Source organism: Pseudomonas sp. R11-23-07 (assembly GCF_003852295.1).
In the GTDB taxonomy this organism is placed as follows: Bacteria; Pseudomonadota; Gammaproteobacteria; order Pseudomonadales; family Pseudomonadaceae; genus Aquipseudomonas.
The window spans coordinates 3,941,764-3,997,935 of the sequence record NZ_CP027761.1; the positions used below are offsets into that span (position 1 = coordinate 3,941,764).

General features: G+C 60.1%; 54 protein-coding genes and 1 pseudogene (2 of these 55 cut by a window edge). 31 read left to right on the plus strand and 24 right to left on the minus strand.

Translation table 11 applies throughout. From position 1 onward, the window contains the following. The 4 genes from rlmD to C4J84_RS18025 form a co-directional block, all read right to left on the minus strand. Positions 1–825 carry the 5' portion of a 23S rRNA (uracil(1939)-C(5))-methyltransferase RlmD gene (gene rlmD / locus C4J84_RS18010; protein ID WP_124435854.1) on the minus strand. The gene continues 528 nt to the left of window position 1, outside the view, so 825 of the gene's 1,353 nt are visible here — the first part of the coding sequence; the start codon lies at positions 823–825; the stop codon falls past the left edge of the window. Continuing rightward, complete coding sequence (gene cysM / locus C4J84_RS18015) at positions 825–1,727, minus strand: cysteine synthase CysM (RefSeq protein ID WP_124435855.1); 903 nt, start codon at positions 1,725–1,727, stop codon at positions 825–827. Before cysM ends, rlmD begins: the two co-directional genes overlap by 1 nt. A 760-nt stretch (positions 1,728–2,487) precedes the next feature. After that, on the minus strand, positions 2,488–3,087 hold the full coding sequence (locus tag C4J84_RS18020; protein WP_124435856.1) for a tRNA-uridine aminocarboxypropyltransferase: 600 nt from the start codon (positions 3,085–3,087) through the stop codon (positions 2,488–2,490). A 5-nt stretch (positions 3,088–3,092) separates the two neighbouring features. Further along, a complete protein-coding gene (locus tag C4J84_RS18025) occupies positions 3,093–3,986 on the minus strand; it encodes a LysR family transcriptional regulator (RefSeq protein ID WP_124435857.1) in 894 nt (297 codons plus the stop codon). A gap of 152 nt (positions 3,987–4,138) precedes the next feature. On the opposite strand from C4J84_RS18025, the gene speB reads away from it, so the two are divergent. From speB to C4J84_RS18045, 4 genes are read left to right on the plus strand one after another with little or no spacing between them, the layout of a single operon-like run. Next, positions 4,139–5,089, plus strand: a complete 951-nt coding sequence (gene speB / locus C4J84_RS18030; protein ID WP_124435858.1) for an agmatinase — start codon at positions 4,139–4,141, stop codon at positions 5,087–5,089. Then, the gene (locus C4J84_RS18035; RefSeq protein WP_124435859.1) at positions 5,089–5,511 is read left to right on the plus strand and encodes a nuclear transport factor 2 family protein; all 423 of its coding nucleotides are present in this window, start codon (positions 5,089–5,091) and stop codon (positions 5,509–5,511) included. The genes speB and C4J84_RS18035 overlap by 1 nt, the downstream gene beginning before the upstream one ends. A 21-nt stretch (positions 5,512–5,532) precedes the next feature. After that, the gene (locus tag C4J84_RS18040; protein WP_124435860.1) at positions 5,533–7,104 is read left to right on the plus strand and encodes a cytosine permease; all 1,572 of its coding nucleotides are present in this window, start codon (positions 5,533–5,535) and stop codon (positions 7,102–7,104) included. A gap of 23 nt (positions 7,105–7,127) precedes the next feature. Further along, a complete protein-coding gene (locus tag C4J84_RS18045) occupies positions 7,128–8,510 on the plus strand; it encodes a sodium:solute symporter (RefSeq protein WP_124435861.1) in 1,383 nt (460 codons plus the stop codon). A 67-nt stretch (positions 8,511–8,577) separates the two neighbouring features. Here the strand turns inward: C4J84_RS18045 and C4J84_RS18050 are convergent, their stop codons facing one another. From C4J84_RS18050 to C4J84_RS18055, 3 genes are all read right to left on the minus strand, one after another. Next, positions 8,578–10,656, minus strand: a complete 2,079-nt coding sequence (locus C4J84_RS18050) for an FAD-dependent oxidoreductase (RefSeq protein ID WP_124435862.1) — start codon at positions 10,654–10,656, stop codon at positions 8,578–8,580. A gap of 397 nt (positions 10,657–11,053) precedes the next feature. Next, the gene (locus C4J84_RS26500) at positions 11,054–11,176 is read right to left on the minus strand and encodes a PA1414 family protein (protein ID WP_017737772.1); all 123 of its coding nucleotides are present in this window, start codon (positions 11,174–11,176) and stop codon (positions 11,054–11,056) included. Positions 11,177–11,319: 143 nt separating this feature from the next. Further along, positions 11,320–12,213, minus strand: coding sequence for a LysR family transcriptional regulator (locus tag C4J84_RS18055; protein WP_124435863.1), 894 nt, complete (start codon positions 12,211–12,213; stop codon positions 11,320–11,322). A 103-nt stretch (positions 12,214–12,316) separates the two neighbouring features. Here C4J84_RS18055 and C4J84_RS18060 point away from each other — a divergent pair, with 103 nt between their 5' ends. After that, positions 12,317–13,516 (plus strand): MFS transporter, encoded by a 1,200-nt coding sequence (locus tag C4J84_RS18060; protein ID WP_124435864.1) that lies wholly within the window; start codon positions 12,317–12,319, stop codon positions 13,514–13,516. Here C4J84_RS18060 and C4J84_RS18065 read toward each other — a convergent pair. From C4J84_RS18065 to C4J84_RS18075, 3 genes are all read right to left on the minus strand, one after another. Further along, positions 13,428–14,870: an NCS1 family nucleobase:cation symporter-1 gene (locus C4J84_RS18065; protein ID WP_124435865.1), complete on the minus strand. Its 1,443-nt coding sequence runs from the start codon at positions 14,868–14,870 to the stop codon at positions 13,428–13,430. The two genes, C4J84_RS18060 and C4J84_RS18065, sit on opposite strands and share 89 nt — an antisense overlap. A gap of 197 nt (positions 14,871–15,067) precedes the next feature. Beyond that, on the minus strand, positions 15,068–15,466 hold the full coding sequence (locus C4J84_RS18070; protein ID WP_124435866.1) for a DUF2177 family protein: 399 nt from the start codon (positions 15,464–15,466) through the stop codon (positions 15,068–15,070). A 53-nt stretch (positions 15,467–15,519) separates the two neighbouring features. After that, positions 15,520–16,356: a S1 RNA-binding domain-containing protein gene (locus C4J84_RS18075; RefSeq protein ID WP_057721276.1), complete on the minus strand. Its 837-nt coding sequence runs from the start codon at positions 16,354–16,356 to the stop codon at positions 15,520–15,522. A 324-nt stretch (positions 16,357–16,680) separates the two neighbouring features. Between C4J84_RS18075 and C4J84_RS18080 the strand changes: the two genes are divergently transcribed. From C4J84_RS18080 to C4J84_RS18090, 3 genes are all read left to right on the plus strand, one after another. Continuing rightward, complete coding sequence (locus C4J84_RS18080) at positions 16,681–16,860, plus strand: hypothetical protein (RefSeq protein WP_003193095.1); 180 nt, start codon at positions 16,681–16,683, stop codon at positions 16,858–16,860. Positions 16,861–17,065: 205 nt separating this feature from the next. Continuing rightward, complete coding sequence (locus C4J84_RS18085; RefSeq protein ID WP_124363851.1) at positions 17,066–17,788, plus strand: TorF family putative porin; 723 nt, start codon at positions 17,066–17,068, stop codon at positions 17,786–17,788. Between the two features lie 67 nt (positions 17,789–17,855). Further along, positions 17,856–18,722: a DUF6279 family lipoprotein gene (locus tag C4J84_RS18090; RefSeq protein WP_124435867.1), complete on the plus strand. Its 867-nt coding sequence runs from the start codon at positions 17,856–17,858 to the stop codon at positions 18,720–18,722. 41 nt (positions 18,723–18,763) lie between these two features. Here the strand turns inward: C4J84_RS18090 and C4J84_RS18095 are convergent, their stop codons facing one another. Continuing rightward, a complete protein-coding gene (locus C4J84_RS18095; RefSeq protein WP_124435868.1) occupies positions 18,764–19,165 on the minus strand; it encodes a transcriptional regulator in 402 nt (133 codons plus the stop codon). A 156-nt stretch (positions 19,166–19,321) separates the two neighbouring features. On the opposite strand from C4J84_RS18095, the gene C4J84_RS18100 reads away from it, so the two are divergent. After that, on the plus strand, positions 19,322–19,594 hold the full coding sequence (locus C4J84_RS18100; protein WP_124435869.1) for a hypothetical protein: 273 nt from the start codon (positions 19,322–19,324) through the stop codon (positions 19,592–19,594). A gap of 114 nt (positions 19,595–19,708) precedes the next feature. Here C4J84_RS18100 and C4J84_RS18105 read toward each other — a convergent pair whose 3' ends face one another. Together C4J84_RS18105 and C4J84_RS18110 are read right to left on the minus strand one after the other, a co-directional pair. Then, complete coding sequence (locus C4J84_RS18105) at positions 19,709–21,055, minus strand: DEAD/DEAH box helicase (RefSeq protein ID WP_124435870.1); 1,347 nt, start codon at positions 21,053–21,055, stop codon at positions 19,709–19,711. Between the two features lie 140 nt (positions 21,056–21,195). Then, positions 21,196–21,957: a methyltransferase domain-containing protein gene (locus C4J84_RS18110; protein WP_124435871.1), complete on the minus strand. Its 762-nt coding sequence runs from the start codon at positions 21,955–21,957 to the stop codon at positions 21,196–21,198. Positions 21,958–22,064: 107 nt separating this feature from the next. Here C4J84_RS18110 and C4J84_RS18115 point away from each other — a divergent pair, with 107 nt between their 5' ends. Both C4J84_RS18115 and C4J84_RS18120 read left to right on the plus strand, forming a co-directional pair. Beyond that, on the plus strand, positions 22,065–22,877 hold the full coding sequence (locus tag C4J84_RS18115) for a DUF1206 domain-containing protein (protein WP_124435872.1): 813 nt from the start codon (positions 22,065–22,067) through the stop codon (positions 22,875–22,877). A gap of 127 nt (positions 22,878–23,004) precedes the next feature. Next, entirely contained in the window at positions 23,005–24,066 is a 1,062-nt protein-coding gene (locus C4J84_RS18120; RefSeq protein WP_124435873.1) for an SDR family oxidoreductase, read from the plus strand. A gap of 4 nt (positions 24,067–24,070) precedes the next feature. Here C4J84_RS18120 and C4J84_RS18125 read toward each other — a convergent pair whose 3' ends face one another. Then, the gene (locus C4J84_RS18125) at positions 24,071–24,436 is read right to left on the minus strand and encodes a histone-like nucleoid-structuring protein, MvaT/MvaU family (RefSeq protein ID WP_124363859.1); all 366 of its coding nucleotides are present in this window, start codon (positions 24,434–24,436) and stop codon (positions 24,071–24,073) included. A 148-nt stretch (positions 24,437–24,584) separates the two neighbouring features. Between C4J84_RS18125 and C4J84_RS18130 the strand changes: the two genes are divergently transcribed. Then, positions 24,585–24,902, plus strand: a complete 318-nt coding sequence (locus C4J84_RS18130; RefSeq protein WP_124435874.1) for a hypothetical protein — start codon at positions 24,585–24,587, stop codon at positions 24,900–24,902. Here the strand turns inward: C4J84_RS18130 and C4J84_RS18135 are convergent. From C4J84_RS18135 to C4J84_RS18145, 3 genes are all read right to left on the minus strand, one after another. Continuing rightward, positions 24,895–25,758, minus strand: coding sequence for a carboxylate/amino acid/amine transporter (locus tag C4J84_RS18135; RefSeq protein WP_124435875.1), 864 nt, complete (start codon positions 25,756–25,758; stop codon positions 24,895–24,897). The genes C4J84_RS18130 and C4J84_RS18135 overlap by 8 nt on opposite strands. 202 nt (positions 25,759–25,960) lie before the next feature. After that, a complete protein-coding gene (locus tag C4J84_RS18140; RefSeq protein ID WP_124435876.1) occupies positions 25,961–26,560 on the minus strand; it encodes an FMN-dependent NADH-azoreductase in 600 nt (199 codons plus the stop codon). A gap of 151 nt (positions 26,561–26,711) precedes the next feature. Further along, the gene (locus tag C4J84_RS18145; RefSeq protein WP_124430208.1) at positions 26,712–27,026 is read right to left on the minus strand and encodes a 3-phosphoglycerate kinase; all 315 of its coding nucleotides are present in this window, start codon (positions 27,024–27,026) and stop codon (positions 26,712–26,714) included. A gap of 48 nt (positions 27,027–27,074) precedes the next feature. On the opposite strand from C4J84_RS18145, the gene C4J84_RS18150 reads away from it, so the two are divergent. From C4J84_RS18150 to C4J84_RS18165, 4 genes and pseudogenes are all read left to right on the plus strand, one after another. Beyond that, entirely contained in the window at positions 27,075–27,998 is a 924-nt protein-coding gene (locus tag C4J84_RS18150; RefSeq protein WP_124363864.1) for a LysR family transcriptional regulator, read from the plus strand. A gap of 62 nt (positions 27,999–28,060) precedes the next feature. After that, positions 28,061–28,284 (plus strand): annotated as a pseudogene (locus C4J84_RS18155) (alpha/beta fold hydrolase); the annotation flags it as partial. 3 nt (positions 28,285–28,287) lie between these two features. After that, positions 28,288–28,851: a peptidylprolyl isomerase gene (locus C4J84_RS18160; RefSeq protein ID WP_124367910.1), complete on the plus strand. Its 564-nt coding sequence runs from the start codon at positions 28,288–28,290 to the stop codon at positions 28,849–28,851. Between the two features lie 94 nt (positions 28,852–28,945). Continuing rightward, complete coding sequence (locus C4J84_RS18165) at positions 28,946–30,778, plus strand: ABC transporter ATP-binding protein (protein ID WP_124435877.1); 1,833 nt, start codon at positions 28,946–28,948, stop codon at positions 30,776–30,778. A 208-nt stretch (positions 30,779–30,986) separates the two neighbouring features. Here the strand turns inward: C4J84_RS18165 and C4J84_RS18170 are convergent, their stop codons facing one another. Next, positions 30,987–32,111 carry a GNAT family N-acetyltransferase gene (locus C4J84_RS18170; RefSeq protein ID WP_124415286.1) on the minus strand — a complete coding sequence of 375 codons (1,125 nt, stop codon included), beginning with the start codon at positions 32,109–32,111 and terminating at the stop codon, positions 30,987–30,989. Positions 32,112–32,394: 283 nt separating this feature from the next. Between C4J84_RS18170 and C4J84_RS18175 the strand changes: the two genes are divergently transcribed. Continuing rightward, on the plus strand, positions 32,395–33,717 hold the full coding sequence (locus C4J84_RS18175; RefSeq protein ID WP_124363868.1) for a putative porin: 1,323 nt from the start codon (positions 32,395–32,397) through the stop codon (positions 33,715–33,717). A gap of 31 nt (positions 33,718–33,748) precedes the next feature. Here C4J84_RS18175 and C4J84_RS18180 read toward each other — a convergent pair whose 3' ends face one another. The 4 genes from C4J84_RS18180 to hrpA form a co-directional block, all read right to left on the minus strand. Then, the gene (locus tag C4J84_RS18180; protein WP_124435878.1) at positions 33,749–33,982 is read right to left on the minus strand and encodes a zf-HC2 domain-containing protein; all 234 of its coding nucleotides are present in this window, start codon (positions 33,980–33,982) and stop codon (positions 33,749–33,751) included. Next, positions 33,976–34,590, minus strand: a complete 615-nt coding sequence (locus C4J84_RS18185; protein WP_124435879.1) for an RNA polymerase sigma factor — start codon at positions 34,588–34,590, stop codon at positions 33,976–33,978. The genes C4J84_RS18180 and C4J84_RS18185 overlap by 7 nt, the downstream gene beginning before the upstream one ends. A gap of 26 nt (positions 34,591–34,616) precedes the next feature. Then, entirely contained in the window at positions 34,617–35,738 is a 1,122-nt protein-coding gene (locus C4J84_RS18190) for a beta-ketoacyl-ACP synthase III (protein WP_124435880.1), read from the minus strand. Positions 35,739–36,742: 1,004 nt separating this feature from the next. Beyond that, the gene (gene hrpA, locus C4J84_RS18195; RefSeq protein WP_124435881.1) at positions 36,743–40,654 is read right to left on the minus strand and encodes an ATP-dependent RNA helicase HrpA; all 3,912 of its coding nucleotides are present in this window, start codon (positions 40,652–40,654) and stop codon (positions 36,743–36,745) included. A 331-nt stretch (positions 40,655–40,985) separates the two neighbouring features. Here hrpA and C4J84_RS18200 point away from each other — a divergent pair, with 331 nt between their 5' ends. Beyond that, entirely contained in the window at positions 40,986–42,224 is a 1,239-nt protein-coding gene (locus C4J84_RS18200; RefSeq protein WP_124435882.1) for a hypothetical protein, read from the plus strand. A 133-nt stretch (positions 42,225–42,357) separates the two neighbouring features. On the opposite strand, the gene aceK is transcribed toward C4J84_RS18200, so the two are convergent. Further along, positions 42,358–44,088, minus strand: a complete 1,731-nt coding sequence (aceK, locus tag C4J84_RS18205) for a bifunctional isocitrate dehydrogenase kinase/phosphatase (protein WP_124435883.1) — start codon at positions 44,086–44,088, stop codon at positions 42,358–42,360. A 153-nt stretch (positions 44,089–44,241) separates the two neighbouring features. On the opposite strand from aceK, the gene C4J84_RS18210 reads away from it, so the two are divergent. Continuing rightward, on the plus strand, positions 44,242–45,156 hold the full coding sequence (locus tag C4J84_RS18210; RefSeq protein ID WP_124435884.1) for a DMT family transporter: 915 nt from the start codon (positions 44,242–44,244) through the stop codon (positions 45,154–45,156). 108 nt (positions 45,157–45,264) lie between these two features. After that, positions 45,265–46,830 carry a PAS domain-containing methyl-accepting chemotaxis protein gene (locus C4J84_RS18215; RefSeq protein WP_124371482.1) on the plus strand — a complete coding sequence of 522 codons (1,566 nt, stop codon included), beginning with the start codon at positions 45,265–45,267 and terminating at the stop codon, positions 46,828–46,830. 95 nt (positions 46,831–46,925) lie between these two features. Here the strand turns inward: C4J84_RS18215 and C4J84_RS18220 are convergent, their stop codons facing one another. Then, complete coding sequence (locus tag C4J84_RS18220) at positions 46,926–47,618, minus strand: alpha/beta family hydrolase (RefSeq protein ID WP_124371483.1); 693 nt, start codon at positions 47,616–47,618, stop codon at positions 46,926–46,928. Positions 47,619–47,697: 79 nt separating this feature from the next. Here C4J84_RS18220 and ccoN (C4J84_RS18225) point away from each other — a divergent pair, with 79 nt between their 5' ends. The 11 genes from ccoN (C4J84_RS18225) to ccoG form a co-directional block, all read left to right on the plus strand. Then, entirely contained in the window at positions 47,698–49,122 is a 1,425-nt protein-coding gene (ccoN, locus tag C4J84_RS18225; protein ID WP_124363880.1) for a cytochrome-c oxidase, cbb3-type subunit I, read from the plus strand. A gap of 10 nt (positions 49,123–49,132) precedes the next feature. After that, positions 49,133–49,741, plus strand: coding sequence for a cytochrome-c oxidase, cbb3-type subunit II (ccoO, locus tag C4J84_RS18230; RefSeq protein ID WP_124435885.1), 609 nt, complete (start codon positions 49,133–49,135; stop codon positions 49,739–49,741). Positions 49,742–49,744: 3 nt separating this feature from the next. Then, positions 49,745–49,945: a cbb3-type cytochrome c oxidase subunit 3 gene (locus C4J84_RS18235; protein ID WP_124363882.1), complete on the plus strand. Its 201-nt coding sequence runs from the start codon at positions 49,745–49,747 to the stop codon at positions 49,943–49,945. Next, a complete protein-coding gene (gene ccoP, locus C4J84_RS18240) occupies positions 49,942–50,889 on the plus strand; it encodes a cytochrome-c oxidase, cbb3-type subunit III (RefSeq protein WP_124435886.1) in 948 nt (315 codons plus the stop codon). The genes C4J84_RS18235 and ccoP (C4J84_RS18240) overlap by 4 nt, the downstream gene beginning before the upstream one ends. Positions 50,890–51,245: 356 nt before the next feature. Continuing rightward, complete coding sequence (gene ccoN, locus C4J84_RS18245; RefSeq protein WP_124363884.1) at positions 51,246–52,688, plus strand: cytochrome-c oxidase, cbb3-type subunit I; 1,443 nt, start codon at positions 51,246–51,248, stop codon at positions 52,686–52,688. After that, on the plus strand, positions 52,688–53,296 hold the full coding sequence (gene ccoO, locus C4J84_RS18250; RefSeq protein WP_124371486.1) for a cytochrome-c oxidase, cbb3-type subunit II: 609 nt from the start codon (positions 52,688–52,690) through the stop codon (positions 53,294–53,296). The genes ccoN (C4J84_RS18245) and ccoO (C4J84_RS18250) overlap by 1 nt, the downstream gene beginning before the upstream one ends. A 5-nt stretch (positions 53,297–53,301) precedes the next feature. Continuing rightward, positions 53,302–53,487: a CcoQ/FixQ family Cbb3-type cytochrome c oxidase assembly chaperone gene (locus tag C4J84_RS18255; RefSeq protein ID WP_003193169.1), complete on the plus strand. Its 186-nt coding sequence runs from the start codon at positions 53,302–53,304 to the stop codon at positions 53,485–53,487. Then, positions 53,484–54,461: a cytochrome-c oxidase, cbb3-type subunit III gene (ccoP, locus tag C4J84_RS18260; protein ID WP_124371487.1), complete on the plus strand. Its 978-nt coding sequence runs from the start codon at positions 53,484–53,486 to the stop codon at positions 54,459–54,461. Before C4J84_RS18255 ends, ccoP (C4J84_RS18260) begins: the two co-directional genes overlap by 4 nt. A gap of 170 nt (positions 54,462–54,631) precedes the next feature. Continuing rightward, complete coding sequence (locus C4J84_RS18265) at positions 54,632–54,886, plus strand: type II toxin-antitoxin system Phd/YefM family antitoxin (RefSeq protein WP_124363887.1); 255 nt, start codon at positions 54,632–54,634, stop codon at positions 54,884–54,886. Continuing rightward, a complete protein-coding gene (locus C4J84_RS18270; protein ID WP_124371488.1) occupies positions 54,886–55,296 on the plus strand; it encodes a type II toxin-antitoxin system VapC family toxin in 411 nt (136 codons plus the stop codon). Before C4J84_RS18265 ends, C4J84_RS18270 begins: the two co-directional genes overlap by 1 nt. Before the next feature lie 206 nt (positions 55,297–55,502). After that, on the plus strand, positions 55,503–56,172 hold the beginning of the coding sequence (gene ccoG / locus C4J84_RS18275; protein ID WP_124435887.1) for a cytochrome c oxidase accessory protein CcoG. Its footprint extends 734 nt past the window's final position; the window shows 670 of its 1,404 coding nt (coding positions 1–670); the start codon lies at positions 55,503–55,505; its stop codon lies off the right edge, out of view.

Below are 56,172 nucleotides of genomic sequence, written 5' to 3' on the forward strand. Positions count from 1 at the left end.
AGCCAGCTCCAAATCCCACGCCTCAAGGCGGAAACCGAGCGCCCTGCCCGGCTCGACCGGTTGCGGCGGCCCCTCGCCCTGCAGCCACAACTGGGCGTCATGGAAGCTGCAAAATTCCTGCAGTACCTGCATGTCCGCGTCAGACAGCGGTGCCATATGTCGAAGCAACACGGCGATGGACGAGCCGCTGAACAGCTCCACATGCCCCAAAGCCTGAGGTTTGCTCAAGCGGCGCAGCATGTTCGGCAGACGCTGCATGATCGGTTGCAAGGCCTGTACCAGTACCGGGCAATCATCGATGGCGACGATGTCCTGGCTGGCCACCGCGCGGAAACCCACCTCGAGTTGTTTCGCCTTGGCATCCCAGCGCACGGCCACGCGGGCACGACGGCGGTAGCCGAATTCCGGCCCGCTCAGGGGCGCGGCCCACTCTTGCGGTTCGACACCGGCCACGCGCGACAATTGCTCGGCGAGCATGCGCTGTTTCAGGGCAAGTTGTTCGTCGTGAGGCAAGTGCTGCACGCTGCAGCCGCCACAGCGGCCAACGTGGGCGCAGGGTGCGGGGCGGCGCAGTTCGCTGGCCTTGAACACACGCTCGGTGCGCGCCTCGACCACCTTGCCGTGGGCGCCGAGCACCCGCGCTTCCACCTCTTCGCCGGCCAGCGCACCGTTGACGAACCAGGTGCGGCCTTCGAAGAACACGATGCCGCGACCGTCGTTGGCCAGGCGTTCTATGGTCAGGCGCTGCTTCTTCCCCACGGGGATTTGCGGGGCCCGGCTGCCGCCCGTCGGTTGGAAGCGCAGGCCTCTCTCGTGCTTGGCCATCAGTTGGGTTCGTCGAAGATGCCGGTCGACAGGTAACGGTCGCCTCGGTCACAGATGATCGCGACGATCACCGCGTTTTCCACTTCTTTGGACAAGCGCAACATACCTGCGACGGCGCCGCCGGACGACACGCCGCAGAAGATGCCTTCTTCACGCGCCAGGCGCCGGGTGGTGTCTTCGGCTTCGCGCTGGGCCATGTCGATGATGCGGTCCACGCGCGCGGCGTTGTAGATCTTCGGCAAGTACTCTTCGGGCCAGCGCCGGATACCGGGAATGGCCGCGCCTTCCATCGGTTGCAGGCCGACGATCTGAATCGCCGGGTTCTGCTCCTTGAGGTAGCGCGAATTGCCCATTATGGTGCCGGTGGTGCCCATGGAGCTGACGAAATGGGTGATGGTGCCCTGGGTCTGGCGCCAGATTTCCGGGCCGGTGCTGGTGTAGTGCGCTTCGGGGTTATCCCCGTTGGCGAATTGGTCCAGCACAACGCCACGGCCTTCGGCGGCCATGCGCTCAGCGAGGTCGCGGGCGCCTTCCATGCCTTCATCCTGGGTGACCAGCACCAGTTCGGCGCCATAGGCGGTCATCGCCGCCTTACGCTCGGCGCTGCCGTTGTCGGGCATGATCAGCACCATCTTGTAACCCTTGATCGCGGCGGCCATGGCCAGGGCGATCCCGGTATTACCCGAGGTGGCTTCGATCAGCGTGTCGCCCGGCTTGATCTGCCCGCGCAGTTCGGCGCGGGTGATCATCGACAACGCCGGGCGGTCCTTGACGGAACCGGCGGGGTTGTTGCCTTCAAGCTTGAGCAACAAGGTATTGCTGGTTTCACCCGCCATGCGTTGCAAGCGGACCAGAGGGGTATTGCCGACGCAATCGGCGATTGTAGGGTACTGCAAGGTCATGGCGTATTCGCAATCCAGACTGCGGGGCGCACATCATACCGGGAAAGGTCGGCGCGCCATATCACGCAAAGTGCGGTGCTTATGGCTTATAGGAATAAGGCAGAGGTGTGGTGCCGATGAGGGCGCCATCGGGGGCAAGCCCCCTCCCACAGTTGATCGCGTTCCAACATGAGAATGCGGTCGAATGTGGGAGGGGGCTTGCCCCCGATGGCCATAGATATCTACACAACTTTGACGTAGCCCTGAACCTGTGGCGAGGGAGCTTGCTCCCGTGGCGACCTGGCGGCCTATAGCTATCTGACTGATGCCGCGCGATCCAAATGTGGGAGGGGGCTTGCTCCCGATGGCGGCCTGACAGCCGACCAGGATGCTGGATCAGGGCGAGTACATATCCGTTGCTGCGGTAACGGCTGCTATGGGTTCCGCCCTTACGGCGTCTCACTTTTGAAAAGCGCAAAAGTAAGCAAAACGCTCTTGCCCCACCACTCGGCACCTCGCTTAGGCTCGGTGTGCCCGTAATCCGACAGTGATTTGGGGGGCCGCCGCCACGCGCCATCCATGGCGCGGGGCGGCTAAACCGGCATCCCTGCCGGTTTACCCCCCAAATCACTATCGGATTACGGCCAGCGTGGTTTAACGGGGCGCCTAGATCAAGAGCAAGATCAAGAGCGGCTCGCTTCGCATCGTGGTTACTTAGGCTGCTACAAAGTTGTGTAGATACCTATGCCCCGATGGCCGCACCTCGATAACCGGCCGGGCTCTAATCCCCACCGCCATGATTTCTCTGAAAAACCTCTTCTCCCATCGCCGCAATCTGCCCCTCGATCAATGCTTCAAAGGGTTTCAACAGCGGCTCAAAGGATGTCGGCGCTTCCAGTACCTGCAACGCTTGCACGATCGCTTCGACCGTCGACAAGGCTCCAGGCCCCGGCGTCTTGCGCAAGCGATACCGGGAGACGCCGCCGTTGGCCAGCGTCACCCGAGGCAACGCTGCCAGCAACGGGTTGAGGTGCAGCAACTTGCGCGCCTTGCGCCAGGTGCCGTCGGGAACCACCAGCAGCAGCGGCTGATCACCAGGCGTATAGGCTTGCAAAGGCTGCGCATCATCGGCCGGGAACAGCAGACGCGCCTGATAACCGGGCGGGTTCAATAACGTCGACAGATCATCGAACACTTCCCCCACCACCAGTTGCGCATGGGTGAGCCCCAACGCCGCCAATCGCGCGGTATTGAGCGCATGGTTGACCTCGCTCGGATGCTGCAACAGCAGCACGCGGGTGCGACTGTCGAGGCTGGGGATCAGCGAACACAAACAGTGGCTGAGTGGTCTGAGGCAACGGGAACACTGGGGTCTGGACATGGTTTTCAGGCCTGGTTGAGCTGGGCTTTGAGTAAATCGCGGAAGGTCTGGATCAGCGGCTCGCGGCTGCGCCCCCGACGCATGATCATCGAAAAAGGCGCCTGGTAGCCAAAGGTCGCCGGCAGCAGCACGCGCAGGTCGCCCTTGTCGGCCCAGGCTTGCGCGTAGTGCTCGGGTAAATAGCCGATGTAGGCGCCCGACAGCACCAGGATCAGTTGCGCCTCCATGCTTTCCACCGTCGCGGCGCTGTGCTTGAAACCATGGCGCGCCAGTTCGGCCTGGCTCCAGTAGCCGCGCCCGACCATGCGCTGCTGGGTGATGACTTGCTCGGGGATGCGCCGCTCGTTGAACAACGGATGCCGGGTGCTGCAATACAGCCAGTGCTGCTCGCGGTACAACGGCATATAGATCAGCCCGCTCATGCGGTTGGAGAATGCGCCGATGGCCAGGTCCAGGCGATTGTCCTGCACCCCCAGTTGCAGTTCATAAGGGCTCAACACCGACAGATGCAAATGTACCGCCGGATGTTCGAGGCTGTAGGCGCCAATCACCTCAGCGAACGGCAGGGCTTTATCGCTGACGGTGGAGTCGAGCACGCCGAGCTTGAGGGTGCCGCGTAATTCGCCCTTCAACGCGGCGGCATATTGCTCGAAGCCTTCCAGCTCGGCCAATAAACGCAAGGTTTCCTGATGAAACAGCTCGCCCTTGCTGGTCAGGCTGAAGCCGCCCCGCCCGCGGTGGCACAGCACCAGGCCCAGCGCCGCTTCCAGCTGGCTCATGTAGGTGCTGATGGCTGACGTCGACAGGTTGAGTTCGTGCTGGGCATTGGCGAACCCCTGGTGGCGCACGACGCTGACGAAGATGCGCAGGAGTTTCAGGTCGGGCAAGGCGCTGGCCATGGGTTCTCCGGATTCAGCTCAAGCGGCGCAGTCTACCCCAGGCTTTAGTTTAGAAAAATCTGAACTAAGTATTTGCCCGTGGCGATTCTTTCGTTTCCATGTATTTCGCAGAATCGGCCCCCAGATAACCACAACAACGATGAGGCAATCCCGTGGACAAGATTTTCCACCAACCACTGGGCGGCAACGAAATGCCGCGCTTCGCCGGCATCGCCACCATGATGCGCCTGCCCCACCTGCAAACGGCCAAGGGCCTGGACGCCGCATTTGTCGGCGTACCCCTGGACATCGGCACCTCGCTGCGCGCCGGCACCCGCTTCGGCCCGCGTGAAATCCGCGCCGAATCGGTGATGATCCGCCCGTACAACATGGCCACCGGTGCGGCGCCGTTCGATTCGCTGTCGGTTGCAGACATCGGCGATGTGGCGATCAACACCTTCAACCTGCTCGACGCCGTGCGCATCATCGAAGAGGCCTACGATGAAATCCTCGAACACGACGTCATCCCTCTGACCCTGGGCGGCGACCACACCATCACCCTGCCAATCCTGCGGGCCCTGCACAAGAAACACGGCAAGGTCGGGCTGGTGCACATTGATGCCCACGCCGACGTCAACGACCATATGTTCGGCGAAAAAATCGCCCACGGCACCACCTTCCGCCGCGCCGTGGAAGAGGGTTTGCTCGATTGCGACCGCGTGGTGCAGATCGGCCTGCGCGCCCAGGGCTACACCGCCGAAGACTTCAACTGGAGCCGCAAACAGGGCTTTCGCGTAGTCCAGGCGGAAGAATGCTGGCATCACTCCCTCGCGCCGTTGATGGCCGAAGTGCGCGAAAAAGTCGGCGGCGGGCCCGTGTACCTGAGCTTTGACATCGACGGCATCGACCCGGCCTGGGCGCCTGGCACCGGCACCCCGGAAATCGGCGGGCTGACCACCATCCAGGCGATCGAGATTATCCGTGGCTGCCAGGGCCTGGATTTGATTGGTTGTGATTTGGTGGAAGTTTCACCGCCCTACGACACCACCGGCAATACCTCACTGCTCGGCGCCAACCTGCTGTACGAGATGCTCTGCGTACTGCCTGGCGTGGCACATCGCTGATGAGCGTGTCAGCGGTGTTAGAGGCAGCGGCCGCGCTGGTCTCGGCCTTCGCTCGCAACGACCGCGCTGCTTACTTCGGCGCGTTCACGGCCGATGCGAGTTTTGTGTTCCATACCCTCCCCCAGCCACTGCTCAGCCGCGATGCCTACCAGGCGTTGTGGGACAGCTGGCGCCGGGACGAGGGGTTCGAGGTGCTGTCGTGCACCTCGAGCAACGCCGTTGTCAGCCTGCACGGTGACGTGGCGATTTTCATGCATGACGTGGCCACTGAGCTGCGCATGAACGGGGAGCATTACTTCAGCCAGGAACGCGAGACCATTGTCTTCACACGGCAAGGGTTGCGCACAGAACAACAACAAGGCCTGTGGCTGGCCTGTCACGAACATTTGTCCGCTATGCCGGAAGGGCTGCCGCCCCCTTAGCCAATGTGATCGGAGCTGATCATGAATAATAAAAACAACCAAAACAGTATTCGCACCATAGAAACCAACGGGGTCGAACAGATCCCCGACCACGAACGCACCGCCGCTCCCAAGGATCTGTTCCGGCTGATCTTCGGCGGTGCCAATACCTTTGCCACCGCCGTGCTGGGCGCGTTCCCGGTGCTGTTCGGCCTGTCGTTCCAGGCCGGGGTCTGGGCGATTGTGCTGGGCGTGCTGGTGGGCGCGGTGATCCTGGCGCCCATGGGCCTGTTCGGGCCGATCAACGGTACCAACAACGCCGTGTCTTCCGGCGCGCATTTCGGCGTGCATGGGCGGATTGTCGGCTCGTTTCTGTCGCTGCTGACGGCGATTGCCTTCTTCTCACTGTCGGTGTGGAGTTCAGGCGATGCGCTGGTGGGCGGTGCGAAACGTCTGATCGGCCTGCCGGAATCCGACCTGACCCTGGGCCTGGCCTACGGCATCTTCGCCCTTCTGGTGCTGACGGTGTGCATTTCCGGGTTTCGCTTCATGTTGTGGGTCAACCGGATTGCGGTATGGGCCGCGAGCCTGTTGTTCCTGCTGGGGATCTTCGCCTTTGCGCCGGCCTTCAACAGCCACTTCGCCGGCAGCGTCGCCCTCGGTCAGAGTGGCTTCTGGGCGGCGTTTATCGGCGCCGCGCTGGTGGCGATGAGCAACCCGATTTCCTTCGGAGCGTTCCTCGGCGACTGGTCGCGCTACATCCCGCGCCACACCCCGAAGCGCCGGATCATGCTGGCGGTGGTCCTGGCTCAGGTTGCCACTTTGATTCCGTTCCTGTTCGGCCTGTCTACCGCGACCATCGTGGCGGTCAAGGCACCGGACTACATCGCCAGCAACAACTATGTGGGCGGCTTGCTCGCGGTGGCACCGAGCTGGTTCTTCCTGCCGGTGTGCCTGATTGCGGTGATCGGCGGCATGTCCACCGGCACCACCTCGCTGTATGGCACCGGGCTGGACATGTCCAGCGTGTTTCCACGCCTGCTGTCACGGGTCAAGGCCACGCTGCTGATCGGGGTGATGTCGATTGCCTTCATCTTTATCGGACGTTTCGCCGCCAACCTGGTGCAGAGCGTGTCGACCTTCGCCGTGCTGATCATCACCTGCACCACCCCATGGATGGTGATGATGATCATCGGCCTGATCGTACGCCGAGGTTTTTATTGCCCGGATGACCTGCAGGTGTTCACCCGTGGCGAAACCGGCGGCCGCTACTGGTTCAGCCATGGCTGGAACTGGCGCGGGCTGGGGGCCTGGATCCCGAGCGCGCTGGTGGGCCTGTGCTTCGTCAACCTGCCGGGGCAGTTCGTCGGGCCGCTGGGCAACCTGGCCGAGGGCATCGACATCAGCTTGCCGGTAACGCTGGGCCTGGCCTCGGTGGTGTACCTGAGCCTGCTGCGGCTGTTTCCGGAACCGGCTGCCGTCTATGGGCCGACGTTTGTGGCGAGGGAGCTTGCTCCCGCTGGACTGCGAAGCGGTCCTGAAAAAGCCGGCTCCAGCTTCGCTGTCGAACGGGAGCAAGCTCCCTCGCCACAGCAAGCGCCTTCTGCACAATAAAAAATAATCGGAGACCCGCCGTCATGGCTTTGGATTTATTCGTCGTACTCATCTACGCCGCCGGCATGCTCGTGCTCGGCTACTACGGCATGCGCCGCGCCAAGACCCACGAAGACTACCTGGTCGCCGGGCGCAACCTCGGCCCGTCTCTCTATATGGGCACCATGGCCGCCACGGTGCTGGGCGGTGCCTCTACCGTTGGCACCGTGCGCCTGGGATATGTGCACGGCATTTCCGGTTTCTGGCTGTGCGCCGCGCTGGGCACGGGGATCATTGCGCTGAACCTGTTCCTGGCCAAGCCGCTGTTGAAACTGAAAATCTTCACCGTCACCCAAGTCCTGGAAAAACGCTACAACCCCATGGCTCGCCAGGCTAGCGCGGTGATCATGCTGGCCTATGCGCTGATGGTCGTGGTGACCTCGATCCTGGCGATCGGCACCGTCCTGCAGGTGCTGTTCGACCTGCCGTTCTGGATCTCGGTGCTGCTGGGCGGTGGCGTGGTCGTGGTGTATTCGACGATTGGCGGCATGTGGTCGCTGACCCTGACCGATATCGTGCAGTTCGTGATCAAGACCGTCGGACTGATGTTCATCCTGCTGCCGATCTGCCTATACCGTGTCGGCGGTTGGGACGAACTGGTAGCCAGGCTGCCGGCCTCGAGTTTCAGCTTCACTACGATCGGCTGGGACACGATCATCACCTACTTCATGATCTACTTTTTCGGCATCCTGATCGGCCAGGACATCTGGCAGCGCGTATTCACTGCCCGTGACGAAAAAGTCGCCCAGTACGCAGGCACGTTCGCCGGCTTCTATTGCATTCTTTACGGCTTGGCGTGCGCTTTGATCGGCATGGCCGCGCACGTGCTGATCCCGGACCTGGAGAACGTCAATAACGCGTTCGCCGCCATCGTCAAAGCCTCACTGCCGGACGGCATTCGTGGCTTGGTGATTGCCGCTGCCCTGGCGGCAATGATGTCAACCGCCAGCGCCGGGCTGCTCGCCGCCTCCACCGTACTAACCGAGGACTTACTGCCACGCTTGCGCGGTGGCAAACAGTCGAGCCTGGGCGTTAACCGCCTGTTCACCCTGCTGACCGGGATAGCGGTGCTGGGTATCGCACTGGTGGTGAACGATGTGATCAGCGCCCTGACCCTGGCCTACAACCTGTTGGTAGGCGGCATGCTGATCCCGCTGATCGGCGCGATTTTCTGGAAGCGTGCAACCACCTCCGGGGCGATCACCTCGATGACGCTGGGTTTCGTGACCGCGTTGGTATTCATGTTCAAGGATGGGCTGGACGCAAACACCCCGATTTACTACAGCCTCGCGGTGGCGTTGGTGAGTTTTGTGCTGGTGAGTGTGGTGTCGCGTAAACCGGGGGCGGTGGCGGCGGGGGCGGTTTGAGGTAAACAGCTTTAGAGCGGTTTCTTCAGCGGGTGCGACAGCGGATGTCGCACCGGTTTTTTATCATTCACCGTTCTTGCGCTATGGCCTGAATCGTTTCCTGAACCAAAGAGGCCCACACCAATCCCTGTGTGGTGCCCCCTGCATAGGTTCCCCCGGCCGCGATTTGATGGTGGGCGGACCAATGCACTATCGACAGTCCATCTGAGGTGCCCGGCCTGGCACATTCGATTATTTGCAGGTCGCCCTTTTCGACCGCATTGCGGTAGGACCGTGGAAAGTGCCGAGATACCGCGGCAAGGCACGCCTCGAGTACGTGTTCCTTGTGCTCCGACGTCGATCCAGGCGCAACCTGCCCGCCGGAGATCAGAATGTAATCCCCGTCCAGGCGGCAATTCATGACCCCAATGGGTAGATCGTACTGCAGCTTGAGCCCGCATATTTCGGCTCCTTCATTCTCTTTGGCGCACAGTTTGAAAAACCAGCCAATGACCGCGATGACATTGGGCTCCTCTACGCCCATGGCAGTGACAACGAAGTGATCTTTGCTCAGCTCGGCAATTTGTACCGGGTTCAGATACTGGGGCCGAAATTGAACCCCCGAACGCTGCAACAGCCGCTCTAACTCCCGCGTCAGATCATTAAACGCTACCTCATAACCCGATACTTCCACGGCCCGACCGACGCCAGGGACGCCATAACTTGCCTGGAATTGCCGTTGGCTGATCTCTGCGACTTCACTTCCCGGTTTGCCGCTCGGCCAAGGCCTTGCTTGGATATCGCGTTGCTCGCGGATCGCGTCCTCTACATCAGTGGCATCGTCCCTATAGGCTCTTACAATCCGCGCGCGTGCACAGGGTGCCAGCGATGGGTTATCGGCCAGAAGTTTTTCAAACAGTTCGATGCCTGCTCGATTGCACTCAACGGCCAGATGCTGGTTTCCTGACAACAGGAACGGGTTATGCAACGGTTTTGCCGTTGTCTCCGTCGCTGACAGATGACGTATGTTTACGTGCTTGTGACTGGCGCCGTCGCACTGCCGGTTGCCGCCGTACACGTCGACCTGATAATTCGCCAGGCGAAACATCACGGCTTGGAACAGGCCGTTAATCCCTCTACCGATGATCGATACGCGTGGCGCCTGGGGGTCTATCTGTTGAGAGGGGATCGTCAATGGCTGCGCAAGTTTGCGCCTGACGACGCCGCGCAAGGCCGTCAAGCTCAGTTGAATGGAGACCGCATAGTCCAGATCGCACTGGCAGCCTTCGGTAGTGGCCGCCTGCGCAGTCAGCATCGCCGGGTTGCGCCATGTGGAGACACTGCAACCGAGCTTTTGCGTGCGCACTCGAAACGAGTCCAGTGTTACCGGCCCATAGTCCAATACAAGCTGGATGCCCTCGGCTTGCGCCAGGGCCTGCAAAGCGTCATCGCTGAAGACGTGCGGTTTGGCGACGCAAACCAGGCGGGCCTGCGGGTGCATACAGTGAATAAGAGCGCGATCAATGCGATGAGTAGAGTCATTCGTCAAAGACAAGCAAAGGGCGACTGCACTGGCCCCTCTCATCGCCTCCAACCAGTCCACCACAAATGACACTCGACTGCCTTGTACTACGTTCCTGTCAGGCGCCAGACGGTATCGGCTCAATACCTTGATTCGAACTTGCGGATCTCGTTCAAGCAGTAACTTGACGAGTTCCTGACCGACATTGCCATATCCCAATACGCAGATGTCACGGGGTAACGAGCCATCGGCCAGTGTCAGCCAGCGCACCATATAAGCCGCGACATGCGGCGCGTTGACCCCAGGCGTGTTGACCACTTGAATGCCGCTGGATGCGCACAGATCCAGTTGCACCTTATCCAGACTCGTACCTCTGCGTATCAGATGGAGGTTTCCGAATGGGTGGGCTGTACGCCACAGGTCTATGACGTCTGCATCCATGGCTTGGTCCCCAACAACGATCGTTGATGGACGCAAAAGCCCGATCTGTGTGAGCAATGCCTGTTTGTTTATTGTCGGGGGGAGAAACACGATGTTGTTGGGAGCGTTAGCCTTCCAGGCTCTGGACACCGGGGCGATATGTAAAATGCTTTCGAGTGTGGCGATCAGGGATGCGGCGACTGGCGGAACGGAAGAGCGCGTCATAGCGTTGTCTCCAATAACTCTGACTTAGTCACGCCTCGCAGAGAGGCTTTCTAAAGTTTGGAGTTACGGAAGCAGCCGCTTTTCTATTCCGATAGCTTTATGGGTCGTTCCATAAGCGTTGCAACAGCCCATGAACCATGAGCATGGCTCCGTAACGGAATTCAACCTACGCTCATCCTAAAAAATGAGTAAGCCAGCCAATTCTGACGAACGAGTGGTCCAATTCCGACAGTTGAAAGTGAAGGAGCCAGGTGGCGTAACCGCTTTTCATACCTGACACAAACAAATGTGGGAGCGGACTCGCTCGCGAATGCGGTAAACCAGTCAACTATCTATCGACTGACTCACCGCATCGCTAGCAAGCCCGCTCCCACACGAATCCTGGGTTGGCTTGGGATCAGCGCCGACGAGGGCGGCGTTGCTCATCATCGGTACGAATCGGTACCGGCTGCAGCGGAGGCTCGATCAAGCCCAGCGCAACGCCAAGGTCATGGAGCCAGGTTTGAATTTTCTCTTTCATGATTTGCCCCCTTTGAGGGTAATGCGAGTAGGCGCCTGTTCTGTCGCCGTTTCCTACATTGATAGTAGCGCTAAGTCTTACGTATTGCTTGTGCGAAAGCACAACGAACTATTACTGAATGGATCTGAATCCTGTCGGATCGTTCAAGCAATTTCACGCCTGTCTTGCAAGCACTCTGCCCGGTCCGACTGCTGCAGCTCAATCCATGCATTGAGGTTAGCGCCGAGCATACCCTTTCGCCACATCAACCAGGTGGTAGCAGTGGCAAAAGGCCCAGTCAGCGGATGAACGGACACGCTGTCCTTGCCTGGCAGGCTGTCGAGCATGGGTTCAGACATCAAAGCCACGCCGGAACCGGCGATGACACACGCGAGCATGCCTTGGTAAGACTCGATCTCGATGGCCCGGCCCATGGCTACGCGGTCGTGGGAAAACCAGCTTTCCAGGCGGGCGCGATAGGCGCAGCTGCGGCGGAACGTGAATACCGAGCGGCCGGCGACGTCTTGGGGGCCGCGTACTGGCGGGTGGTCGGCTTCGCAAATGATCACCAGACGCTCTTCGCACAGCGGCACGCCGTCCAGCGTGGCCAGGGCCAGCGGGCCATCCACCAGCGCCGCATCCAACCGTCCGGTGATCAAGCCTTCGAGCAGCTCGCCGCTCGGCGCAGATTGCACCTGCAGGTTCACCCTCGGGTAGGCCTTGTGATAACGCGCCAAAAGTTTCGGCAAGTGAATCGCTGCCGTGCTGTACATGCTGCCGAGTACAAAATCACCGGCCGGTTGCCCGCCCTGCACGGCGCCGTAGGCTTCGTCGTGCAGCGCCAGTAGGCGGCTGCTGTAGTCCAACAGCACTTTACCCGCAGGAGACAGCTGCAAACGCTGGCGTTCACGCACAAACAGTTCGATGCCGAGCTGTTCTTCCATCTGCTTGAGCCGGGTCGACAGGTTCGACGGCACGCGGTGCAGGCGCTCGGCGGCGCGGGTAATGGAGCCCTCCTCCGCCACCGCCTGGAAGATGCGCAGTTGACTGAACTCCATACCTTTCTCCAAAACTGAACAAGTTCATCACTATTATTCATTTTTACAGAAAGTCAATCCGCTTTAGCCTGACGGTCTTCGCTTTATTGCAGGACACCTGAACATGTCACCGCTGATTCGCTTAACCGCCAGCTTTGTCGCCCTGATGATGGCCATGGGCATCGGCCGCTTTGCCCTCACCCCGCAGATGCCGCATTTGCTCAGCGAAGGCCAGATCGACCTGACCGGCGCGGGGCTGATCGCGGCCGCCAATTACCTGGGTTACTTCGTGGGTGCCGTGGACTCGATATTCGCTCGCAGTCATCATCATATTAAGGGGCGCTTGTACGGTGGCCTGTGGCTCTGCGTGCTGCTGACCCTGGCGTCATACTGGGCCCACGGGTTCTGGCCGCACCTGTTGCTGCGTTTCGGCACCGGTGTCGCCAGCGCCTGGGCCCTGGTGATGATCACTAGCCTGAGCCAGCCACTGGCGATTGCCGCTGGCAGGCCGCGCCTGGGAGCGCTGGTATTTGCGGGGCCGGGGGTGGGAATTTTGCTGACGGGTGTGCTGGCGTTGGGCTCCAACCTGCTGGGACAAAGCTCCGCGACGCTGTGGTTGGTGTATGGCGCAGTGGCACTGGTGATGCTACTGGCCATCCTGCCCTTCTTGCCGAAACCGAGCGCGTCGGTTGCACCCGCCCCCAGCACCGGCAATAACAGCAGCATTGCGCACTTAGGCTGGATCTACTTCCTGTACGGCCTGGGCTACATCATTCCGGCCACCTTCCTGTCGCAGATGGCCAGCGCGCAGTTCAAAGGCGCCTGGCAGGCCGACTTGCTTTGGCCTTGTTTCGGCCTGGCCGCCGCAACGGGCGTGGTGATTGCCAGCGTGCGCCGCAAGGACCCGAACACCACCCGACGCTGGCTGATGACCACGCTGTGGCTGCAAGCCGCTGGCGTGTTCACTTGCCTGCTGGGCAATGGCTGGGGGCTGGCGCTGGGGGTATTACTGTGCGGTGCGCCGTTTCTGGCCTGCATGCAGTTGGTCATGGCACGCTTGCGCGAGGTAGCGCCCAATGGCTATCAACGCAACACCGGACTGTTGACCGCCAGCTTTGCGATCGGCCAATTGAGCGGCCCGCTGCTGGCTTCCGTGAGTAGCCACTGGAGCGGCAGCCTGCAACCGGCGTTGGTGATTGCCGGTTGCGGCCTGTTGGTGGCGGGCAGCGTATTGATCAGCCGGCGACCACAGGGGTCGGTACGCGGACCTGCTCGCGCCGCGTCAGCACCAGAAAAAACAGCCCGCCCAGCAAGCATCCGGTAAACCAGGCGAAATTGGCCATGCCCTGCAACGCCGGCGTGAAGGTGATCGCCACGCCCATCAACGTCGCCGGCACCAAAGCCTTGACCGCCGTCCAGTTCACACCGCCATCGAAGTAATAGCGCCCGCTCGGGCTGTCATCGAACAGCGCATCCACGTCGATGCGCTGCTTTTTGACCAGGTAGAAATCCACCAGCAGGATGCCAAACAGCGGTCCGATAAATGCGGCGAGGATATCCAGGGTGTAATGGATCATCAGCGGGTTATTGAACAGGTTCCATGGCGTGATAAAGATCGACGCCACCGCCGCGATCATCCCCCCTGCGCGCCAACTGATTTTGCTTGGCGCAATGTTGGCGAAGTCGAACGCGGGCGAGACAAAGTTGGCGACGATATTGATACCGATGGTGGCGGTGACAAACGCAAAGGCACCCAACAGGACGGCCATGCTGTTGTCGATACGCGACACGGTGGCAATCGGGTCATGCAGCATTTCGCCAAACACCGGCAGGGTGCCCGAGACGATCACCACGGTGACCAGGGAGAACGCCAGGAAATTCACCGGCAGCCCCCAGAAATTGCCACGGCGCACGTCCTGCATGCTGCGGCAGTAGCGGCTGAAATCACCAAAATTCAAGGTCGGCCCGGAGAAGTACGACACCACCAGCGCCGTCGCCACGATCACCTGGCCGAACGCCTGCCAGCCCGACAGTGATTTTTCCGCCAGGGTAAAGCTGATATTCGCCCAGCCGGCCTTCCAGACAATCCAGCCGGCCAGGGCAAACATCACCGCGTACACCACCGGGCCGGCCCAGTCGATAAAACGGCGGATGGACTCCATGCCAGCCCAGAACACCGCGGCCTGCAATACCCACAGGCTGAGAAAGCCGAACCAGCCCAAGTAGGACAAACCCGCAAAATGCGGCTCGGCATATACGGCCATCGACGGTAAGAAGCGCAGCACCACGATGATCAAGGCACTCGACGCCAGGTACGTCTGAATCCCGTACCACGCTACCGCGATCAGGCCTCGGATCACCGCAGGAATATTCGCGCCAAACACACCAAATGCCAGCCGGCAGATCACGGGGTAAGGCACCGCCGCTTGCTGACTGGGTTTGGCCACCAGGTTAGCGATCAGTTGCACAATGCAGATACCCGCGAGCAAGGCGATCAACACTTGCCAACTCGCCAGCCCCAGGGCAAACAGGCTGGCGGCGAAGACGTAGCCGCCGACGCTGTGCACATCGCTCATCCAGAAGGCGAAGATGTTGTACCAGGTCCACTTTTGCGGCAGTGGGCCCAGATCCTGGTTGTATAACCGTGGGCTGTAGCATTTGGGCAATTGTTCAGTCATCGCCGGACTCCTCGAAATATCGCCCTGCGCTGACGTAGCGGTATGCATACGGTCGGCTACATGGGTTGTATACGAGGTATTCAGCAGGATGCGTGCCAATAGCACACAATCCCCGTGGAACGGCGCTCCAAAAGGATTATCAAGGTTTGGCTATAAGGTAGATGCGCAGCAACGGTGCACGACAATCCTGTACCCAATCACTGGCGCACCCGTTGTGCACACAGGTAGCCGACGGTGCAACAGATCGCTGTCAGAACCGTGCCCCACGCCATGTCCATCACCGCCAGGCCCGCAGACCAGCCTTGCAGCGTGGCCCAATTGCTCAGGTCGTAAGTGCCATAGGCGACCAACCCGAGCAAGGCGCCCAGACGCGCAGCGCGTTGCCAGCTGGCGCTGGGCAATACCACGAACACCACGCAACCGAGGACGTAGAGCAGATAAAATACAACCGCCGGCAACAGACGCGGCTGATCGAGCATCAGCGAGCCGAGCAGGCTTTTATAGGTGGGCCCCATGAGGACGTCGAGCCAAAGGCCGTCGAGCACCAGGAAGGCGAACAGGGTGCCAAGATAGGCAAACAGCATTTTCTTCGACATTGGACCGGTCCACTGCAGGAGCGAGTTTGCTCCTACAGCAGAGCAAAACGCACTCAGCTTAGTTCAATGCGGTCCGCATGAATCACAATCTGCCCCTGCTTGTAGAGCGCACCAATGGCCTTTTTAAAGTTGCCTTTGCTCACGCCAAACAAGTTGCTGATCACAGCAGGATCGCTTTTATCACTGACCGGCAAGGTGCCGTTGTTGTCACGCAACTTGGCAAGAATCTTCGAGTTGAGGCTGGACGCCGCTTCCTGGCCAACCGGCTGCAGGCTCAGGCTGATGTTGCCATCGGCGCGGATCTCCTTGATAAAGCCTTTCTCTTCCTTGCCTGGGCGCAGGAACTTGAACACCTCGTTCTTGTGGATCAGGCCCCAGTGCTTGTTGTTGATGATCGCCTTGAAGCCCATGTCCGTGGCTTCGGCCACCAGCAGGTCGACTTCCTGGCCCACCTGGTAATTGGCCGGCGTTTTGTCCAGGTAGCGGTCAAGGCGCGCGGTGGCGGTGATGCGTTTGGTGTGCTTGTCGAGGTAGACATGCACTACGCAATACTCACCGGCGCTCAACTGACGCTTTTCTTCTGAGTAGGGCAGCAACAGGTCTTTTGGCAACCCCCAATCGAGGAAAACGCCGATACTGTTGACTTCCACCACTTTTAAACTGGCAAACTCGCCCACTTGAACTTTGGGTTTCTCAGTGGTGGCGATAAGTTTGTCATCGCTGTCCAGATAAATGAAAACGTTAAGCCAGTCTTCATCTTCACTGGGAATATCTTTGGGGATATACCGATTAGGCAAGAGGATTTCACCGTCCTGCGCACCATCCAGGTACAAACCAAAGTTAGTGTGTTTAACCACTTGCAAGCTGTTGTAGCGCCCGACTAAAGCCATTTCCAGATACCCTCATTGCGTGGGCGGTATTCTACCCGGTTTGTGTCAGGCACGCCCGCGCGCCTGAAAAATCCGCAGGCTGACGTGGCGCTACAGTGGCACCGCCCCGCTCGTCTGATCATTCCTACAAATTTTACCGGTCGCCAACGCCCCGTCATTACAAGCTTTCGAGTTAAAACAGTAAGTTAGCCGATTAAATCATCGATCAAGTTCGGCGCGTTTCCAGACGCTACGTTAATGTCTGAGGGATATTTGCCAAGCAATTGTCAAGTATTTCCTGTACGATGCCTGGCCAAGTTAATTTTCTACAGGTTAGTGGCCGCCATGCGTGTAAAAGCATCCAACAGCAAAGCAAAGCCAGCTCCCGCCGTTGAAACCAGCGAATCGATCAACAGCCAGATTGCTGCGTTTCTCAAGTCCGGTGGCGAAATCCAGCAAATTGCCAAGGGCGTAAGCGGCCAGACTTTCGGCCCGTCCAAGCAGATCAGCCTGGGCAAGAAGTAACGCCTGCGCAACGCACCTGGTCCCTAAGCGTCTTGCCTTCAAGGCGCTAGGACTAGAGCCCGAAACACCCTCTGCTTCATCCTTTATTGCGCAAAAACGACGAACGGGCCTCATCTGCGCGCATTCGCCGGTATCCTTGCACACGTCTAGCACGGGCATCCGCCTGATTTTTCGCTACTGCTCCTCGCTTTTCATGGAGTGAAGCATGTTCAAACCCTGCACGTTTCTGATCGTTGCGTTAATCGCCAGTCCGCTCGCCCAAGCGCAAATATTCCAGCGCGAACTGGGCGATTTCGACCTTAAATTGGGCACCACGCCCAGCCGCAGCATGGCCCAGGGTCTGGTCAAGCCCACCGCGCCCGGCAGCGACTCGTTCCACGGTGGCCTGGACTTGAGCCACGACAGCGGCGTGTATTTCGGGCAGTTCTCGCCGAATATGGACCTGTCCTCCAAGAGCACGCTCGAAATTGATTCCTACATGGGTTTCAAACACCCTTTCGACCAGACCCTGGGCTACGAAGTCGGCCTCATCCACTACAGCTATCCCAAGCTCAGCCCCCTGGACAGCCAGGAGTTCTACGGTGGCCTGAACCTGTTGGGCAACCGCTTTGGCGCCTCCTTCAGCAACGACCCCGATCGCCAGGACAGCACGCTGTTTGCCGACCTCGGCGGTACCCAGCCTTTCGGCATCGGCGTCAGCATGAAGTACACCACCCATCAGCTGGGCACCCCGGTTTCGGTGGAAAACGGCTCCATCCGCACGTTCAGCGACTGGTCGGTACAGTTCTCCCGAGAATGGAAAGGCATAGACCTGGACTTGATCTACAGCGACTCCAGCCTCAGCGGCGGGGATTGTTCGGCCTATTCCGGACACAATTCGCAATGTGATGGGCTGTTGACCTTGAAGGCCGTGCGATCGTTTTATTGATGGGCTGAACTGTCGCCCCCGCCGCAGGTTCACATGCATTAACCTCCATCCGTGCAAGGACCCGCCCATGTTGCGTCGGCTCAAATTTCTGGCGTTATTGCTGACCCTGAGCCTGGCGCTCGGCTGCAACCGCGTAGGCCTGGCCTACCGCAATCTCGATGTGATCATCCCCTGGACCCTCAACGACTACCTGGACATGAACGCCGGGCAAAAGAGCTGGTTCAACGACAGCCTCAAGCAGCACCTGGCATGGCACTGCACCACGCAATTGCCGGGTTACCTGGATTGGCTGGACCGCTTGCAAACGATGGTCGACAGCAATCAGGTCACGGACGCGGCCTTACAAACCCGTACCGTCGAAGCCAAGCAGGCCATCGGCGAGATTGCGCGTGAAATCACCCCGACTGCGGTGCAATTGCTGCAAGGTCTGGATGACCAACAGGTCAAGGAGATGAACGACGCCCTGGCCAAGGACCTGCGCAAGCGCCAGGACGAATACCTCAAGCCGCCACTGCCCCAGCAGATCAAGGAACGCGCCGAACGCATGAGCAAGCGCCTGGACGCCTGGATCGGCCCGCTCAGTACACGCCAGCAAAGCCGGGTGATGGCATGGTCCGCCGCGTTGGGTGATCAGAACACCGAATGGATCGGCAACCGCGCGCGCTGGCAGGCTCAATTCATCGACGCCGTGCAGCAACGCCAAAGCGCCGACTTCCCGCGCAGGATGCAACAACTGCTGGTCGACCGCGAAAGCCTGTGGACCCCGGAGTACCGCAGCGCCTACGCACAAACCGAAGCTGCGGCGCGCAGCCTGATCGTCGACCTGATGGCTGAAAGCACCGCGCAGCAACGCCTGAAACTGACTCAGAAAATCGACGCTGTGCGCAGTGACTTCAAGGCGCTGAAGTGCCTGAAGGCCACTCCTTCCCAATAAACGTGGGAGCGAGCACACCCGCTACCACTCGCGCGTGAACGCTAAATCGCACCACCGGCAATAGCCGCCTCGGACGCGACACGATCAAAGGTTTGTTCATCCAGCGCGTCGTCCTGCTGGTCCAGCACATGACGCGGGTGATTCTCCCCCGGGATTGAGCTATCGATCAGCGAGAGCAGGCTCGCACCTCGCGGGGTCAGAATGAAATTCTCACCATTGCCGCCCTCTTCCTCCGAACGCGACTCGATAAACCCGCGCTTGAACAACAGCGCCTCGTAATCGGCAGCGGTCTTTTTCAACGCATCCAGATTGCCGGTGGGCTCACCCGCCGTGGCCTTCTCGGCGGCTTCCTGCTCAGCGTATTTGCGGGGAGCAAAGCTGCCCTCGCCGTTTTGCACTTCATACAACAGCCGCTCGATCAGATCCCAGTTGTAAGTCGTCATCCTGATTCCTCCTGCAGGCGTAGAAAAATTAGCCCGTCAAAACTAGTGACCCGCCCGCGCGCTGGCCGTTCAGCTGGATGGACGGGGCGTCATTTCCCTGAACTTTCCAAGCATTTGCCCCCTCAACCGAACATCATCGCCAAGGAGGTCCGAACCATGAAAACCCTGATGAACCTGGCCATTGCCGCCACGCTGCTGGGCGCCCTGCCCGCCTGGGCCTGCACGCCCGAAGAGGCCACGGCCAAGCGTGAGGCGCTGGCCAAAGAAGTGAGCCAGCTCACTGAGCAGAACCCCGCCAAAGCCAAGGAGATGAATGACCAGTTGCAGAAGATGGATCTGGACACAGAAAGCGCGCAATTTCCCGACAAATGCCAGTTGATCGATGCCCGGCTCAAAGAGTTGAAGGAAGCCGCTGCCAAGACTGAATGAATGAAGAGCGGCGCGGAGCGCCACTTGCTGCGCTCCCACGCGGAGCATGGGAGCGATCAAACCGAGCGCATAAAAAAACCGGACATTGTCCGGTTTTTCCGTATAGCACAGGCCTTACTCGGCAGCGGGTGCTTCCGGCTTGCGGCGCTTGAGCGGGGCCATGCCGTCCTTGCTGACGAGCGACAGGTTGTCGGTCTTCGGCCGGTTGGTGATCTTGCGCTTGGTCGGCGACTTGGCGCCGGCTTTCTTCTTGTCGCCCTTGGCGTCAGTCTTTTTCTTCTTCACGCCGACGGCCTTGCCCGACGCCTTGACCTTCTTCGGCCCGGTGTAGGTGCCTTTGACTTCCTTGATGGTGCGGCGCTCGAACGATTGCTTTAGATAGCGCTCGATGCTCGACATCAGGTTCCAGTCGCCGTGGCAGATCAGCGAGATGGCCAGGCCATCGTTGCCGGCACGCCCGGTACGGCCGATACGGTGCACATATTCGTCGCCGCTGCGCGGCATGTCGAAGTTGATCACCAGGTCCAGGCCATCCACGTCAAGGCCGCGCGCGGCGACGTCGGTGGCAACCAGGATCTTCACGCCACCGGCCTTGAGGCGGTCGATAGCCAGCTTGCGATCCTTCTGGTCCTTTTCGCCGTGCAGCACGAACGCTTTGTATTCCTGCGCCACCAGGCGGCCGTAGATGCGGTCGGCAGCGGCGCGGGTGTTGGTGAACACGATCGCCTTCTGGTAGGTCTCGTTGGCCAGCAGCCAGTTGAGGATCTGTTCTTTGTGCACGTTGTGATCAGCGGTGACGATCTGCTGACGTGTGGTCGCGTTCAGATCGCTGACGTTGTTGACCTGCAGGTGCTCGGGATCGTTCAGGACCTTGGCGACCATCTCGCGCAGGGTCGAGCCGCCGGTGGTGGCGGAGAACAACATGGTCTGCTGGCGGTTGACGCACTCGGCCACCAGGCGTTGCACGTCGTCGGCAAAGCCCATGTCGAGCATGCGGTCGGCTTCGTCAAGCACCAGCACTTCGACTTCCTTGAGGTCGAGATTGCCGGCGTTGAGTTGCTCGATCATGCGGCCTGGGGTGCCGATCAGGATGTCCGGCACCTTGCGCAGCATGGCGGCCTGGACCTTGAAGTCTTCACCGCCGGTGATCAGGCCGGACTTGATGAAGGTGAACTGCGAAAAGCGCTCCACTTCCTTCAAGGTCTGCTGGGCCAGCTCGCGGGTCGGCAGCAGGATCAGGGTCTTGATGCTGACACGGACTTTGGCCGGGCCGATCAGGCGGTTGAGAATCGGCAGGACGAATGCAGCGGTCTTGCCGCTACCGGTTTGCGCCGTCACCCGCAGGTCACGCCCTTGGAGCGCGAGCGGGATGGCCGCTGCTTGCACAGGCGTAGGCTCGACAAATTTAAGCTCGGCCACGGCTTTGAGCAGGCGTTCGTGCAGGGCGAATTGGGAAAACACGGGTGCTACCTCGAAGAAATACAAAATATCAGCTGCATAGGGTACCGGTTTCGGGCGTCCAAACCGAGTTTCTTTACGCGAACAGGGCCAATCAGCTGTTTTTTATCAGCATTTTTCTCCCTGTACCGAGGTGCCTGGGATCAAGACTGCCCCGGCTTATAGGCCCACGCTCCGAACATTACGTCCCCGACGTATATTCCGCCTGACTGGCTTCGCTCATCGTCCAGACGTTGTTCCAGCGTTTCAATGTTGACCTCGTCTGGTGTCGCAACCCCCAGCGCGACTATGCGTGGCAAGCAGGCACGTACGATGTAGCCGAGGCCGTAAGGTGTATCAGGGGTTTGTACGACGCATTCGGCACGCACATCCGCGACACACAATCCGGCAGTGGTGAAGATACCGTGCAGGTTAAAGCCGATATGCAAGTCGGCGCCTTCGCGCGCGATCATCTGCTGTATCCAGCCTTGCGCCGTTCTGTGCAGGGGGAAGGCGTCAATGCTGGCTGGGGCCATCGTCGTATCATGCTCCTGGAACACCATCACCCCGCCTGGATGAAGATGCTTGGCCAGTGCGCTGACGGTGGCCACGGTATCTGCCTGGTACATGAGCACTCGTCTGCCCACGATGGCGTCGAACATGCCGATAGATTCTGGCAGGTCGAGTAACCCACTTTGAATGAAAGTGGGCGCAGGGTACTTAGCGGACGCCTCGCGTTCGCGCGCTGTAGCAAGCGCATTATCATCGTGATCAACACCGACGACTTCGCCCGTCTTGCCGACCAGAGTGCTTAGCAGGAAGGAAACGTCCCCCGTTCCGCAGCCGACATCCAGAACACGCATGCCATCACGTATCCCAGCATCAATAAGAAGTTGTTTGGTGAAGTCACGCTTGGCAAGGTTCATGTCTTGGCTCCGAAATTCAGCCCGGAGTCTGACGGACGCTTGTTGTTAATAGAACCCCACCCAGCGAGAAGGGTCTGCTCTTGTATCAAAGCTCGGGAATACATCGAATGTCCGCACAACAAAGCCTGGTAATACTCGCTCGGGGAGGCTACGCCGCTCGGGGCGTGCTGTATTTAATCATCGGCATCTTCGCACTGCTGGCAGCACAAGATTCGACAAAGCCGAAAGACAGCCACAAGAGCCTGGAAGCACTGCTAAGCCAACCCTTCGGCTATTTTCTCGTTGGACTTGTGGTGGCGGGCCTACTCGCATTTGCGGCTTGGCGCGTTCTGCAAGCTACGCGTGATGTCGACCATCATGGCAAAGAACTTAAAGGCTTGGTGATTCGCGCGGGTCTGTTAGCGGGAGGTATGGTTAACGGCGCTCTCGCGCTCTTTGCATTGGGTTTGCTTATTAGCGGCATTAAAAGCTCGGGTAACTCCAGCGGGCAGACCAAAGACTGGCTGGCGCATCTCTTGTCATGGGATCACTCGAATGTGTTGGTGTACCTGATCGCACTCGTTCCGCTGGGTGTGGGTATTGCTCATATCATCAAGGGGTGGAAAGCCTCGTTCGAGAAATATTTTGAGGCCGACGAAGACGTCATGCAGTACGTCCGCCCAGTGTCGCGGTTCGGTCTGATTGCCCGTGGAGTAGTTTTTATAGAGATCGCGTTGTTGCTGGCAATCAGCGGTTCCACTTATCAAGCCATGAATCCACCAGGTATGAAAGAAGCCCTGAACGCGCTGCAGAATCTTCCAGCGGGATGGCTGATATTGATGGTGATGGCCTTGGGGCTGATTGCGTTCTCGGCTTACAGCTTCTCTGAAGCCTTCTGGCGCAAGATCAATATGGATGTTCCGGGGGTGCCGAGGCCGTAGTTCCGTGCCGGCTCAGCGAATGGTTAGTCCAGTTCTACCTTGTGCCGCTCTATGCGGATCCGGTTCAGGTTCAGGTTGAACCTCTGTTGCTCAGGCGCACTCCCAAACCTAAATCCAGGAGAAACGTATGAGCCAGACAGCTTTAGTCGTGGGCGCCAGCGGAATCGTCGGCAGCGCCATCACTCAGTTACTAATCGAGAACAATTGGCAGGTCGCCGCGCTGTCGAGGCACCCGTCGCAAGCGCAAGGTGTTATCCCTGTCGCGGCCGATCTTCAGGATCCAGCTTCGCTGCAACAGGCGCTGGCGGATTTGAGACCCACTCATGTGTTCATTACTACATGGTCACGGCAAGCCACGGAGGCCGAGAACATTCGCGTTAATGCCGCCATGGTACGCAACGTGCTCACCGCCATTCGCCCAGCCAAGAGCGTTGAGCACGTGGCCTTGGTTACTGGCCTGAAACATTACCTCGGCCCGTTCGAAGCGTATGGTAAGGGCAGCCTTCCGCAAACACCGTTTCGCGAAGAACAGGGGCGTCTGGATATCGAAAATTTCTACTACGCCCAGGAAGACGAACTATTCGCCGCCGCTGAAAAGGACGGCTTCACGTGGAGCGTTCATCGCCCGCATACCGTCACCGGGGTTGCGGTAGGCAATGCGATGAATATGGCAACCACCCTCGCCGTCTATGCTTCGATTTGCAAACAAACCCATCGCCCTTTTGTGTTTCCCGGATCAAAAGTGCAGTGGGACAGCCTCACCGATATGACGGACGCACGGCAGTTGGCCAAACAACAACTGTGGGCGGCCACCACGCCGGCTGCGGCCAATCAGGCACTCAACGTCACCAATGGCGATGTATTCCGTTGGAAATGGATGTGGGGCCGAATTGCCGACTATTTCGCCTTGCCTGCGGCCGATTATCCCGCGTCACTCTCACCCCTTGAAAAGCAGATGGCTGACGACCAAGCCGTATGGGCGCAAATGGTCGCGGAACACGGCCTGAAAGAACCCGATATAGGTCGCCTGGTGTCCCCATGGCACACGGATGCAGACCTTGGTCGCCCCATTGAAGTTGTCACGGATATGTCGAAAAGCCGTGCCATGGGCTTTACCGCCTACCAGGCGAGCGATCAAGCATTTTTCGACGTGTTCGACAAACTACGCGATATGCACTTGATACCTTAGGTCGTCACTTGGCCAGCCAGGACTCAACAGTCGCGGAGCCATGTTCTGCTTTCCAAGCCTTTAGCGTTTTGTGATTGCCGCCCTTGGTTTCGACGACTTCACCGGTATGAGGGTTTTTATAAACTTTCAACTGGCGTGGCTTGCGGCTGCCGGCTTTGAATTCAACGGCTGGAGCGCGACGCCCTGCTTGTGGATCAAGCAAGTTGATAACGTCCTTCAGGCTGTAGCTGTATTTTGCGAGTAAATCGCGCAGCTTCGTTTCGAATTCAATTTCTTTCTTGAGGCCAGCATCGCCCTTCAAAGCTTCAAGGGCCTGGAGCTGTTCGGCGAGGTGTTTTTCGAGCTGGCGGAATTCTGCGAGTTTAGACATTGGAAACCTCTTCTAGATGTGTTGTTACGTTACACCAAAAAAGACCCGAGCATGAACTGATAGGACTGTAAGCGTACGCCCTATTAATAAATTGAATCCCAGGTAACGGAACAAGGTCATTGAGTATAAGAGTAGGAGACGCCCATTGATGTATCCAACGACGCCCGATGGCCGCTATTTCCTAGTCAACGGCAAACTCTGGCGGTGCAGCAATCCTTTACTACCCTCAGACGTTCGGCAGCGTTTGGTTAACGAGCTTATGGATGCACGTCGTGAAGTAAAAACCGCCAAAGCGTCAGGTGATGAGGGCCAGCTGAAAAGCGCGAGGGCGAAGGTTCAAAAGGCCAAGGTTGATCTGGGCGAGCGCGGGTCGGTCTGGTGGGATGATGGTTCACCCGACTTCAATCAATGTCAGGTGAAACACACGCCCTATTCGGCCTGGCACAAGTCTCTCGCTGCTATGTAAGCGACGCCCGCTTGATCCCCAACCGACTGACCCACACCGCCGCCAGAATCACCAGGCCGCCCAAGGCCAGTCTTCCCAGCGGCTCATGCTGGTTCCAGATCAGCAGGTTCAGCAGCAGCCCCACCGGCACATGCAGGTTGTTCACCACCGCAAGGGTGCCGCCATTGACCAGGCAGGCCCCCTTGTTCCACCAGTACATGCCCAGTGCGGTGCTGACCAGCCCCAGAAACACCAGCACGCCCCATTGCAGCGGCGCCTGGGGCAGGAAGTCCGCCTTGCCGAACAGCAGGAACGCGGGTAACACCACCACCAAGGCGCCCAGGTAGAAATAGCCGAAACGCCGGTAGTGCGGCTGATCACTTGGATAGCGCGCCACCAAGTGCTTGTACATGACTTGCCCGGCGGCGTAGGTGAAGTTGGCCAGTTGCAGCAGCAGGAAGCCCATCAAGAAGTGCGGCGTGATCTGGTCGAAGCGGATTACTGCCGCGCCCGCCACCGCCACCAGCGCGGCGACCAGTGCCCAGGGATTGAAGCGCCGGGTGAGCGCGTCTTCGATCAGGGTCACGTGCAACGGTGTGAGGACAGTGAACAACAACACCTCCGGCACCGTGAGTACGCGAAAGCTCAGGTAGAGGCACACGTAGGTCACGCCGAACTGCAGCGCACCGATGATCAGCATGCTGCGCATGAATGCCGGTTCCACCGCGCGCCAGCGGGTCAATGGAATGAAGATCAGCCCGGCCAGGACCACGCGCACCAGCACCGCGAAATAGCTGTCGACGTGACCGGCGAGGTATTCGCCGATCAAGCTGAAGGAAAATGCCTGAATCAGGGTAACAACCAGTAGATAGCCCATGTGCGCCTCGTTTCGAATGGGCGCGACATTAAAGCTTTTCGATGTTTGAAGAAACTCGAGGCAAAAAAAACCCGACCTCGCTAAAGCGGCAGTCGGGCAGGAGCACTCAGGAGCACAAGTGCAAAGGGAGGTTCGGTACGCGTACTTGAAGGGATTGCGTGGCCCTAGATAAACACCGGGGGATTATCTGGCGATTAAAGGATCAAGCCACTTGGGCAAGCAGCGCCTTTGCATGGTTGAGGCCTTTTTCCTGGAAGTCACCGCTCAGGTTCACGCCTTCGGCATGGATGAAGGTGACGTCGTGAATGCCGATAAAGGCCATGACCTGGCGCAGGTACGGTTCCTGATGGTCCGATGCAGCGCCGGTGTGAATGCCGCCACGGGCGGTGAGCACGATGGCGCGCTTGCCGGTCAGCAAGCCCTGCGGCCCGGTGGACGTGTACTTGAAGGTCACTCCAGCGCGCAACACATGGTCCAGCCAGGCCTTGAGGGTGCTGGGGATGGCAAAGTTGTACATCGGCGCCGCCATTACCAGAACGTCTGCAGCGAGCAACTCGTCGGTCAATGCGTTGGAGCGGTCCAGGGAGGCCTGTTCGATCGGGCTGCGCTGTTCGACGGGCTTCATCCAGCCGCCCAGCAGGTTGGCATCGAGGTGGGGCACCGGGTTGAGCGCCACGTCGCGCACGGTGATCCGGTCATCTGGATGGGTGGCTTGCCATTGGCTGATGAACTGCTGGGTCAATTGGCGGGAAATCGAATCCTGCTGGCGAGCGCTGCTTTCGATGATCAGAACGTTGGACATGGCTATTTAGGCTCCATCGGTAAATGCTGTAAGTCGATGGAGAAAAGATTAACCAGGGCCCGTTCGATTAAAAAGCACAAAAAACTGCTATAACCCATCTATAAATTTGTTTATAAGCGGAGTATTCCCTTGGGCATGCTCCGCTTTTGCTTTATTTCGGCGCGCACGTCAGGGCGATGCGCATCTTGATGATCGCGCGGTTGAACTTGACCGTGGTGTTGGTGCTTTTGCCCGCAGGTACGGTGACAGTACGACGCCGCGGCGCCTCAGGGCCGTTGGTAAAGACTACCGAACACACCGCCGCTGTCGTGCCGTAGTTGTTGAGCTGAATCGAACTGATATCGCCGTCCACATCGGACGCGGTGTAATCGATGCTTACACCCTCGATCTTTTTCGTCACGTCGATGGGATAGGCAAACGCGCTCATCGGCAGCAGCGCCAGCACCACACAACAGAATTTTCTCATTCGGCAGTCTCCAATAAGGACCGCCAGCTTAGGACAGAGGACCTCATCTTGAAAGCGCCCCGCGTTACCCTTGATCAATGGCGCACGTTGCAAGCCGTGGTCGACCATGGCGGCTTCGCCCAGGCGGCCGAAGCGCTGCACCGTTCGCAGTCCTCGGTGAGCTACACCGTGGCGCGCATGCAGGACCAGCTCGGCGTGCCGCTGCTGCGCATCGACGGGCGCAAGGCGGTGCTCACCGATGCCGGTGAAGTGCTGCTGCGCCGCTCGCGGCAACTGGTGAAAAACGCCAGTCAACTGGAAGACCTCGCCCATCACATGGAACAAGGCTGGGAAGCCGAGGTGCGCCTGGTCGTGGATGCGGCCTACCCCAATGCGCGCCTGGTGCGCGCCCTGACCGCATTCATGCCGCAGAGCCGAGGGTGCCGGGTGCGCTTGCGTGAGGAGGTGCTGTCGGGCGTCGAAGAGCTGCTGATAGAAGGCGTGGCCGACCTGGCGATTTGCGGGTTCAGCATCGCCGGTTACCTGGGCACGGAAATGAGCGATGTGGAATTCGTCGCCGTGGCCCACCCCGAGCATGCGTTGCACCGCATGAACCGTGAGTTGAGCTTCCAGGACCTGGAAAGCCAGATGCAGGTGGTCATCCGTGACTCCGGCCGCCAGCAACCGCGCGATGTAGGTTGGCTCGGCGCCGAACAGCGCTGGACCGTCGGCAGCCTGGCCACCGCCGCCGCGTTTGTGGGCAGCGGCCTGGGTTTTGCCTGGTTGCCCCGGCACATGATCGAGCGCGAACTCGCTGAAGGCGTGCTCAAGCAACTGCCCCTGGAACAGGGCGGCAGCCGCCATCCCACATTCTATTTGTATTCGAACAAGGACAAACCCTTGGGCCCGGCGACGCAGATCCTCGTGGAATTGTTGCGCACCTTTGATACCGCTCCGCTGGACGCGCCCTTCGCGGCCCCCCGGCAAGCCTGAAGGAGTTCGCCCATGGCCTGCTTTCAATTCCGCAAGCTCGACGCGAGGGTGCGCTGTGGCGGCAGGAACAACGCTCCAGAATCACCTGTCCAACTTGGTTATCAGCGCCGAACACGACTACACCCCCGTGGCGCAGAAAGAAATCTATGTAAAACTGCTGCCCAACGCGCGACTGGTGGTGATTGAAGATTCCCGCCATGCCACGCCCCTGGACCAACCCGAAGTCTTTAACGCTACCCTGCTCGACTTTCTAAACTCCGTCGATGCCACTACCCAGGATCACTGACCCATGCTGAAAAAAATCGCCTTCTTTGCCGGTTCCGTTCTGTTCGCTGCCAACCTGATGGCGGCCGAGCCCGCCAAGGCGCCCCACGTCTTGATCTCCACCACCAATGGCGACATTGAAATCGAACTGGACCCGGTCAAGGCGCCGATCAGTACCAAGAATTTTCTTGCCTATGTCGACAAAGGCTTCTACACCAACACGATTTTTCACCGTGTGATCCCAGGCTTCATGGTTCAGGGCGGCGGGTTCACCCAGCAGATGTCGCAGAAGCCGACCGAAGCACCGATCAAGAACGAAGCCAGCAACGGCCTGCATAACGTTCGCGGTACGCTGTCCATGGCACGTACGTCTAATCCCGACTCGGCCACCAGCCAATTCTTCATCAACGTGGCCGACAATGCCTTCCTCGACCCGGGTCGCGATGCCGGTTACGCCGTATTCGCCAAAGTGGTCAAGGGCATGGACGTGGTCGATGTCATCGTCAACTCCCAGACCACCACCAAGCAAGGCATGCAGAACGTGCCAATCGATCCCGTCCTGATCAAGTCGGCCAAGCGCATCGACTGAGGTCTGCGGGTAGACCTGCAAGTAGCTCCGCACGTTGCCCACAAGGCAGCGTGCGCATTTGAAAGGAGAGCCCGCACGGCGGGCGTCAAGCCTAATGCTCTATCGTCGTTTTGAACAACTGATCGACATCTTCCGCGATGCTCCCAGCGCGGCCCCTCCCGAAAAAGTCCTGCCCTTCTATCTCTATTACCTGCGCCAGGTGTGGCCCTGCTTCGCCGCATTGCTGGTGGTGGGACTGGTCGGTGCGCTCATCGAAGTCGCGCTGTTCAGCTACCTGAGTCGCATCATCGATCTGGCCCAGGGCACGCCGCCGGCGGATTTCTTCCAGGTCCACAGCGCGGAGCTGATCTGGATGGCCGTGGTCGCGCTGCTGTTGCGCCCGATCTTCAACGGCCTGCACGATTTGCTTGTGCACCAGACCATCAACCCCGGCATGACCAGCCTGATTCGCTGGCAGAACCACAGCTACGTGCTCAAGCAGAGCCTGAACTTCTTCCAGAACGATTTCGCCGGGCGCATCGCCCAGCGCATCATGCAAACCGGCAACTCCCTGCGCGATTCGGCCGTGGCGACGGCGGAGGCCATCTGGCATGTGTCGATCTATGCGATCAGTTCCCTGGTGTTATTTGCCGAGGCAGACTGGCGGCTGATGGTGCCGCTGATCACCTGGATCATCTGCTACAGCCTGGCACTGCGCTATTTCGTACCACGGGTCAAAGAGCGCTCGGTGATTTCCTCCGAGGCGCGTTCCAAGCTGATGGGCCGCATCGTCGATGGCTACACCAACATCACCACGTTGAAGCTGTTCGCCCATACACAGAATGAGCAGGAATACGCCAAGGAAGCGATCATCGAGCAAACCGAAAAAACCCGGCTGGCCGCCCGCGTGCTGACCAGTATGGACACGGTGATCACCCTCTTGAACGGCCTGTTGATCGTCACCACCACCGGCCTGGCTTTGTGGTTGTGGACCCAGTCGCTGATTTCCGTGGGCGCGATTGCCCTGGCCACCGGTCTGGTGATTCGTATCGTCAACATGTCCGGCTGGATCATGTGGGTGGTCAATGGCATTTTCGAAAATATCGGCATGGTGCAGGACGGCCTGAAAACCATCGCCCAGCCGCTGGCCGTGACAGACCGCGACAACGCCCCGCGCCTGAGCGTGCCCCATGGTCAAGTGCGCTTCGAGCAGGTGGATTTTCACTACGGCAAGCAGAGCGGAATCATTGGCGACCTCAACCTTGAAATCAAGGCGGGGGAAAAGATCGGCTTGATCGGCCCGTCCGGCGCGGGCAAGTCGACCCTGGTCAACCTGCTGTTGCGCCTCTACGACCTGCAAGGCGGGCGCATCCTGATCGACGACCAGAACATCGCCGAAGTCGCCCAGGAAAGCCTGCGCGCACAGATCGGCATGATTACCCAGGACACTTCGCTGCTGCACCGCTCGATCCGCGACAACCTGCTGTATGGCAAACCGGATGCAACCGACGAAGAGCTCTGGGCCGCCGTGCACAAGGCCCGCGCCGACGAGTTTATCCCGCTGCTGTCAGACGCCGAAGGGCGCACCGGCCTGGATGCCCACGTGGGCGAACGCGGCGTGAAACTCTCCGGCGGGCAACGCCAACGCATCGCCATTGCCCGTGTGCTGCTCAAGGACGCGCCGATCCTGATCATGGACGAAGCCACCTCAGCGCTGGACTCGGAAGTGGAAGCGGCGATCCAGGAAAGCCTGGAAACCCTGATGCAGGGCAAGACCGTGATTGCGATTGCGCACCGCCTGTCGACCATCGCGCGAATGGACCGCCTGGTGGTGCTGGAGAAAGGCCAGATCGCCGAAAGCGGCAGCCATGCCCAATTGCTGGCACACGGCGGGCTGTATGCGCGGTTGTGGCAGCATCAGACGGGTGGGTTTGTCGGGATACATTGAAGGCATCGAAACCTATGGCAAGGGGTAATGCCAGTCAGTTAAGGACGAACACTGTACCTGTGGCGAGGGAGCTTGCTCCCGCTGGGCCGCGAAGCGGCCCCAAAAATGGGACTGCTGCGCAGTCCAGCGGGAGCAAGCTCCCTCGCCACAGGTTACTTTTTTTTACCCTTTCTACTTCTTAACTGACTGGCATTAGGGCAAGGGGCAGTCAGCCCTGCCGATAAGGCAGGGCCTCCCTCGCCTCTTCGGCATACGCCAGAACCCCCACTCGCTCGCGCTCAAGGAAATCCTCCACGGCGTTTTTCAACCCCGGATGGCGCAGGTAATGCCACGAACGGGTAATCACCGGTTCAAAGCCGCGAATCAATTTGTGCTCGCCCTGGGCGCCCGCGTCGAAGCGTTGCAGGCCGTGGGCGATGGCGTAGTCCATGCCCTGGTAGAAACAGGTTTCGAAATGCAGCCGGTCGAACTCCGCCAGGCAGCCCCAGTAGCGGCCGTAGAAGCTGTCGCCGCCGATCAGGCTGAATGCCATGGCCACCGGGCGTGAGCCCTGTTTGGCCAGTACTACGCGGATCGCCTCGGGCATGCGCTCGGCCAGCAGACTGAAAAACGCCCGGGTCAGGTAGGGCGACTGGCGACGTACCGCATAGGTGTTGGCGTAGCAGGCGTAGACAAAATCCCACTGGGCCTCGCTCAGCTCATGCCCCTGCAGCCACTCGAACTCAATGCCCTGCCCCGCCACCTGCTCGCGTTCTTTGCGCATCTGTTTGCGCTTGCGTGAACTCAGGGCGTCGAGAAAGTCCTGGAAGTCGCGGTAGCCACGGTTCTGCCAGTGGAATTGACAGCCCAGGCGCTGCAGCCAGCCGGGTTGCCGGGCCAGTGCGTCGTCGGCCAACGTGTCGGTGAAGTTGATATGGGCGCCGGAGAGCCCTTCGATTTCCAGGTAACCGGGCAGGCTGTTCAACAGCTCGAAGCCGTCTTCGACATTGGCGGCCAACAGTCGCGGGCCGCTGACCGGACTGAACGGCACAGCCGTCAGCAGCTTGGGGTAGTAGTCGATGCCGGCGCGCGCGCAGGCGTCAGCCCAACCGTGATCGAACACGTACTCGCCGTAGGAATGCCACTTGCGATAGCCGGGCAATGCGGCCACCAGCCGATCACCTTCCCAATGCAGCAAATGCTCCGGCTGCCAGCCCGACTGGGGCCCCAGGCTGGCACTGTCTTCCAGCGCGCTCAGGAAGGCATGCCGCACGAACGGCTGGGCCTGCGGCACCAGGGCATCCCAGGCCTGCGGGGTGATTTCGGACAGGCTGTGCAGGCGTTGCAACGGCATCGGCATCCTCTCTGTTTCTGACGTGAAAGCCTGGCGAGTATCGCCTATCACAGCTCTATGCACATCACCAAAAATGGCCGGACATAGCTCTAAACCGATAGTTCCATCGGCAAACAATTTGTCATGCAGATGAAATCACTTAGCCACTACTCCGTCATAAACCGCCGCGATACTGACGCCTGTTTTCAGAGCACCCGGGTTGCCGGGTGGCATTTTTTTCCGTCCGTCATCGGTCGGTTGTGTCCTGGAGGGGTTGTATCCCTCCTCACTTTCGGAGATTGATATGCGTCTTGCTTCCACTAAAACTGCGGCGGCCCTGTGTGGCGGCCTGATGCTGGCCCTCAGCGTTCCGGCCAGCGCTGCAGTCGACGCTAAGTTGCTCGACATGCTCAAGGCCAACGGCCAGATCACCGCTTCGCAGTACACCGAATTGCAAAACGAGTTGGCCAAAGACCAGAAAGAACAGCAGATCGCCCGACAAGCTCAACAAGAAACCAACGAACAGATCGCCGCCACCGCGAAAAAAACCAACGAGCTGAGCAGCTTCGACCAGAAGCTGGCTTGGGCCGCCAAGACTCAGTTCAAGGGCGATGTGCGCTTTCGCCAGGAAACCATCAAGATCGATGGCGAGCCCAACAACGGTGGGCGTGACAAGGACCGTCAACGTATCCGGGCGCGTCTGGGTGCCTACACCGAAATCAACCCGCAAGTGGACACCGGTATCCGTATCGCCACGGGCGGCGGTGACGATGCGCGCTCCACCAACCAGGACCAGGATGGTTACTTCGATAAAAAATCGATCTGGCTGGATCTCGGCTACATCGACTACCACCCGGATCAGATCAAGAACCTGCACGTGATCGGCGGCAAGATGCTGCAACCGTGGGTGAGCATGGGCGATGTGATCTGGGACAGCGACATCAACCCCGAAGGCCTGGCGGTCACCTACAAATACCCGTTGGGCGCCAGTGCCGAACTGTTCGGCAGCCTGGGTAACTACAACCTCAAGGACAACGTCGACGGCGACGGCGTGCAATTTCGCCACGACCTGCGCCTGACCTCCGGCCAGTTGGGCACGCGTTTCTCACTCACCGACAACCTGAAAATGACCCTGGGCGGCAGCGTCTACGCTTACCAGAACGACAAGGACAGCCGCTGCACGACCACCACCACGCCTTGCGCACTGGCGGTCAACGGCAACTCGGCCAATAATGAATTCCGCCTGTATGAAGGTTTTGCCCAGGCGGACATCGGCGGCCTGGCAGTGCCGTTGGCCTTCTACGGCCAGTACGTGAAAAACAACGATGCCGTGACCGATCAGGACACCGCCTGGTTGGTGGGTGCCAAGTCCAAGGTGTTCGGTTTCAACCTCGACTATAACTACCGCGATACGCAACGCGACGCAGTCGTGGGCGCCTTCACCGATTCGGACTTCGCCAACGGCACCACCGGTTCGCGCGGTCACAAGATGAAGGTCAGCTACGACATCGACAAGAACTTCGCCCTGGGCGCCACCTACTTCCTGACCAAGGCTGACTACGCCAGCCGTACCCAGCGTGACGCCAACACCAACACCCTGCAGTTGGATGCTGAAGCCAAGTTCTAACCTCACCATGTAGGCGCGAGCTTGCTCGCGCCTACATGTCTTTGCGCCGTTCGGCGGCGAGCCGTTCGGCCAATGCTTCCGCATCTTTCACCGGCTCCTGCGGCATGATCCGTAACGTCGCCTGCATCAGGCGCATCTGGCGAATGAAACGCCGACAGTTCGGGCAGAACATCAAGTGATGACGCACCAGCAGACGCTCACGAAAGGTCAATTGCCCATCGAGATAGTCACTGGAACGCGCCACTTGCTCTTTACACGTCAACATTCGCCCGTTTCCTCAAAATGCTCCACGGTTGCGAAGACTTTAAGCCGTGCTCGATGCAACAGCACGCGCACATTGGAGAGTGAGAGCGTCAGAAGATTACAGATTTCTTCCAGCTCCAGGCCCTGGCGCTCGCGCAGCACCAGCACGCTGCCCTGCAACTCGGACAAGCTCAGAATCGTATGCTCCAGGCATTTACGCAATTCCTCCTCGGTCAGCAAGGCTTCCGGCGTGTCCTGGTGCCAGGCATAAGGAGCGACAGCCCAGTGGCCATCGTCGGGCGCGAAGCGGTCATCACCAATAGTGCCGTGGGGAGAAGGCAGGTCGTCGAGTAACACCTCGCGACGATTTTGCTTGTAGCGGCCCTTGGCGGCGTTCGCCGTGATGGTCAGCAGCCAGGTCTTCAAACTGGAACGCCCTTCGAACCTGGCGAGGTTGCGGACCACCGACAACCAGGCATCCTGCACCACCTCGTCGGCATGCCGCTGCCCGACGATGGCATAGGCCACCGCCCGCATCGCACTCTGGTAAGTGGTGACCAGTTCCTTGTAGGCCCGCTGTTCGCCCTTGAGCAGGCGTTCAAGCAGGTGCGCGTCTTCCGCTGCGGCCATTCAACACCTCGATGTAAACGCGCGCCTCAGCGTTTGCGCAGGATCACACTGCCGATGGAATAGCCCGCACCGAACGAGCTGAGCACCGCCACGGAGCCCTTGGGCAAGTCGTCCTGATAGGTGTGAAACGCAATCACCGAACCCGCCGAGCTGGTATTGGCGTAGGTATCGAGGATCACCGGTGCTTCTTCCACCGAGGCCTCGCGGCCGAGCAGTTTTTTCACGATCAGGTGGTTCATGCTCAGGTTGGCCTGGTGCAGCCAGAAGCGCTTCACATCGTTGACGCCCAGCTGGTTTTCCGCCAAGTGGGTAGCGATCAGCTCGGCCACCATCGGGCACACATCGCGGAACACCTTGCGGCCTTCCTGCACGAACAATTTGTCCGGCGCGCCGATGCCCTCTTCCTCCGTGCGGTTGAGAAAGCCAAAGTTATTGCGGATGTTGTTGGAGAACTGGGTCAGCAGCTTGGTGCTCACCACATCGAACTGATGCTCGGACGTCGCCAGGTCAGCCCGCTCGAGGATCACCGCCGTGGCGGCATCACCAAAGATGAAGTGGCTGTCACGATCACGGAAATTCAGGTGGCCGGTGCAGACTTCCGGATTGACCATCAGGATCGCCCGGGCCTGGCCCAGCTGGATGCTGTTGGCGGCATTCTGGATACCAAACGTGGCCGACGAACACGCCACGTTCATATCGAAACCGAAGCCCTGGATACCCAAGGCTTCCTGCACCTCGATGGCAATGGCCGGGTAGGCGCGCTGCAGGTTGGAACAGGCGACAATCACGCCGTCGATATCGGCGGCGGTCTTGCCCGCGCGTTGCAGGGCCTGTTCGGCGGCGCCGACGGCCATCTGGCAGAGCACCGACCATTCGTCGTTACTGCGCTCGGGCAGGCGTGGGGCCATGCGCTGAGGGTCGAGGATGCCGTCCTTGTCCATCACGAAACGGCTCTTGATGCCCGAGGCTTTTTCGATGAACGCCGCACTGGACTCAGTCAGCGCCTGCACGTCACCGCGCTCGATGGCAGCGGCGTTTTCGCGGTTGAACTGCTGCACATAGGCATTGAAAGACTGCACCAGCTCTTCGTTGGAGATGCTGTTGGCCGGGGTGTACAGGCCAGTGCCGCTGATGACGACGTTATGCACGGTCGTTCCTCTAAATCTGTCAGGCAGAAGATATTGGTACCGTCGTACCAAACTGTAAGTCGTTCGATTCCGTCCAGCGGGCATCGAACTGGCAACGCTTTATTCATCTTGTAACCGCGAAGTTTGCCACAACGCCGGTGATTTGGCGCCATATGCCAGACAAACATCTCATTGTGGGAGGGGGCTTGCCCCCGATAGCGGGGTACCAGCCCCTGATCTGTAGCTGACACACCGCTATCGCGGCATAGATATCTACACAACTTTGGCGTAGCCCTGAACCTGTGGCGAGGGAGCTTGCTCCCGTGGCGACCTGGCGGCCTATAGCTATCTGACTGATGCCGCGCGATCCAAATGTGGGAGGGGCGGTGCGACGATTCGACTTGCTCCCGATGGCGGCCTGGCAGCCGACCAGGATGCTGGATCAGGGCGAGTACATATCCGTTGCTGCGGTAACGGCTGCTATGGGTTCCGCCCTTACGGCGTCTCACTTTTGAAAAGCGCAAAAGTAAGCAAAACGCTCTTGCCCCACCACTCGGCACCTCGCTTAGGCTCGGTGTGCCCGTAATCCGACAGCGATTTGGGGGGCCGCCGCCACGCGCCATCCATGGCGCGGGGCGGCTAAACCGGCATCCCTGCCGGTTTACCCCCCAAATCACTGTCGAATTCCGGCCAGCGTGGTTTAACGGGGCGCTTAAGATCAAGAGCGGCTCGCTTCGCATCGTGGTTACTGTTGGCTGCTACAAAGTTGTGTAGATACCTATGGCTGTCGGGGGCAAGCCCTAATGCCAGTCAGTTAAGCGTACACCACCGTCTGTAGGAGCGAGCTTGCTCGCGAAAAACGTCAACGATAACGCGTGCTTCCTGAATAAACGCGGTGCCTGTCAGTTTTTCGCGAGCAAGGGCTAGCCGCCCGCCTCGCTCCTACAAAAAGCCTTAACTGACTGGCATTAGGGCAAGCCCCCTCCCACATTTGACCCTGTTCAGTTCAGGAAACCGGGAATGCTTCAGGGCTCTACCTGGCTCCATTGTTTGCTCAAGCGCTTATCGGAAATCGGCACCTTGGTCCCCAGTTGTTGGGCAAACAACGACACCCGGTACTCTTCCAGCCACCAGCGATAGAGCTCCAGCTGCGGATCACGCTTGCCTTCCTGGGCGTGTTTATTCAGGCGACTCTGGTACTGCGCCCACAGGCCACTCAGCTCGGCGCTCCACACACGGTCCTTCTGCACCTGGCTCGGCAGTTTTTCCAGGCGCAGCTCGATGGCCTTGAGGAAACGCGGCAGCTCCTTGAACCATTGGGCCGGGGTCTCGCGCACAAACCCTGGGTACACCAGGTTGCTCAGTTGCTGCTTGATATCGTTCAAGGCCACCGCCTGGGCGAGGTCGATCTTGCCTTTGAAGCGTTTTTGCAGGCCGTGCCAGAGTTTCAGCACTTCCAGGGTCAGGCGCGCCAGACGCTCGGCCTGTTCGGTCCAACCGCCACGTTTGCGCTCGGCCAGCGCGGCCAGCCCAGCGCCATCGCGCGGCAACGCGGCTTCGCCTTCCAATACGCAGGTATCGAGGCTGGCCAGCAGGATATCTTCCACCAGCGCCTCGACACGACCCAGTTCGCGGTACATCAGGCCCAATTCGGTCAGGCCCGGCAATTTTCCGCGCAGGAATTTCGCCGGTTCCGCCAGTTGCTGCATCAACAGGCGCTGCAAGGCACGCCGATGCTGGAACTCGGCCTCGGCGGCCGTGGAGAAACGCCCTTCCTTGACCGTGCCGTTTTCTTCCACCAGCGCGGGGTACACCGTCATCGACAGGCCGGCGATGTTTTGCTGGGTTTTTTCGGCCACCGGTGCAAACACCTTGGCGTGCACCGGCTGCTGGCTTTTCGCGGTTTGCGGCACCGCCAGGGCGGCCTGGCTGGCTTCGGCGAAACGCGCGGTCAGCTGTGCCAGGTCACGGCCTTCGCCGAGGAATTTGCCCTCGCCGTCAACCACTTCCAGGTTCATCTTCAGATGGTTTTCCACCTGCTGCGCGGCCTCCGCCCAGGCTTCATCGCTGCCCCGCGCACCGGTCATGCGCAACAGTTCGCGACCCAATGCCTGGGGCAGTGAACCCTGGCCAAACTCGATGCGCTGCAGCGCCGCCTTGACGAAATCCGGCACCGGCACGAAGTTTTTGCGCAGCGCCTTGGGCAGGTTACGCACCAGGGCGATGCACTTGGCTTCGATGACTCCCGGCACCAGCCATTCCAGGCGCTCGGCGGGCAACGCCGGCAACAGCGGCGCCGGCACGCGCAGGGTTACGCCGTCGCGCGGGTGGTTGGGCTCGAAGTGGTAACTCAAGGCCAGCGCCAGGTCGCCCAGGTGCAGAGTGTCCGGGTAATGCGCGGCGGTGACTTCACTGGCTTCGCGGGCCAGCACGTCTTCCTCGCGCATGATCAGCAGTTGCGGGTCTTTCTGGCTGTTGACCTTGTACCAGCTGTCGAACGTGGCGGTCTGGTGGATCTCTGCCGGCAAACGCGCATCGTAGAAGGCGTAGAGGGTTTCCTCGTCGGCCAGGATGTCGCGACGGCGCGCCTTGGCTTCCAGTTCGTCGAGCTGCTCCAGCAGTTGCTGGTTGGCCGTGAGGCACTTGGCTCGGGACTGGATTTCTCCACGCACCAGGCCTTCGCGAATGAACAGCTCGCGGGACACCACCGGGTCGATCGGCCCGTAATGCACCGGCCGGCGTCCAACCACGATCAGCCCGAACAGTGTGATCTGTTCAAACGCCACCACCTGGCCGCGCTTTTTCTCCCAATGGGGTTCGAAGTGGTTTTTCTTGATCAGGTGACCGGCCAGTGGCTCGATCCAGTCGGCGTCGATCTTGGCCACCATGCGCGCATACAGCTTGGTGGTTTCCACCAATTCAGCGGTCATCAGCCATTGCGGGCGCTTCTTGCCAATGCCCGAAGAAGGATGAATCCAGAAACGCCGCTGCCGGGCACCGAGGTAGTCGCCGTCCTCGGTCTTCTGGCCGATCTGGCTGAGCAAGCCGGACAGCACCGCCTTGTGCAATTTCGGGAAGTCCGCCGGTTCCTTGTTGATCGTCAGCTGCATGTCGCGACAGATCAGGCTCAACTGGCGATGGGAATCGCGCCACTCGCGCAGGCGCAGGTAGTTAAGGAAGTTTTTGCGACACCAATTACGCAGCGGGCTGGCGGTGAGTGCCTGGCGCTGTTCTTCAAAGCCGCGCCAAAGGTTGACCAGACCGGCGAAGTCCGAATCCGGGTCTTTCCACTGCGTATGGGCCTGGTCGGCGGCCTGCTGGCGTTCCGGCGGGCGCTCGCGCGGGTCCTGGATCGACATGGCGCTGGCCACGATCAGCACTTCCTGCAAGCTGCCGAGCTTGGCGGCTTCGAGCAGCATGCGGCCCATGCGCGGATCCACCGGCAAGCGCGCCAGTTGGCGGCCCAATGGTGTGAGCTGGCTGTTACGGTCCACCGCCGACAGCTCTTGCAGCAGGTTGAAACCGTCGCTGATGGCCTTGCCATCCGGCGGTTCGATAAACGGGAAGTCGGTGATTTCACCCAGGCGCAGGTGCAGCATCTGCAGGATCACGGCGGCGAGGTTGGTGCGCAGGATCTCAGGGTCGGTAAATTCCGGGCGCCCGATAAAGTCCTCTTCGCTGTACAAGCGAATGCAGATGCCCGGCTCGACCCGGCCGCAACGGCCTTTTCGCTGGTTGGCGCTGGCCTGGGAAATCGCCTCGATCGGCAAGCGTTGCACCTTGGCGCGGTAGCTGTAGCGGCTGATGCGTGCGGTGCCGCTGTCGATCACATAACGAATGCCCGGCACGGTCAGCGAGGTTTCCGCGACGTTGGTTGCCAGCACCACGCGCCGGCCTGGGTGTGATTGGAAAATGCGTTGTTGCTCGGCGGGTGACAGGCGCGCATACAGCGGCAGGATCTCAGTGTGCTTGAGCTGCGCCTTACGCAGCATCTCGGCGGCGTCGCGGATTTCGCGTTCGCCGGGCAGGAACACCAGCACATCACCGGGGCTGCGGCGTTCGCTGCGCTCGTAGGCGGCGATTTCGTCGAGGGTGGCCAGGATCGCCTGGTCGACGGTCAAGTCATCCTCGACGCGATTGCCCTCCTCGTCCTGCTCCAGGGTCAGCGGGCGGTACCAGGTGTCCACCGGGAAGGTACGGCCTGACACCTCCACGATGGGCGCATCGTCGAAATGCTTGGAGAAACGCTCCAGGTCGATGGTCGCGGAGGTGATGATGACTTTCAGGTCCGGGCGACGCGGCAGCAGGGTCTTGAGGTAACCCAGCAGGAAGTCGATGTTCAGGCTGCGCTCATGGGCTTCGTCGACGATGATCGTGTCGTAGCGCTCCAGGTAGCGGTCGTTCTGGGTTTCCGCCAGTAGAATACCGTCGGTCATCAGTTTGATCAGCGTATTGGAGTCGCTCTGGTCCTCGAAGCGCACCTGATAGCCGACCAACGCGCCGAGCGGCGTGGCCAGCTCTTCGGCAACCCGGCTGGCAACGCTGCGCGCGGCAATCCGGCGTGGCTGGGTGTGGCCGATCAGGCCGAACTGGCCACGGCCGATCTCCAGGCAAATCTTCGGCAACTGGGTAGTTTTACCCGAACCGGTCTCACCGGCGATGATCAGCACCTGGTGCTTGTTCAGCGCGGCCTTGATTTCATCGCGCTTGGCGGCAATCGGCAGGCTGTCGTCGTAACGAATCACCGGCAGGCTGTCCCGCCGCGCCGTGACCTGGGCGCAGGACGCCTGCATACGCGATACCCACTGCGCCAGCTTCTGCTCATCGGGCTTCTTGCGCAGCTCAAGCAACTGGCGCCGCAAGCGGTTGCGGTCGGCAAGCATGGCGTGATCGAGGGTTTTAAGCAGTTGGTCGATGGTGGGCGCTTGGTCGGTCATCAGGTACGCAAAGGTCTTTTAATGAGGCAGGTAAGCCTGCGGTGACATGATCGTAGACGGCAATTGTCGCAGATTTCTGTCCTTGTAAACGAGCCAAGCCCTTTCTTCACGGCAACACGGCCGCTTCATACGCGTGAGCCGGCTATTTTTAGCTCGACGGGGTCGTGCCACCTACTCTCTCATTCGACTTTTCACGCAGGGCTATCAGAACGCGCATCTGGCCTGGTGACGATCCGGCGCGATTTACTGCGGCACGCGCCCCCACCCGCACACCCACCCCACGCGGCTCGCCAAGGAAAAACCTCATGCCCACCGTATCGGAGAAACCATTATGTTCGGATCAAAACCATTGCCCGCCTACCAACCCGGCGGCGCCGTGGGCAGGCTGTTCCAGCAAACCTACGCCATCCATGAAGCGGTGGTTGAAAGCCTGGTAGGGCAAGGCCAGCGGCACATGCTCGATAAATGCCGGCGCCTTGAACACGCATTGTTTGGCCCTATCAGTCGAATGCCCGACCGTGCCGCGCAGGAAAAAGGCCATCAGCTTCAGGCCTGGATGCACAGTTCAAGGATTGATGAAGCGCTTGCAGCCTTAGACCAGGAAAGCCACAAACACTTCGCCGTGCAGCCGGATGACAAAACAAGCCTGCACGCCCTCCAGCAACGCTACGAGCAACTGACCGCTCGCGTGGAGCGCCGCGACGCCCTGCTGGGTCGACGCGCAGCGTGGGCCGCCGCCATCGCGCCACCGTCCTGCGAGCTGGACCCGGTAACGGTTGCCGTCCTGCCGCCTGCACCCCTGAGCAACCAGCTGAGTGGGCACACGCTGGAACAGGCGGTCAAACATATCAACGCTCTGGAGAAGGAGATTGCCCTGCTGGACAACCACATCAGGCAAGAGCCGCAGCCTCTGTCTCACGCCGAGGAAGACATCTTTCTCAGGCAACGCAACGCCATGACCGAGTCTCGCAATGCATGGGCAACGGGCCGTTTGAAAGGCAGCAGCCAATTCAAATCCTCCGTTGGCCTGGCCCCGGAGCGTAAACGCCTGGAGCAGAGTCTGGAGCGGCACAAGCAACTGGCACCGGTGGAACTGACACTCCACCGACTGGAACGCACAGTCGAGACCGTGCAGCGCAACGGCCTGGGGGAGAAACTCTCGGCCCAGGCGGTCGATGCCGCACGGGACGTCTTGGTGAATTTGCGCGACGCCTGGCGCAACGGCAACCTTGATGGCAGCTCGATTGAGGGCATGAACCCTGCGCTGCTGCTGACCCCGCCAAACAACCGCCGAATCAAACTGGAATTGGCCGTCATCGAAAAGGCCTTTGTACAACTGAACACAGTGCCCCGTACGGAACAGGCTGGCATTGCCGAGGAACGTGCGCAGTTCAAGGCAGTGATTGATTCCGCAAACAACATGCACGTCAAACATGCGGCGATCAGTCAACTTAAAGAACGCAATAAACAGCGAGCGCTGGTCGCTGAACTGAACACCGATTTGCGCACTATCTACACCGATCTGACAAACACGCTGGCCCTTCATCGCTTGACCGCTACGCAACCGTAACGCATAGCGATTTAAACAACCGTACACCAGCTTCAACCCAGCCCGGCCAAAAGAGCTCGACCACGCGCTTCAAAAACAGGCGCCCAGTGGCTGATTGCACATCGCAGTCGGCCACTGGGCCACGCTTACCTCTTCAACTCGCCAGCCCCTCTTCATCACGCGGGTCCTTGCGCCGATACGGAAACACGTCAATCACCTTCCCCCCGCGAATGGCCTCCTGCAGCCCTTTCCAATAGTCCGCGTTATACAGCTCACCATGCAGCTCATCGAACAGCTTGCGCTGGCCGGCGTCGGCGAACAGAAAAGGCGGGAATTCCTCAGGAAACACATCCAGCGGGCCAATGGAGTACCACGGTTCAGAGGCCATTTCATCCTCTGGGGTACGCGGCGCGGGGATGTGGCGGAAGTTGGCTTCGGTGAGAAAGCAGATTTCATCGTAGTCGTAGAACACCACCCGGCCGTGACGGGTGACGCCGAAGTTCTTCAGCAGCATGTCACCGGGAAAGATATTCGCCGCCGCCAACTGCTTGATCGCCAGCCCGTAGTCTTCCAGGGCTTCGCGCACCTGGGCGGGATTGGCGTTTTCCAGGTAGAGGTTGAGCGGGGTCATGCGCCGTTCGGTCCAGCAGTGCCGGATCAGCACGGTGTCACCTTCCACTTCGACGGTGCCGGCGGCCACTTCCAACAACTCGGCGAGGCAGTCGGGCTCGAACTTGCTCAAGGGAAAGCGGAAGTCGGCGAACTCCTGGGTATCGGCCATGCGCCCCACGCGGTCGACACTTTTGACCAGGCGATACTTCTCGATCACCGTGGCGCGGTTGACGTTTTTCGACGGTGAGAAACGGTCCTTGATGATCTTGAACACGGTGTTGAAGCCCGGCAGGGTAAACACGCTCATGACCATGCCACGCACGCCCGGCGCCATGATGAACTGGTCATCGGTGGTGGCCAGGTGATTGATCAGGGCGCGGTAGAACTCCGACTTGCCGTGTTTATAGAAGCCAATGGACGTGTACAGCTCGGCGATATGCTTGCCGGGCAGGATGCGCTTGAGAAAGTCGATGAACTCGGCAGGCACGGGCACGTCGACCATGAAATAGGAGCGCGTAAAGGAAAAGATGATCGACACCTCAGCTTCGTCGGTGATCAACGCATCGATCTGAATACCCCGCCCTTCGCGGTGCAGCAATGGGATCACCAGCGGCCATTGTTCGTCGCGGGTGTAAATACGCCCCACCAGGTAGGCGCCTTTATTGCGGTAGAGCACCGAGGAAAACAGCTCGACGTTCAGGTCCGGGTCTTTGCACACCCAGTCCGGCAAGTTTTCGCGCAGTTGGGCTTCCAGGCGTTGCAGGTCGGCAGGCAAGTCGGCGTAGGGTTCACTGAAGCTGTAGTCCGCAAAAATCTGCGCAAGCATCTGCGCCATGTTGCCTGCAGGCGTGTAGATGCGGGTCTGCGCCGCCCGCGCCAGACGCTGTGTGGGGCGCGTGGTGTGGATAAACATGCAGCCGTCGCTGATCAGGTCATGGCTGAACAGGCTGCAGAAGACCGAGTTGTACCAAGTTTCGGACAGCTCATCGTCAAAGCGCAGGTCGATCAGGCCGATGTAGGCGCTTTTCACCTGGGGCCACAGCTCGATGTCCTGCAACACGCCCGCCTCGAAAGCAGCCCGCAGACGCGCCGTGACCTCACCCACTTTATCTTCATACAGGCTGATGCGCGCCGCCGAAGCGGCTTGCCCTTGCTGCCATTGGGCCTTTTCGAAACGCTCGCGGGCGCCATCGGTGATCTGGCGAAAGTGCTCACGGTAGTCGTCGAAACCGTCGAGGATCATCCGGGCGATAGCAAGGGCGGACTGCGGCATGCGGAAAACCTCGAACGGGTATCGGGAAGCCCTGAGCTTAGCCAGTGAACCCCGGCAGGAGAAGGAGGATTTTTCATCGGCCGCCGTACTTAGCGATTGTGTCGACCGGAACGCTGGGCAACACTCCCCGGCCTGATCGTGTAGAAGTTTTCCGTGAAACCTGTCGACACTCTGTACTTGCTGGGGCTGGCCGCCATCTGGGGCGCGAGCTTCCTGTTTATGCGCATCATCGCGCCGGAAATCGGCAGCGTGCCGACTGCGTTTTTCCGCGTGTCGATTGCCGCCGCAGGCTTGTTGGTGATCCTGGCGTTGATGCGCGTGAGCTGGGATTTCCAGGGTAAGTTCAAGACGGTGCTGCTGCTGGGCGTAATCAACTCAGGGATCCCGGCGACCATGTACTCGGTGGCGGCGCAGGTATTGCCCGCGGGTTATTCGGCGATCTTCAATGCCACCACGCCGCTGATGGGCGTACTGATTGGCGGGTTGTTCTTCAGCGAACGCCTGACACCGTCGAAAATCGCGGGTGTAGCCCTGGGGCTGTTTGGCGTGGCCGTGCTCACGCGTGCGGGACCGGTGGCCTTTGATCTGGAATTGTTGATGGGCGCACTGGCGTGCCTGCTGGCGACCACCTGCTATGGCTTTGCCGGTTTTCTGGCGCGGCGCTGGCTGGATCAGCGCGGCGGGTTGGACAGCCGCCTGTCGGCCTTGGGCAGCATGCTGGGCGCTACATTGTTCTTGCTGCCGTTGTTTGCCTACAGCGCCATCAGTCAGCCGCCGGCGAGTTGGGGAGGCTGGCAGGTATGGGCGTCGCTGCTGGGGTTGGGGCTGGTGTGCACGGCGTTCGCCTACATCCTGTATTTTCGCCTGCTGTCCTCCATCGGCCCGGTCAAGTCGATGACCGTGACCTTCATGATCCCGCCGTTCGGCGTGCTGTGGGGCGCGCTGCTGCTGGATGAGCCGCTGTCGATGGCCCACGTATATGGCGGGGTGTTGATCGCCGGCGCGTTGTGGCTGGTGTTGCGGCCACAAAAAGCTCGGGTCGAGGATGCGCTGTCAGCCTCACAGTGAGGGCTCGGCGGTTTGCGCGCGACATTGCCAGCGGATTGTTGCAAAAATAAGTTAAATAAATGCCCTGCATGGCCGATAACCCCTGAAAGCCTTGCGGATTGAACAATCATGCGTAATAACCAACCCGTTACCCAGCGCGAACGTACCTTCCCCGCTCAGCAACGGTTGATCTCCACCACAGACGCCAAGGGTGTGATCACCTACTGCAACGACGCCTTTGTCGAAATCAGTGGGTTCACCCGCGACGAACTGACCCGTGCCCCGCACAATCTGGTGCGTCACCCGGACGTTCCGGCGGCGGTGTTCGCGCACATGTGGTCGACGCTCAAACAAGGCTTGCCATGGATGGGCATTGTCAAGAATCGCTGCAAGACCGGTGACCACTACTGGGTTAACGCCTATGTGACACCGGTCTTCGACGGCAACCAGGTGATCGGCTACGAATCGGTGCGCATCAAGCCCACCGCCGAGCAGATCCGCCGGGCCGAAGCGCTCTATCAACGCATCAACCAGGGCAAGTCGGCCGTTCCCCAGCGGGACAAGTGGCTACCGGTGCTGCAAGACTGGCTGCCGTTTATCCTGGTCAGCCAATTGAGCTTCATGATCGGTGCCACCCTCACGTCCCAGTGGGGTTTCGCCTTGGCGGCAGCGCTGTCGGTGCCGTTGGGCCTGTTGGGCCTGAGCTGGCAACAGCGCGGCCTCAAGCGTTTGCTGCGCCTGGCCGAGCAGACCACCTCCGACCCGTTGATCGCGCAGATGTACACCGACAGCCGCGGCGCCCAGGCGCGGCTGGAAATGTCGATCCTCAGCCAGGAAGCACGTCTGAAGACCTGCCTCACCCGCCTGCAGGACACTGCCGAACACCTCAACGACCAAGCCGCGCAGTCCAACACCCTGGCGCACAACAGCTCCAGCGGCCTGGAACGCCAGCGCGTGGAGACGGAACAGGTGGCCACTGCGGTCAACCAGATGGCGGCGACCACCCAGGAAGTCGCCAGCCACGTGCAGCGCACGGCAGATGCCACCCAGGAAGCCAATCGCCTGACCGGTCGCGGCCGCGATATCGCAGGGGAAACCCGTGAGGCGATTCAGCGCTTGTCGGTGGCCGTGGGCGAAACCGGTATCACCGTCACGCAATTGGCCAAGGACAGCGATGAAATCGGCGGCGTGGTGGATGTGATCAAAGGCATTGCCGACCAGACCAACCTGCTGGCCTTGAACGCCGCTATCGAGGCGGCGCGCGCCGGTGAGATGGGCCGTGGGTTTGCGGTGGTGGCGGATGAAGTACGCCAGTTGGCGCAACGCACCGCCGAATCGACCGGGCAGATCCATACCCTGATCGCCAAGCTGCAGCAGACGGCCGCCGCCGCCGTGCAAACCATGGACGCCGGGCATCGCCAGGCTGAAGAGGGCGTGGCACGGGTGATGGAAGCGGATCAGGCGCTGGTCGGCATCAGTGAGGCGGTGGCGAATATTACCGACATGACGGCCCAAATCGCTGCGGCGACCGAGGAGCAGAGCTCGGTGGCCGAGGAGATCAGCCGCAATATCAGCACCATTGCGCTGCTGGCGGACCAGACCTCGGAGCAGGCGATGAGCTCGGCGCAATTGAGTGAAGAGTTGACGCATACCGCCAATACCCAGTACTCGCTGGTGGAGCGGTTTAACCGGTAGACCGCTATCGGGGGCAAGCCCCCTCCCACATTTTGACCACATTCCAAATTTGGAACTCGGTCAAATGTGGGAGGGGGCTTGCCCCCGATAGGTCCCTAACAGGCACCAAGAAACCCAGCCACCTTCACCGCCGCAGCCTCCAGATGCTGCTCATGACTAAACCCCGAAGCCTTCAACGGCTTCAAATCATGATCCCCCGCCACCAGCCACATCACCTCGATGCCCGGCGACAGCTCATACCCCTCCACCGCCGCCCGATTACCCAGTGCATCACGCTCGCCCTGCACAATCAGCGTCGGCGTCTTAAGCGCAGCCAAATGCTCTACCCGAGGTTTTTCCGGCTTGCCCACCGCATAGAACGGATAGCCCAGGCACACCAACCCAGCGTCGTCCAGTTCATCGGCCAATAAACTGGCCATCCGCCCGCCCATGGATTTGCCGCCTATCGCCACCTTGCCCGCGACATGACGCCGCACCAGGGCATACACCTCCCGCCACGCCTCCAGCAGTTTCGGCGCCGGGTTCGGTGGGCGCTTGCCGCCCTCCAATCGGCGCTGGGCCATGTAGGGAAACTCGAAGCGCACGACGTTGACGCCATGCCCGGCAAGGCGCGCAGCCATGTCGTTCATGAACGCCGAGTCCATCGGCGCACCGGCGCCGTGGGCCAGGATCAAGGTGACGGGCTCGCCTGAAACCGCCTGCGCTGCGACATCCCATAACCAGCCGCGTTCACGCACACACTGCGCCCATTGATCCCCGTCAATACTGGCCTTGTGCTCTTTGCCCATGCTTGCCTCGCTATTTAGTCTGCCTATAACTCCAGCCCAAGTGCCGCTCCGGCTTGGGTTGAACCGTGGATGGGGAACCATGAACACTACTTTAAGTACCGCCTATAACTACAAGGTGGTCCGCCAATTCGCCATTATGACGGTGGTGTGGGGCATCGTCGGCATGGGCCTCGGGGTTTTTCTCGCGGCCCAATTGGTTTGGCCTGCGCTCAACTTCGATTTGCCCTGGACCAGCTTCGGTCGCCTGCGCCCGCTGCACACCAACGCCGTGATCTTTGCCTTCGGTGGCTGCGCACTGTTCGCCAGCTCCTTCTATTCGGTGCAGCGCACCTGCCAGACACAGCTATTCGCACCGAAAATCGCCGCGTTCTGCTTCTGGGGCTGGCAGCTCGTCATCCTGTTGGCCGCGATCAGCCTGCCGCTGGGCTACACCAGTTCCAAGGAATACGCCGAGCTGGAATGGCCGATCGACATCCTGATCACCATCGTCTGGGTGGCCTACGCCATCGTGTTCTTCGGCACGATCATGAAGCGCAACACCAAGCACATCTATGTGGGTAACTGGTTTTTCGGCGCATTCATCATCACCGTGGCGATCCTGCATATCGTCAACAACCTGGAAATCCCGGTCAGCCTGACCAAGTCCTACTCGCTGTACGGCGGTGCGACGGATGCCATGGTGCAGTGGTGGTACGGGCATAACGCTGTAGGCTTTTTCCTCACTGCCGGCTTCCTCGGGATGATGTACTACTTCGTGCCCAAGCAGGCCGAACGCCCGGTGTATTCGTATCGTTTGTCCATCGTGCACTTCTGGGCGCTGATCACCCTGTATATCTGGGCCGGCCCCCACCACCTGCACTACACCGCGTTGCCGGATTGGGCACAGTCATTGGGCATGGTGATGTCGCTGGTGCTGCTGGCACCGAGCTGGGGCGGCATGATCAACGGCATGATGACGCTCTCGGGCGCCTGGCATAAGTTGCGCAGCGACCCGATCCTGCGCTTCCTCGTGGTGTCCCTGGCGTTCTACGGCATGTCCACTTTCGAGGGCCCGATGATGGCGATCAAGACCGTCAACGCCCTCTCCCACTACACCGACTGGACCATCGGCCACGTACACGCCGGCGCACTCGGTTGGGTGGCGATGATTTCCATCGGCGCGCTGTACCACATGATCCCCAAAGTCTTCGGGCGTGAGCAGATGTACAGCCTCGGCCTGATCAACGCGCACTTCTGGCTGGCCACTATCGGCACCGTGCTCTACATCGCTTCGATGTGGGTCAACGGCATCGCCCAGGGCCTGATGTGGCGTGCGATCAATGAGGACGGCACCCTGACCTACTCCTTCGTCGAAACCCTGGTGGCCAGCCACCCGGGCTACATCGTGCGGCTGGTGGGCGGTGCGGTGTTCCTCAGCGGCATGTTCCTGATGGCTTACAACACATGGCGCACCGTGCGCGCGGTGCAGCCCGCCGACGCCGTGCCTGTCGCGCAACTGGCCTGAGGAGGTTGTGATGAAACACGAAGTCATTGAAAAAAACGTCGGCCTGCTGATGCTGCTGATGGTGCTCGCCGTGAGCATCGGCGGCCTGACCCAGATCGTCCCGCTGTTCTTCCAGGACGTGACCAACAAGCCGGTCGAAGGCATGAAACCCTACACCGCGCTGCAGCTGGAGGGCCGCGACATCTACATCCGTGAAGGCTGCGTGCAGTGCCACTCGCAGATGATCCGCCCGTTCCGCGCCGAGACCGAACGCTACGGCCATTACTCGGTGGCCGGCGAAAGCGTGTGGGACCACCCGTTCCTGTGGGGCTCCAAGCGCACCGGGCCGGACCTGGCCCGCGTGGGCGCACGCTACTCGGACGACTGGCACCGCGCGCACCTGTACAACCCGCGCAACGTGGTGCCCGAGTCGAAAATGCCGGCCTATCCGTGGCTGGTGACGGCCCCGGTCGACAGCAGCCACACCGAGACCAAACTGAACGTCATGCGCACCCTGGGCGTGCCTTACACCGACGAAGACATTCGTGGCGCAGTCGCCAGCCTCAAGGGCAAGACCGAAATGGACGCGCTGGTTTCCTACCTGCAAGTGCTCGGCACTGCCATCAAGAGCAAGAGGTGAGCCATGGGATTTGAATTCGACGCGGGCACCATCCGGGGCCTCGGCACGCTGGTGGTCGCCATCGCTTTCATCGGCTTGTCGCTGTGGGTGTTCAACAACCGCCGCAACGCGGACTTCGAGCAGGCGCGCCTGCTGCCGTTCGCCGATGAACCTTCTCCCTCCGACGCTCAAGAAGCGCCCGCACCAAGGAGCACTCGGCCATGACTACCTTCTGGAGTACATGGATCTGCGTACTGACCCTCGGCAGCCTGATCGGCCTGACCTGGCTGTTGATCGGCACCCGCAAGGGCGAAACCCACGGCAGCGTCGACCAGACCATGGGCCACGCCTTCGACGGCATCGAGGAATACGACAACCCGCTGCCCCAGTGGTGGTTCATGATGTTTGTCGGCACGCTGGTGTTTGCCGTCGGCTACCTGGTCCTCTACCCGGGGCTGGGTAACTGGAAAGGCGTGTTGCCGGGCTATGAAGACGGCTGGACATCGACCAAGGAATGGGACAAGGAGATGACCAAGGCCGACGCCAGGTTCGGGCCGATCTACGCCAAATTCGCAGCGATGCCGGTGGAAGAAGTGGCCAAGGACCCGCAAGCCTTGAAGATGGGCGGTCGCCTGTTCGCCTCCAACTGCGCGGTGTGCCACGGCTCGGATGCCAAGGGCGCGTACGGTTTCCCCAACCTGGCAGACAGCCACTGGCGCTGGGGCGGTTCGGCCGCAGCGATCAAGGCCACCATCATGGGCGGTCGCCACGCGGCGATGCCGGCCTGGGGTGAAGTGCTGGGCGAGGATGGGGTGAAGAATGTTGCCGCGTATGTACGCCACGACCTGGCCAAGTTGCCCTTACCGGCCGACAGCACGGCGGACCTGGCGGCGGGCCAGGCCGCATTCAACACCACCTGCGTTGCCTGCCACGGGCCGCAGGGCCACGGTGTGGAAGCCATGGGCGCGCCAAACCTGACCGAGCCTGCAGGGTTTATCTACGGCACCAGCCTGGCGCAGCTGCAACAGACCATCCGTCATGGTCGCCAGGGCCAGATGCCTGCGCAGGAAGTGCTGCAAGGCAATGACAAGGTGCATCTGCTGGCGGCTTATGTTTATAGCCTTTCCCATAACGCTGACGGTGCAACGCCGGAAAGCCAACCTCAGTAACCATTAGCTGTGGCGAGGGAGCTTGCTCCCTCGCCACGGTTCGCCACTGCTTGCGCGACTAAGTGTCGCACCCTTCCCAAGACCAACTTTCCCCACCTCAGATTCGGGTCTACGCTTGCTTTCAAGCGAAGCGATTTCGGCGTACGCGACAACCGCTGTCGAGGCTCCGAAATTTTCTTGTCCACTCGATCAGCTTTCTATTTCTATTTTATCCTTACATCAAACATGGAAAGGGCGCAGAATCTGGCGTGGAACGCATTGATACAGGTCAGTCATTGCGTTGCAATGGCCCCTCGCTTTCTACATACTTGTGGCCGATTTTACCTATAAAAATACCTAAACCGTGGAACCTTAGAATGAGCACAGCAATCAGTCCGACTGCTTATAACTATAAGGTCGTTCGCCAGTTCGCCATCATGACGGTGGTCTGGGGGATCCTTGGCATGGGGCTCGGGGTGTTCATCGCCTCGCAACTGGTTTGGCCACAATTGAATTTCGACCTGCCCTGGACGACCTTCGGCCGCCTGCGCCCGCTGCACACCAACCTGGTGATCTTTGCCTTCGGTGGCTGTGCGCTGTTCGCCACCTCCTACTACGTTGTGCAACGCACCTGCCAGACACGACTGATTTCCGATGGCCTTGCCGCCTTTACCTTCTGGGGCTGGCAGGCGGTCATCGTCGGCGCCATCATCAGCCTGCCCCTGGGCTACACCACCACCAAGGAATACGCCGAGCTGGAATGGCCGATCGCCATTTTGCTCGCCATTGTGTGGGTGACGTACGCCGTGGTGTTCTTCGGCACCATCGTCAAGCGCAAGACCAAGCACATCTATGTCGGCAACTGGTTCTACGGGGCCTTCATCCTGGTCACGGCGATGCTGCACATCGTCAACCACGCGTCCCTGCCGGTCAGCCTGTTCAAATCCTACTCGGCCTATGCCGGCGCGACGGATGCGATGATCCAGTGGTGGTACGGGCATAATGCCGTGGGCTTTTTCCTCACCACCGGCTTCCTTGGGATGATGTACTACTTCGTGCCCAAGCAGGCCGAACGTCCCATCTACTCCTACCGCCTGTCCATCGTGCACTTCTGGGCGCTGATCACCCTGTACATCTGGGCCGGCCCGCACCACCTGCACTACACCGCGCTGCCGGACTGGGCGCAGTCGTTGGGCATGGCGATGTCGATCATCCTGCTGGCGCCGAGCTGGGGCGGCATGATCAACGGCATGATGACGCTCTCGGGCGCCTGGCATAAGCTGCGCACCGACCCGATCCTGCGCTTTCTGGTGGTTTCGCTGGCGTTCTACGGCATGTCGACCTTCGAAGGCCCGATGATGGCGATCAAGACCGTCAACTCGCTCTCCCACTACACCGACTGGACCATCGGCCACGTCCACGCCGGTGCCCTGGGCTGGGTGGCGATGATCTCCATCGGCGCGCTGTACCACATGATCCCCAAGCTGTTCGGGCGTGCGCAGATGCACAGTGTCGGGCTGATCAACACGCACTTCTGGCTGGCCACTATCGGCACCGTGCTCTACATCGCCTCGATGTGGGTCAACGGCATTACCCAGGGCCTGATGTGGCGTGCGATCAACGACGACGGCACCCTCACCTACTCGTTCGTCGAAGCGCTGCAAGCCAGCCACCCAGGCTATATCGTGCGCGCCCTGGGCGGTGCGTTCTTCGCCACCGGCATGCTGTTCATGGCCTACAACGTCTGGCGCACCGTGCGTGCCTCCGACCCTGAGCAAGCTGAAGCCGCCGCCAAGATCGCCGTCGTGGGAGCCCACTGATGAAGCATGAAGTAGTCGAGAAGAATATCGGCCTGCTGGCCTTCTTCATGGTCATCGCCGTGAGCATCGGCGGCCTGACCCAGATCGTCCCGCTGTTCTTCCAGGACGTGACCAACAAGCCGGTCGAAGGCATGAAGCCGCGCACCGCCCTCGAACTGGAAGGCCGCGACGTCTATATCGCCAACGGTTGCGTGGGCTGCCACTCACAGATGATCCGCCCGTTCCGCGCCGAAACCGAACGCTATGGCCACTACTCGGTCGCCGGTGAAAGCGTGTGGGACCACCCGTTCCTGTGGGGTTCCAAGCGCACTGGCCCGGACCTGGCGCGCGTTGGCGGGCGTTACTCCGATGACTGGCACCGTGCGCACTTGTACAACCCGCGCAACGTGGTGCCGGAGTCGAAAATGCCGGCATACCCGTTCCTGGTGGAAAACAAGCTCGACGGCAAGGACACCGCGAAAAAAATGGAAGTCCTGCGCACCCTGGGCGTGCCCTACACCGACGAAGACATCGCCGGTGCGGCAGCCGCCGTCAAAGGCAAGACCGAAATGGACGCATTGGTGGCCTACCTGCAGGGCCTTGGCACCCTCATCAAAAGCAAACGGTGACCGGCATGGATATCGGAATGATTCGTGGCCTGGGCACCGTCGTGGTGATGGTGGCCTTTATCGGCCTGGCGCTGTGGGTGTTCAGCCCACGGCGCAAATCGGAATTCGACGACGCGACCATGCTGCCTTTTGCGGATGACCCGGAAGCCATCAAGCACGTCGAGCAAGCGTCTAGGAGTAACAAAGAATGACTACGTTCTGGAGCCTGTACGTCACAGTCCTCAGTCTGGGTACCATCTTCGCCCTGACCTGGCTGCTGCTGTCGACCCGCAAGGGCCAGCGCGCCGAACAGACGGACGAGACCGTCGGCCACTCGTTCGACGGCATCGAAGAATACGACAACCCGCTGCCCAAATGGTGGTTCATGCTGTTCGTCGGAACCATCATCTTCGCCCTTGGCTACCTGGCGCTGTACCCTGGCCTGGGCAACTGGAAAGGCCTGCTGCCGGGTTACAACTACCTCGACAACGACAAGCAAACCGCGTTCGCCAACGGCCAGACCGGCTGGACCGGCGTGCACGAATGGGAAAAGGAAATGGCCAGGTCGGAGGCCAAATTCGGGCCGATCTTCGCCAAATTCGCCTCGATGCCGATTGAAGAAGTGGCCAAGGACCCACAGGCTCTGAAGATGGGCGGCCGTCTGTTCGCCTCCAACTGCTCGGTGTGCCACGGTTCCGACGCCAAGGGCGCCTACGGTTTTCCCAACCTGACCGACGCCGACTGGCGCTGGGGCGGCGACGCGGCGACCATCAAGCAAACCATCATGCAGGGCCGCCATGCGGTGATGCCAGGCTGGGCCGAAGTGATCGGCGAGCAAGGCGTGGCCGACGTAGCGGCGTTCGTGGTGACCAACCTCGACGGCCGCAAGCTGCCGGAAGGCGCCAAGGCCGACGTCGCCAACGGCGCGAAACTCTTCGCCGCCAACTGCGTGGCCTGCCACGGCCCGGCCGGTAAAGGCACCCCGGCCATGGGCGCACCGGACCTGACTCATCCGGGTGCGTTCATCTACGGTTCGAGCTTCGCCCAACTGCAGCAGACCATTCGCTATGGCCGCCAGGGCCAGATGCCAGCGCAGGAACAACTGCAGGGCAATGACAAGGTGCACTTGTTGGCGGCGTATGTGTACAGCTTGTCCCATGGGGATAAGAAGGCTGAGGAGCAGTAATTCGTCGAATACAACAAAGCCCCGCGCAGCAAAAACTGGCGGGGCTTTTTGTTTCTGGCGCTCAGAATCTGTCAAACAGGCATGGACTACCACTCGCGGCCTCGGACTTGCCGCACACAACCACAAGTAGTAACGTAACTACATCACATCCGACAAAGGGGGGCCGCCCCATGACCATCACCACCATTTCCAGCCGCGAATTCAACCAAGACACAAGTGGTGCCAAAAAAGCCGCACGCCAAGGGCCTGTTTTTATCACTGATCGCGGCAAGCCCGCCCATGTACTGCTAAGCATTGAGGACTACCAGAAATTGACAGGTCTGAATGCCGACATCGTTGACCTGCTGGTGATGCCGGAAGCGGCGGATATCGACTTCGAAACCGAGCGCGCCGTGATCATTCATCGACCCGTGGACCTTCCCTGATGTATCTACTCGACACCAATGTTATCTCCGAACTTCGTAAACCTCAGGCTGATGCAAACGTCGTTGCCTGGGCAAAAAGCGTGATAGCGCCACGCATGTTCATTTCCGCGATCACGCTCAAGGAACTGGAAACCGGAGTGCTGCGCGTTGAGCGGCGAGACCCGACTCAGGGGAAGGTGTTGAGGGCCTGGCTCAAGCGCCATGTGATGCCCGCCTTTGATGCCCGAATCCTGCCCGTTGATGCGGCGGTCGCGTTGCGTTGTGCGCACTTGCATGTTCCAGACCGGGCCAACGAGAGTGACTCGTTGATCGCCGCAACCGCTCTGGTTCATGGGCTTACCGTCGTCACGCGCAACGTCAGCGACTTCAAATCCAGTGGTGTTGCGCTGATTAATCCATGGGAGGAATGACCTGCCTACCCACAAAACCATCCATACTTCACAAGTCAATTGATCCAGATCACGTACACCATCAATTGATTTCCCCCAACGCGACCAAAGGTCGCACCCTTCACGTACCACCGGGGGCGTATCATTAGGCCACTGCAACATCCTTAATTTGACCCCGGTTGGCACGTACTGGCCGAGGCAAATGTCCACCGCCGTGGGATGCAATGATGAGCAACCAGATACCGGTACACGACGTTACCCCGCCTGCCAAAACCGTCGATCTCTATGCGTCACGAGAGAAAATCTACACCCGCGCCTTCACCGGGCTGTTTCGCAATCTGCGCATGCTCGGCGGTGCCGGCCTGTTCCTGCTGTACTTCGGCACGGTGTGGCTGAACTGGGGCGGTCACCAGGCGGTGTGGTGGAACCTGCCGGAGCGTAAATTCTTTATTTTTGGCGCAACCTTCTGGCCTCAGGATTTCATCCTGCTGTCGGGCATTCTCATCGTTGCGGCGTTTGGCCTGTTCTTCATCACGGTCTACGCCGGTCGCGTCTGGTGCGGCTATACCTGCCCGCAAAGCGTGTGGACGTGGATCTTCATGTGGTGCGAAAAGGTTACCGAAGGCGATCGCAACCAGCGCATCAAGCTGGACAAGGCGCCCATGGGCGCCAACAAGTTCCTGCGCAAATTCAGCAAGCACACGCTGTGGCTGCTGATCGGTTTTGTCACCGGCCTGACCTTTGTCGGCTACTTCTCGCCGATCCGCGAACTGGTATTGGACTTTTTCACCGGCCAGGCCGACGGCTGGTCGTATTTCTGGGTAGGTTTCTTCACCCTCGCCACCTACGGCAACGCCGGCTGGCTGCGCGAACAGGTGTGCATCTACATGTGCCCCT

Bases quoted from the DNA above. Each gene is read 5' to 3' on its own strand.
- cysM (WP_124435855.1), bottom strand. From the start codon at position 1,727: ATGACCTTGCAGTACCCTACAATCGCCGATTGCGTCGGCAATACCCCT.
- C4J84_RS18020 (WP_124435856.1), bottom strand. From the start codon at position 3,087: ATGTCCAGACCCCAGTGTTCCCGTTGCCTCAGACCACTCAGCCACTGT.
- C4J84_RS18025 (WP_124435857.1), bottom strand. From the start codon at position 3,986: ATGGCCAGCGCCTTGCCCGACCTGAAACTCCTGCGCATCTTCGTCAGC.
- C4J84_RS18035 (WP_124435859.1), top strand. From the start codon at position 5,089: ATGAGCGTGTCAGCGGTGTTAGAGGCAGCGGCCGCGCTGGTCTCGGCC.
- C4J84_RS18040 (WP_124435860.1), top strand. From the start codon at position 5,533: ATGAATAATAAAAACAACCAAAACAGTATTCGCACCATAGAAACCAAC.
- C4J84_RS18045 (WP_124435861.1), top strand. From the start codon at position 7,128: ATGGCTTTGGATTTATTCGTCGTACTCATCTACGCCGCCGGCATGCTC.
- C4J84_RS18050 (WP_124435862.1), bottom strand. From the start codon at position 10,656: ATGACGCGCTCTTCCGTTCCGCCAGTCGCCGCATCCCTGATCGCCACA.
- C4J84_RS26500 (WP_017737772.1), bottom strand. From the start codon at position 11,176: ATGAAAGAGAAAATTCAAACCTGGCTCCATGACCTTGGCGTTGCGCTG.
- C4J84_RS18055 (WP_124435863.1), bottom strand. From the start codon at position 12,213: ATGGAGTTCAGTCAACTGCGCATCTTCCAGGCGGTGGCGGAGGAGGGC.
- C4J84_RS18060 (WP_124435864.1), top strand. From the start codon at position 12,317: ATGTCACCGCTGATTCGCTTAACCGCCAGCTTTGTCGCCCTGATGATG.
- C4J84_RS18065 (WP_124435865.1), bottom strand. From the start codon at position 14,870: ATGACTGAACAATTGCCCAAATGCTACAGCCCACGGTTATACAACCAG.
- C4J84_RS18070 (WP_124435866.1), bottom strand. From the start codon at position 15,466: ATGTCGAAGAAAATGCTGTTTGCCTATCTTGGCACCCTGTTCGCCTTC.
- C4J84_RS18075 (WP_057721276.1), bottom strand. From the start codon at position 16,356: ATGGCTTTAGTCGGGCGCTACAACAGCTTGCAAGTGGTTAAACACACT.
- C4J84_RS18080 (WP_003193095.1), top strand. From the start codon at position 16,681: ATGCGTGTAAAAGCATCCAACAGCAAAGCAAAGCCAGCTCCCGCCGTT.
- C4J84_RS18085 (WP_124363851.1), top strand. From the start codon at position 17,066: ATGTTCAAACCCTGCACGTTTCTGATCGTTGCGTTAATCGCCAGTCCG.
- C4J84_RS18090 (WP_124435867.1), top strand. From the start codon at position 17,856: ATGTTGCGTCGGCTCAAATTTCTGGCGTTATTGCTGACCCTGAGCCTG.
- C4J84_RS18095 (WP_124435868.1), bottom strand. From the start codon at position 19,165: ATGACGACTTACAACTGGGATCTGATCGAGCGGCTGTTGTATGAAGTG.
- C4J84_RS18100 (WP_124435869.1), top strand. From the start codon at position 19,322: ATGAAAACCCTGATGAACCTGGCCATTGCCGCCACGCTGCTGGGCGCC.
- C4J84_RS18110 (WP_124435871.1), bottom strand. From the start codon at position 21,957: ATGAACCTTGCCAAGCGTGACTTCACCAAACAACTTCTTATTGATGCT.
- C4J84_RS18115 (WP_124435872.1), top strand. From the start codon at position 22,065: ATGTCCGCACAACAAAGCCTGGTAATACTCGCTCGGGGAGGCTACGCC.
- C4J84_RS18120 (WP_124435873.1), top strand. From the start codon at position 23,005: ATGAGCCAGACAGCTTTAGTCGTGGGCGCCAGCGGAATCGTCGGCAGC.
- C4J84_RS18125 (WP_124363859.1), bottom strand. From the start codon at position 24,436: ATGTCTAAACTCGCAGAATTCCGCCAGCTCGAAAAACACCTCGCCGAA.
- C4J84_RS18130 (WP_124435874.1), top strand. From the start codon at position 24,585: ATGTATCCAACGACGCCCGATGGCCGCTATTTCCTAGTCAACGGCAAA.
- C4J84_RS18135 (WP_124435875.1), bottom strand. From the start codon at position 25,758: ATGGGCTATCTACTGGTTGTTACCCTGATTCAGGCATTTTCCTTCAGC.
- C4J84_RS18140 (WP_124435876.1), bottom strand. From the start codon at position 26,560: ATGTCCAACGTTCTGATCATCGAAAGCAGCGCTCGCCAGCAGGATTCG.
- C4J84_RS18145 (WP_124430208.1), bottom strand. From the start codon at position 27,026: ATGAGAAAATTCTGTTGTGTGGTGCTGGCGCTGCTGCCGATGAGCGCG.
- C4J84_RS18160 (WP_124367910.1), top strand. From the start codon at position 28,288: ATGCTGAAAAAAATCGCCTTCTTTGCCGGTTCCGTTCTGTTCGCTGCC.
- C4J84_RS18165 (WP_124435877.1), top strand. From the start codon at position 28,946: ATGCTCTATCGTCGTTTTGAACAACTGATCGACATCTTCCGCGATGCT.
- C4J84_RS18170 (WP_124415286.1), bottom strand. From the start codon at position 32,111: ATGCCGTTGCAACGCCTGCACAGCCTGTCCGAAATCACCCCGCAGGCC.
- C4J84_RS18175 (WP_124363868.1), top strand. From the start codon at position 32,395: ATGCGTCTTGCTTCCACTAAAACTGCGGCGGCCCTGTGTGGCGGCCTG.
- C4J84_RS18180 (WP_124435878.1), bottom strand. From the start codon at position 33,982: ATGTTGACGTGTAAAGAGCAAGTGGCGCGTTCCAGTGACTATCTCGAT.
- C4J84_RS18185 (WP_124435879.1), bottom strand. From the start codon at position 34,590: ATGGCCGCAGCGGAAGACGCGCACCTGCTTGAACGCCTGCTCAAGGGC.
- hrpA (WP_124435881.1), bottom strand. From the start codon at position 40,654: ATGACCGACCAAGCGCCCACCATCGACCAACTGCTTAAAACCCTCGAT.
- C4J84_RS18200 (WP_124435882.1), top strand. From the start codon at position 40,986: ATGTTCGGATCAAAACCATTGCCCGCCTACCAACCCGGCGGCGCCGTG.
- aceK (WP_124435883.1), bottom strand. From the start codon at position 44,088: ATGCCGCAGTCCGCCCTTGCTATCGCCCGGATGATCCTCGACGGTTTC.
- C4J84_RS18215 (WP_124371482.1), top strand. From the start codon at position 45,265: ATGCGTAATAACCAACCCGTTACCCAGCGCGAACGTACCTTCCCCGCT.
- C4J84_RS18220 (WP_124371483.1), bottom strand. From the start codon at position 47,618: ATGGGCAAAGAGCACAAGGCCAGTATTGACGGGGATCAATGGGCGCAG.
- ccoN (WP_124363880.1), top strand. From the start codon at position 47,698: ATGAACACTACTTTAAGTACCGCCTATAACTACAAGGTGGTCCGCCAA.
- ccoO (WP_124435885.1), top strand. From the start codon at position 49,133: ATGAAACACGAAGTCATTGAAAAAAACGTCGGCCTGCTGATGCTGCTG.
- C4J84_RS18235 (WP_124363882.1), top strand. From the start codon at position 49,745: ATGGGATTTGAATTCGACGCGGGCACCATCCGGGGCCTCGGCACGCTG.
- ccoP (WP_124435886.1), top strand. From the start codon at position 49,942: ATGACTACCTTCTGGAGTACATGGATCTGCGTACTGACCCTCGGCAGC.
- ccoN (WP_124363884.1), top strand. From the start codon at position 51,246: ATGAGCACAGCAATCAGTCCGACTGCTTATAACTATAAGGTCGTTCGC.
- ccoO (WP_124371486.1), top strand. From the start codon at position 52,688: ATGAAGCATGAAGTAGTCGAGAAGAATATCGGCCTGCTGGCCTTCTTC.
- C4J84_RS18255 (WP_003193169.1), top strand. From the start codon at position 53,302: ATGGATATCGGAATGATTCGTGGCCTGGGCACCGTCGTGGTGATGGTG.
- ccoP (WP_124371487.1), top strand. From the start codon at position 53,484: ATGACTACGTTCTGGAGCCTGTACGTCACAGTCCTCAGTCTGGGTACC.
- C4J84_RS18265 (WP_124363887.1), top strand. From the start codon at position 54,632: ATGACCATCACCACCATTTCCAGCCGCGAATTCAACCAAGACACAAGT.
- C4J84_RS18270 (WP_124371488.1), top strand. From the start codon at position 54,886: ATGTATCTACTCGACACCAATGTTATCTCCGAACTTCGTAAACCTCAG.